Raw genomic sequence first — 55,798 nt, 5'->3', positions numbered from 1 at the left:
AGCCGTTCATGCCCACCACGTCGGTCAGCGCGGTGCCCAGGTCGCCCCGATATTCCTGTACCCAGTCTTCCAGCGCGGCGGTCTGGAAGTCGCGCAGGCGCACCCCGAAGGCCTGGTAGGCCTGCAGGTATTCGTGGGCCATGGTCCCGATCGGCACCAGCTTGTATTTCTTCGCCAGGTAGACGTTCGAGGTGCCCTTGAAGAAATGCGGCAGCTCGCGCGCCAGGGTCGCCACCACTTCGTCCTGCCAATCGCCGGAAAAGCGCCGGCGCACGCCGAAGTCGAAGAACTCGAAAGGAGTGGCGCGCGGCGGCTCCTGTTCGAAGGCGCGCAGCTCGTCGATCTTCTGGCGCAGCCGCACCCGCGCCTCGGCCAGCGCCACCTCGCGGTCGAAGCGGCGGAAGTACAGTTCGTTGACGATGTAGAGGACGAAGATCTCGAAGCCCATCACGTGCACCAGCGGGCCGGTGGCGCGGATGCGCAGGTGCGGACCGTCGGTCTCGACCTGGATGAACTTGCGCTGGAAGCGGAACAGCGTGAGGAAGTCGGCAAAGTCGCTCTTGATGAAGCGCAGGCCGCGCAGGTAGGCTACTTCATCCTCGGTGAACATCAGCGAGCACAGGTGGTCGAGCTCGCGCTCCACCTCTTCCTTCAGCTCGGCCAGCGGATAGGCCGGCTCGTTGCGGCAGCGGAATTCATACTCCCCGTTCGCGCCCGGATGGCTGTGCAGCAGCGCCTGCCACATGGTGAACTTGTACAGGTCGGTCTCGAGCAGGCTGCGGACAACGGGTTTCATCGGACTCCTTCAGGCGGTGGCGGCATCGTCGTGCTGGCGTTTCCCGCTGCGCCTCGTGCTGCGCTTCTTCGGCGCCAGCATGGTGCCGGTACAGCCCGGCGTGCCGCAGCGACAGGCGAACAGCTTCTTGAGCGCTGGCGTGTGGCGCTCGTCATAGATCAACGCGTAATTGTAGTTCAACTCCTCGCCTGGCTCGATGTCGCGCATCGCATGGATGTAGACCCGGCCCTCGTCCTCGAAGGCCTCGCAGTTGGGCGAGCAGGCATGGTTGATCCAGCGCGCCGCGTTGCCGCGGCTGCCGCCGTCGATCACGCGGCCATCGGCGAGCGTGAAGTAGAAGGTGTGGTTGACCGGTCCGCCGGCCTGCGCCGCGCGCCCGGTCGCCTCGTCCCAGCTGATGCGCTCGCCCCGGTATTCGATGATGCGCTCGCCGGCGGCGATCGGCCTGAGCGCGAACACGCCGTTGCCGTGGATGGGAGACTTCCTGACTTCGTAGGCCTTGGCGGCGGCGGTACGTGCGCTGGTGCTCATCGGGTCCTTGGGTGGGCATGTCGAGCACGTATTATGGCGCCAATCGCCCGCGCGCTGCCGCACATTTTGAAGCGCGGCGGCAAGTTCAGGCCGGGGCCGGGCGCCCGCCCTCACAAGGCAGCATCCCGGCGCTGGACACCAGGCGCTCGGTGCTCCAGCCGTCCCCGAGCAGGACCATCCGGCTATGGAAATCGTCGCCCGGCGAATGCGCGACAGCTGGCGCCTGCTGGCACAGCTTCTTGTCACGCAGCGCCACGTAGAGCAGTTCGCGCCGGCGCGCGAGCGAGCGCCAGAGCGCATGGGCGCCGGCCGACTGGCGCGCGCCGCTGATCAGGCAGTTACCGCCGTCCAGCCACCAGCGGTAGACCGCACTCGCGAGGCCGCGGCGCTGGTAGGCCGGCCGATACTTGGAATGCGGCGCGCGCAGGTGGCGGTCGGCGCGCCGGTCCAGCTCCACCAGGCGGTTGAACACCGTGTAGCCGGCCAGGCGCCGCAGCTGGACGTCTTCCACATAGACATAGTGTTCGCCGTCGGCTTCCCGGTGGCGAAACACCAGGCCCGGATAATCGCCCGGCGCCACCGGCACCGTGGCCAGCCCGTGCAGCCGGTGGCCAGGGCGCTGCATGCGGCGGTACAGCTCATCGAGTTCGCGCCCCAGGTCCTCGGGACGGTGCACCACGTCGATCCTGAGCTCCACCGGGCGGCGCCAGTCCCAGCCGGATCCGGGCGCCAGGATCGTGTCAGCCATCGTCGGCTCCGCAGCGCGGTACCCAGTGGCCGCTCAGCAGCTGGCGCGGGCGCGCGCGCCCCTGCACCTGCGCGCTGCATTCCCGGCAGATGGAGTCGATCGCGAAGCTGGTGCGCCAGCTTGTGCAGAACCCGATTGGGTGACCGGGCCGCGCACGTTCACCCGACGCCCAGACGACGCGCGGCGCCTCTGCGCACGGCGCAGGCGGCGTGCCGCCAGGCTGGGCCGCCGCGGCGACCTCGCCGAACATCAGCTGCCCGGCCAGCAGCGCCGCCAGCGTGACGGCCAAGGCCTTGAGCACATTGCGCCGCCATTGCGCCTTGCGCTCCAACAGGTGTTTCGCAAGACGCCGCTTGCTGCGCCGCTCCACCCTCTGCTCCATGCGTTGCCTGGCGCGCAGCGCCGCATCCCGGTCAAACAATCCCGGTCGGTACATTGACATCGATTTTCCTCCAGTTCGCCCCAGGCGGGGCATCGTCATGCCGCGGCCTCCGGGCCGCGGATCGTGCTTGCCAGCTAGCTCGGAACCTGCAGCGCGGCGCGTGGGCAGCCGGCGCCGGCGCAAGCCCGAGCCAGCGCAAGGCCGGCGTGGCCCCGCGTCCGGCCTGACCGGTAGATGCCGGTGGAAGTAACAGGCATCATGCCGTCCCCTGTCGCGCGTGGCCGGCATAGGCATTCAGCGAGACCAGCGGCGCCGCATGCGCCATGCGTGCCGGCCCTTCCACGCCGACGATGTCGACCTGCATCGCATGCCCGTGCGGCAGCTCGATCGCGACGCTGCATCCTTCGGCATGCCCGAGCAGCCCCAGTGCCAGCGGCGACAGGATGGTCACCCGCGCCAGCAGGACATGCGCGTCATACGGGCAGGCGATCAGGATCGCGCTGGTGTCGCGCGCGTCGGCGCCGATGCCGTGCTCGCGCGCGAAGCGGTGGAGGATGGCCAGATCGTGCTGGCTCAGGGTCTGCCTGGAGCACATACGATGCCTTTCCCAGCCCGGGCAGGGCTGGCCGACGTTAAGGAAACCGGCCGCAGGCCGGGGTACGGGCCGCGCACGCACGGCAGCAACAGCAGGTCGCACCCGGTGCGGGCCAGCAGCGCACGCACGTGCGCCCGCCAGCGCCACGCCGCCCATGGGCCGCTTGCGGCCTGGGACAGCACCAGCACGTCCGGCCGCGCCATGGCGGCATGCCCGGCCACCACCGCGTACCACGGCTGGCGCTGCAGCGCGAGCATCGGGCGGACCTCGCCCTCTTCCAGTTGCGCGGCGAAGCGCTGGCCGGCCGCGCGCGCGGCGGCTTCGCTGCGGCGGCGGCAGGCATCGAGCGCGGCGTCGCCGACGCCCGCGGCACGCATGCTGCCTTCTCCGCTGACGCGGCAGCCGTGCAGGAGCGTGAAGCGCATCGGCGGCAGCATGCCCATGGCGCACCGCAGACTGTCCAGCGAAGACCGCGAGAGGTCGGTCGGGAACAGCGCCTGGCCGCCACGATAGGGCCGCGGCAAGCCGCTACGCACCAGCAGCACGGGTCGCGCGCCGCCGTCGGGCGCCCTGAGCGCCCCGAGCGCGCGCGCGGCGTTATGCCTCACCGGCCCGCAAGGATGCGCTTGCCAGTGGAGCACGAGCATTTCGCCGCCAGGCCGGACCGCGCCGCTCTCCAGCGGCAGGGAGCAGGTTTCGGTGACCACATCATTCCTCCTCGATCGATGCTGGCTTGTTGCGTTCTTCAGGCCGCCAGGCGCCGGTCGCTGCCGTCGCCTGGCCGGTCCGGCCCCACGAGCAGGTCGCATGCTCCCTCGTCCATCAGCTTTTGCATCACCTTGCTGCTGGACAGCCGCGCGCCCGGATGGCAGGCGCCGCGTCCCAGCACCAGCAGGTCGGCCTGCTGGCGCCGCACGCAGTCGCGGATGACGTCGACGGCACGTCCGGCATGCACTTCGCGCCGGCCGGGCGGCACATCGCGCAGGAACAGCGCGACGAACTCGTCGAGCTTCCTGCGCGCGGCTTCCCAGCCCTGCTCGCGGTAGGAACGGATGACGCGCGGCGGCAATTCCAGGTCGTGCATCATGGCCGTTTCCGGCTGCTGGAAGGCATGCACGAAGACGAAGCGGGCGTCGGGCGCGAGCAGCGCCGCCGTGCGCGCCGCCGCCAGCGAGGCGCGCGAGAAGTCGGTGGCCACCACCACGCTGCGGTATTCGTGGCGCGGTTCGCCATGCACCAGCAGCATGGCCCCACGGCACAGGCGTACCACGTCGGCGTCGCGCGAGGGCCGCGCCCATAGTGGCAGGTGCGGCCGGCCGCTGCCCGCCATCAGGGTCAGGTCGGCCCCGATGCTGTCTGCGGTGCCGGCGATGACGTCGGCCGGACGGCCGCGCCGGACCGTCCACACCTTGTCCAGCTCCCCGGGGGCCGCGAAGGCGCCGAGTTCCCTGGGCTCGCCCTCGACCAGCGCCCTGAGCCTGCCGCCGTCGACCTGGACGTGGCTGTAGGCGGTGGCGGGACGCACCCCGGTGCCGGCCCAGTGCAGGGCCAGCACATCGAAGGCATCGATGCCCAGCGCGGGCGCCAGCAGCGCGGCCCGCGTTTCGACCCGTCCGGGATGGGTGCCATGGATGGCCAGCAGGATCCGGTCGATGCTACGCACGGTACCCTCCCTGGACGGCCTTGTTCGGGGCGTGGCGTGCGAGCGCCGCGACGCGCTGCCGGTAGGCCAGCTCCTGCAGCGCGTCGTCCAGCTGGCGCCGCAGGGCCGCGCTACGCTGGCCTGCGGCGGCGATGCGTTCCACGGGGCCGGGCTGCGGCCCGGGCGCCGGCTTGTGCTCTTGATCGCTCATGGCATCTCCTTCTTGCGTTGGTGACAGGTGACGGGGACGTCCGATGCCGCGCACCGGCATCGCGCGAGACATCAGCACGGCAGGTGTGGCGCCGGCTGCACCTCGACGATTTCCAGGCGCAGGCTGCGTCCAAACGCGAGCGCGATGTCGACCGTGCAGCCCTCGGCGTGGCCAAGCAGGCCCAGCGCAAGCGGGGCCAGCACCGGGACGCGCGGCGCCATGGCCTGCGCATCCTGGGGGCAGGCGATCACGATCGCATCGATGTCGGCGCCTCCCGGCAGGCGTGGATGGACGCCGGTGCCGCAGGAAGCGATGCGGTAGCGCACGCTCGACCCGAGCGCGACACGGCGCCCCCCGCTGCCGACGTCGCCGCCGCTGGGAAGCGCGCGCGCGAGCGCGGTCAGGCTCGCGAGGCGGCGCACGGCGGCCTCGATCCGTTCGGGATCGGTCGAGCGCGCCCGTATGAGACGTGTCAGGACAGCCAGGTCGCGCTGGCTGAGGTAGGTTTGGGTACACATGGTTTGCCTTTCCCAGCCCGATGCGGGCTGGCCAACAGGAACGAATGGCGTGCCGCGGCACCTGCTTCAGCAGATGCGCAGCGCTTCAGACGATGCTTGTGGTGGACGCTCGGGAGAGCCCGGAGGCTCTCGCCGAGCTCAGGAGAGGCAGGCGAGATCGCGCGTCGATCGCTGCGCGAGACGGGCGTGGAAGACGCTCAGTCCGAGCGACAGCGGATGGTGGCGGAAATGGTCTGCAACCCGGGCAGCGCCAACGGCACCAGCGCGCGGGGTTCGCACGCTGGAGGTACAACGGATGCCGTGATGGAGGATGCTGCGCATGTTCGGGTCGGAACTCATCGGATTGGATACCGGACCAGTATATACCACCTGGTTTTTTCGTCAACCGAGCCTGCGCCAGGCGCCGGGCGCGCCGCCGTAGGGCAGCACCGTTCAGGCGGGGAACTCTTCCTCGCGGTATTCCACGCCCTGCCCCTGCCCATCCGCGGCGGCGCGTCCGGCTTCTTCCCGGCGCAGTTCGACGCGCCGGATCTTGCCCGAGATCGTCTTGGGCAGCTCGCGGAACTCGATGCGCCGGATGCGCTTGTAGGGCGCGAGGCGCGCGCGCGCGAAGGCGAACAGCGCGCCGGCCAGCTCGCGCGAAGGCGCGACGCCCTGGCGCAGCGTGATGAACGCCTTCGGCACCGACAGCCGCAGCGGGTCCGGGCTCGGCACGATGGCCGCTTCCAGCACGTCCTCGTGCTCGATCAGCACGCTCTCCAGTTCGAACGGGCTGATTCGGTAGTCGGACGACTTGAAGACGTCGTCGTTGCGCCCGACGTAGAAGTAATAGCCGTCGCCGTCGACGGTGGCGGTATCGCCCGTGTGGTAGTGGCCGGCACGCATGACGGCGGCGGTCTTTTCCTCGTCGCCCTCGTAGCACAGCATGAGGCCGAGCGGGGCCGGATCGAGCGCGAGCGCGATCTCGCCTTCCTCGGCCGGCTGGTCGTCGATATCGAGCAGTTGCACCCGGTAACCAGGCAGCGGCCGACCCATCGAACCGGGCTTGAGCGGCTGGCCGGGCGGGTTCCCGATCTGGCAGGTGCTTTCCGACTGGCCGAAGCCGTCGCGGATGCGGATGCCCCAGGCCTGCTCCACCTGCTCGATCACTTCCGGATTGAGCGGTTCGCCCGCACCCACCAGTTCGCGCAGCGGCGGGCGCCAGGCCGACAGGTCTTCCTTGATCATCATGCGCCACACGGTGGGCGGCGCGCACAGCGAGGTGACGCCGCAGCGCACGATGGTGTCCAGCGCCGCCTTGCTGGAAAAGCGCTCGTAGTTGTAGACGAAGATGGTGGCGCCCGCGTTCCAGGGCGCGAAGAAGCAGCTCCACGCATGCTTGGCCCAGCCGGGCGAGGAGATGTTCCAGTGCAGGTCGCCCGGCTGCAGGCCGATCCAGTACATGGTCGACAGGTGACCCACCGGATAGCTCTGGTGGCTGTGCAGCACCAGCTTGGGCTTGGCCGTGGTGCCGGAGGTAAAGTACAGCAGCAGGGGATCGGTGGCCCGGGTGTCCCCGTGCGGGCTGAACACCGACAGCACGCCGCGGCTGTCCTCGAAATCGTGCCACCCCTCCGGCTTCGAGGCAGCACCCTGGCAGCCGACCGCGATACGGGTGAAACTGCCCGCCATGCCCTCGAACTTGTGCGCTTCCGAGGCCAGGGCCACGACATGCCTGACCTGGCCGCGCTCGAGCCGGTCCTGCAGGTCGGCGCCGGAGACCAGCATGGTGGTCGGCACCAGCACCGCGCCGAGCTTGATCCCGGCCAGCATGGTCTCCCACAGCTCGACCCGGTTCGGCAGCATCAGCAGCACGCGGTCGCCCCGGTTCACCCCGCACAGGCGCAGGTACTCGGCCACCTGGCTGGAGCGCGCCGCCATGTCGGCGAAGGAAACCTTGTGCTCGCTGCCATCCTCCTCGACTACCCAGAGCGCGGGCGCCCCGTTGTTTTTTGCCATCTGGTCAAAATAGTCGAGCGCCCAGTTGAAGCGGTCGAGCTGGGGTGCGCGGTAGTCGCAATAGGCGGTCTCGTAGTCGAGACGGTGCTGCAGCAGGAAGTCGCGCGCCTGCAGGAAGCGCTGGGTTGGCGTCATGGTGTCTCCTGGGTCAGTCCCGCTTCAGGGCCGTCACGCGCATCTCGCCGGCCGGCTCCATCATGTCGATCACGCGGCAGTCACCGCACATGCGCAAACGGTCGAGGTGGCCACTGAAGGCCGGATGCGCCGCCAGCCGGCCGAGCATGTTCTCGACCATCTGCAGCGTGCCGAAAGGCTTGTCGCAGCGGATGCAGTGGAAGGGCTGCGATTCGTTGAGCACCACTGCATGCTTGCGCGTCTCCTGGAAGGACAGGCGCGGCACCAGCGTGATCGCGTCCTCGGGGCAGGTGCTGGCGCACAGGCCGCACTGCACGCAGTTCTGCTCGATGAAGCGCAGCAGCGGTGCGCCCTGCCCATCCTGTAGCGCGCCCGCCGGGCAGGCGCCGACACAGGACATGCACAGGCTGCACGCCTTGCGGTCGACCTCGAGCGCCCCGAAGGGCGCGCCGGCCGGCAGCGCCACCTGGTCCGGCTGGCGCGGCGCGTGCAGGTGGAGGTGGGCGAGCGCATAGTCGAGCGAGTTGCGCTTGTCGTTCGCCAGGTGGAACACGGCCGGCTCGGCGGGCACCTGGCCGCGCGGCGCATGACGCAGCGCCAGCGCCAGTTCTTCCGGTGCGCCGACCCGCAGCAGTTGCACGTGCGGGCCCTGGTAGCCGAGACCGTCGAGCACCGCCTGCGCGATCTCCATCTGCCGGTCGAGCGCGGCCACGTACTGGGGCGCTTCGTGGCCGGTCATCAGCACCGCGACCCCGGCCGCCCCGTAGGCCACGGCGGCCAGCCAGACATCGATGCCGGTCGATGCCGTGTGCTGCAGCGCGAGCGGGATGATCCGGCCCGGCACGGCCTCCCCCAATTGTCCCAGCAGGGCCGCGCCGTGCTCGGGATCGTGCAGCAGGAACACCGGCTCGGCGCCGCCGGCCTCGCGGAAGGCGCGCAGCGCCGCCTGCATGCGCCTGCCGGTGAGCGCGGCCGGCGGGAAGGCATAGCTGATGGCACCGGTCGGGCAGACGGTGGAGCAGGCGCCGCAGCCGGCGCACAGGTAGGGATTGACCTTGATCCGGTCGCCGTCGCCGGCAATGGCCTGGGCCGAGCAGATCTCGATGCAGGCGCTGCAGCCCTTCTGGCCGTTGCGTCCATGGGCGCAGCTGCGCTCCTTGTAGGCGAAATACTTCGGTTTCTCGAACTCGCCCACCATCTCGCGCATGGCCTCGACCGCTCCCAGCCGGGCCGCTTCGTCGTAGCCGGGTGCATGGTAGCCATGCGGCCGCTGGTGGCTCGGAATCAGGCGGCTCGGGGCCAGGTCCAGCACCAGGTCGAAGCGGCCCTGGCCGGCCGGCTGGCCGGGCGCCTGCCAGCGCGCCTCGAAGGCGCCCAGCCAGCCGGCCAGCGCCACCGCGCGCGCCACGTGCACCGGATACGGCCGGGACGGCAGCGCATCCTGCTGGTCGAGCAGCAGCACGGTGACCGGCAGGCTCGCCGCCAGGCGGTCGGCCCACGGCAGGGCCTGCTCCGCGGAGCCGACCACCAGCGTGCGGCCGGCCGAGCGGTAGTCCACGGTGAGCGTGGCTTCGTATGGGGGAAACGCGTCGGCGGCCAGGATGGCGGCGCTCCTGGCCTGGGCGTCGCGGCCCTCCTGCAGCGGGTCGGACGGTGGATGCTCGGTGAATCGGATGTTCATGCGTTCCCTTGTGGTGTGGACGGCGGCGCCGGCGCGGCCTCGGGCGCCGGTCCATCTGCCTGGATAGGCGCCTGGGCCTGGGCCTGCCCTGCGGCGGCCCCGCCGTCGGCCGGCGGCTCGCCGAACAGCCGCGACAGCACGTCGGGGGCATGCTTGAGCGAAGCCAGCACTTCCGGCGCGAGCGGCGCCGCCTGGTTATAGTCGTGCATGTAGAGGTCGAGTCCGTCGACCAGCTTGAAATGCGGATCGGCGAACAATTTTTTCAGGGCAAGGCGCTGCACCGACTTGTCGACGCCCCTGGCCACGAAGGCGGAAAAATCGTCCTCCGGGGTGAGGCAGGCCGCGTCTTCCAGGGTCGGCGGGGGACGCTGCTCCTGCGCCGTGCCGGCGCCGCCGGCAGGCGGCGGGAGCGCCACTGCCTTGGCCTCGGCCGCGGCCGGCCGGGCGATTGCGGCCCCGCGTGAGGGCGCGGCCGGCGCACGGTCGGGCGCGGCGGGCGCTTGCTCGCCGCCGGATTTCAGGCGCGCCCAGCGCCGCAGGAAGCCTTCGTCGGGCATCGTCGTTCCACTCATCCGTGCTGGCGGCCGCGCCGGCCCCTCGGCTGGGGCTGGTAGTGTTCGCGCAGGTAGGCGGCCAGCCAGGCGTAGATGTCGGCGGGCATGGCCACGCCGTCGGCCTGTTCGCCCGAGTCGAACATGCGCGTGCCTTCGACGTAGCTGACCGAGGCGCGCACCGGGACCGCCTTGCCCTCCTCCATGCGCCACAGCACGAAGACCTTCGATTCCGGCGCCATGCAGTTCTCGTAGTAGCCCTCGTGCTCGTCGGTGTACAGCTCGAGCTCGAGTCCGGACACCAGGTAGTAGTCGCGTTCCGGGCTTTCGCTGAGCACCTGCAGGCGCGGCAGGTCGCCACGGTCGGGCACCACGCCCACGGCGCCCCAGGCCTCGTCGGCCCAGCGGTGCTGCACGGTGCGGCGCTGCATGATCACCGCGATCGGCATGCTTGCCATCTTCATTGCTTGTTCGCCGTCTTGGGACTGTGTTCCTTCTCGACCGCCGGACCCACGCCTTTCGGAACGGACCTGGTCGGCACCTTCTTCACGTCTTCGCTGGGCGCCGCGGTGCCCAGTTTCTCGCTCTTGATCGGGACGTTGGCCGCGTTCAGCGCCTGGCGACTGAGCGGGGCCGCGCCGGTGGCCGGGGCGGCCGCGGCCGAGCCCGGCGCGGCGTTGGCCGGCGCTGCCGCGGGCATGCCTGCGTTCGGCGGGGTCACGCCCGGCGGCACCATGCCGGCGGCAGCGGCGGCGCGCGCCGCGCCCGGTGGCGCGGCGCCGGGCGCCTGCGGGTTGGCGACGGCGCCCGGCGCCATGGTACCCGTGCCGGCGATACCAGCCGCGCCCGGTGGCGCGGCGCCGGGCGCCTGCGGGTTGGCGACGGCGCCCGGCGCCATGGTACCCGTGCCGGCGATACCGGCCGCGCCCGGTGGCGGCGTCACGCCCGGGGCGGCGCCGGCCGGCATGGCGGCGCCCGGAGCGGCGGTCACCGTTGCAGCCGGGGCCGCGGCAATCGTTACCGGCGGGTTGATGCGCCAGCCCTTCGAGGATGCCTGCGCGCGCCAGCGGTTGCTCAGGGCGTCCATCGTGGCCATGAGCGCCTCTTTGTCCTTGGCGGCCTTGGCATCGGCCGCCGCCTTCTTGGCCGCGGCTTCCTGCTGCTGGGCCGGCGTCAGCGCCGGCAATGCAGCCGAGGCGGCGCCGCCCCAGGCCAGCAGGACGGCCAGCGCGGCGCGCAAGCAGCGGTGGTGAAATGGGGTATTCATTGCTTCGCTCCCAGTGTGCCTGGCGCCGCCGGTCCCTGCGGCGCGGTATTGGTGGCGGCCGGCGCCTCGACCGTGCCGGGGGCGGGTGCCGCCGTGCGGCCGTGGTCGCCCGGTGGGGTCTGGGTGCCTGGCTGCGCGCCCGAAGGCGGGGTGACGCCCGAGGTCGGCCCCTGGCCGGTTTCCTGCACGGTGCCGGCGGTGGCCGCGCCGCCCGTGGTACCGCCCGCGCCGCCCGCGATGCCGGGCTGGCCGCCGGCATAGGTCGCGTCGGTCACTGGCTTGGCGGTGCTGGCGATGATGGCGCCGCTGCTGCGCCCGCCCGCCGAGACCTGGCCCGGATACTTGGTCTGCTCGATGCCGCCCACGCTCGGGTGGCGGCCGCGGTCGCAGCCGCTGGCCCCCAGCGCCAGAACGGCCAGCGCGCCATGGATCAGGATGGTGGATGCTTTCATGGTGTCCCTCATGGGCCGCTCAGTGCGCGGGACCGGGCCGCGGGGAAGACCGGCCCGGGGCCTTGTCCGGATGCGGCCGGTGCGCCGGATCGGTGGCGGTGCCGTTCCTGACCTCTTCGTGCCACAGGGCGTGGTGGGCGGCGGCCCAGTTCTCGTCGACCGTGCCTTCGCGCATGGCCTGGTAGGCGCCCGGCGTGCCCCAGGTGCCGATGTAGATGTGGCCCATGGCCGCGGCGATGTACAGGGCGGCGCCGCCGATATGCAGGTAGTTCGCCGCCTGCAGCACCCAGCGGGTCTGTCCGAAGGTGACGAAGTCGAGGATCAGGCCGGAGATCGACATCACGATGCCCAGCAGCGTCACGCCGAGCCAGAACCAGGCCTTCTCGCCAGCATTGAAGAAGCCGGCCGGCACGTGCCTGTGCGACACCAGTCCCCCACCCTGCTTCACCCACTGCCAGTCGTTCCGGTTGAAGAAGTTGCGCCGCACGAAGGTAATGAACATCAGGATCGAACACACGATAAACAGCGGCCCGACGAAATTGTGCAGGTATTTCGAGATGATGGCGAACCAGGAGAACAGGTCGTGCCCCATCCAGGGCAGCATGATGTTCTTGCCGTACATGATGATGATGCCGGTGACCGCCAGCGCGATGAACGTATAGGCCGTGGCCCAGTGCACATGGCGCTCCCAGGCGGTGAAGCGCTTGATGCGCCGTCCGGACGCCGGCACTTCCTTGGCCGCGCCGATGATCTGGTAGAACACGAAGATCAGGAAAGGCACCGCCAGCAGGATGAAGCCGGCGATGCTCGCCAGCGGGCCGTTGCGCAGGTGGCGCCAGGTGTTGCCGCCGCGCTGGACGATGACATTCGCCTCGGTGGCGCCGTACTGGCCCAGGTAGTTGCGGTCCATGTGGACCCGGCCCGACGCCGCGTTGCCCATGCCGGGCTCGGGCACGACGGAATCGGCTTCGATCTGGAGCATGGTCTGCTCCTCGGCATAGGCGGGCTTGGCATCCTTGTTCGGTACGCCGGCCCAGGCGGACGGGAGCAGCAGCGCGGAGACCAGCAGGACCAGCAGCAGCGCCTGCCAGACGGGGAGCTTCGCGCGCAGGGAAGTGGCGGACATGGTCGGCTCCTTACGGGTTGGCCCGGTTGTACTCGTTCTGCTTCATGCCGCGGTCCTGGACGGCGGCCGACCAGGCCAGCCGGTCGCTGTGGAAGCGGGTCTGGAAATGCCGGTTGTCTTCCTTGCCGGCGTACTTGCCGTGCAACCATTCGGGATGCTGGTCGACTTCGAGGCAGCCTGCCAGCAGCAGTGGCAGCGCCAGGACACAGTAGCGGAGAAGCTTCATTGCGGGAACCTCCCCGGCTGGTTCTGCACGTCGCCGGTTTGCTGGTTGACACGCGGCAGGTCGCCCTTGGTCTTGATCTCGCCGCCCCGTTTCGGGCGGCCGTACGCGATCTTCCAGCCCCACAGCTCGGGACCGTAGCCGCGGGTCTCGACGCGCTGGCGGTAGATGTCAGCGATCTGGTTGGCCTCGCCGCCCAGCAGGGCCTTGGTGCCGCACTGCTCGGCGCAGGCCGGCAGCTTGCCCTCGGCAATGCGGTTGCGTCCGTACTTCTTGAACTCGGCTTCCGAGGTATCCGGTTCCGGACCGCCGGCGCAGAAGGTGCACTTGTCCATCTTGCCGCGGTGGTTGAACATGCCCGTCTCCGGGAACTGCGGCGCGCCGAACGGACAGGCGTAGTAGCAGTAGCCGCAACCGATGCACTGGTCCTTGCTGTGCAGGACGATGCCGTCCTCGGTGTGATAGATGCAGTTGGTCGGGCACACCGCCAGGCAGGGTGCGTCGGTGCAGTGCATGCAGGCCACCGACACCGAGCGCTCACCCGGGATGCCGTCGTTGATGGTCACCACGCGGCGCCGGTTGATGCCCCAGGGCGTCTCGTGTTCGTTCTTGCAGGCGGTTACGCAGCCGTTGCAGTCGATGCAGCGCTCCGTGTCGCAAATAAATTTCATTCTTGCGGCCATACCATCCTCCTCCGCTGGTTGGTGAGGCGCACTAGGCCTTGACGACCCGACACAGCGACACCTTGGTTTCCTGCATCATCGTCACGGCGTCGTAGCCGTAGGTCCAGGCCGTGTTGATGGCCTCGCCGCGCACGGTGGGCGCGCCGCCTTCGGGATAGTGGCGCTCGAGGTCTTCGCCCATCCACCAGCCGCCGAAGTGGAAGGGTGCCCACACCAGCCCGATCGGCACGCGCTCGGTCACCATCGCCATCATCTTCAGGCGCGCCCCGGTCGGGGTCTCGACCCAGACGTAGTCGCCGACCTTTGCCCGGATCTGGGCCGCGTCGCGCGGGTTGATCTCCACGAACATGTTCTGCTGCAGCTCGGCGAGCCAGGGGTTGGAACGGGTTTCCTCGCCCCCGCCTTCGTACTCGACCAGGCGTCCGGAAGTCATGATCAGCGGATAGTCCTTCGAATAGTCGACTTCCTGCACCGACTTGTACAAGGTCGGCAGGCGCCAGAAGTTGGCCTTGTCGTCGTAGGTCGGGTACTTGGCGACCAGGTCGCGCCGCGGCGAGGCCAGCGGCTCGCGGTGGACGGGCACCGGGTCGGGGAAGTTCCACACGTTGCAGCGGGCCCGTGCATTGCCATAGGGCGCGCAGCCATGGGCGATGACGACCCGGATGATGCCGCCCGAGTTGTCGGTCTTCCAGTTCTTGCCCTCGGCCATGGCCTGCTCCTGGGGCGTCAGTTCGGCCCACCAGCCGAGCTTTTTCAGGAACACGTGGTCGAACTCCGGATAGCCGGTGTCAAGCTGGCTGTCCTTGTTGGTCGAGCCGTCGGCCGCCAGCAGCGAGGAGCCGTTGTGCTCGACGCCCCAGTTGGCGCGGAAAGGCATGCCGCCCTCGCCCACGCTCTTGTTGATGTCGTACAGGATCGGGGTGCCGGGATGCTTCATTTCGGGCGTACCCCAGCACGGCCACGGCAGGCCATAATAGTCGCCCTTGCACGGACCGTCGTCGGCGCGCATGGTGGTCGGGTTGAAGGTGTGCTTGTTCTCCATGTGGAGCTTGAGGCGCTCGGGCGAGCAGCCGGTGTAGCCGATGGTCCAGCAGGAGCGGTTGATCTCGCGCAGGATGTCCTCGACCACCGGTTCGTTCATCACGACCTTGATGTTCTTGCACAGTTCCTCGTGGAAGCCGAACTTCTTGGCGAACAGGTACATGATCTCGTGGTCGGTCTTGCACTCGAACAGCGGCATGATGACGCGTTCGCGCCACTGGATGCTGCGGTTCGAGGCGGTGCACGAGCCCGAGGTCTCGAACTGCGAGGCGGCCGGCAGCAGGTAGACGCCATCGGTGCGGCCGTGCATCGACGCCGTCATGCTCGGATAGGGGTCGATCACCACCAGCATGTCGAGCTTCTGCATGGCGGCCTTCATGTCCGGCAGGCGGGTCTGGCTGTTCGGCGCGTGGCCCCAGTAGATGACCGCGCGCAGGTTGCTCGGCTGGTCGATGTACTTGTTCTCTTCATTCACCGCGTCGAACCAGCGCGACACCGTGATGCCGGGCTTTTCCATCAGCTCCTTGGAGCCGAAGCGCGACAGGATCCAGTTGTAGTCGACGCCCCAGACGCTGGCGAAATGCTTCCAGGCGCCCTCGGCCAGGCCGTAGTAGCCGGGCAGCGATTCGCCGTTGGGCCCGACGTCGGTCGCGCCCTGCACGTTGTCGTGCCCGCGGTAGATGTTGGCGCCGCCGCCGGGAACACCAATGTTACCGAGCGCCAGCTGCAGGATGCACAGGGCGCGCACGTTGGCGGTGCCGACGTGGTGCTGGGTGATGCCCATGCACCAGACCACCGAGGATGGCTTGTTCTTGGCCAGCATCTCGGCCGCCATGCGGACCGAGGCTTCCGGCACGCCGGTGATATCCGAAACCTTGTCCGGCGTCCACTTCGCGACCTCCTTGCGGACATCCTCCATGCCCCAGGTACGGGCCGCGATGTATTCCTTGTCTTCCCAGCCGTTCTGGAAGATGTGCCACAGGATGCCCCACACCAGGGGGATGTCGGTACCCGGCCGCACCCGCACGTAGTGATGGGCGAAGCGCGCCGTGCGGGTGAAGCGCGGGTCGATGACGATCATCTTCGCACCCAGTTCCTTGGCGTGCAGGAAGTGCAGCATCGAGATCGGGTGGGCCTCGGCCGGGTTGGAACCGATGAACATCACGGCCTTGCTGTGGTGCAGGTCGTTGAAGGAATTCGTCATCGCCCCGTAGCCGAAGGTCTGGGCCACGCCCGCGACCGTGGTCGAGTGGCAGATGCGCGCCTGGTGGTCGCAGTTGTTGGAGCCCCAGAACGCGACCCATTTGCGCAGCAGGTAGGCCTGTTCGTTGCTGTGCTTGGAGCTGCCGATCACCATCAGCGCATCCGGCCCGGCCTTCTGGCGCAGGTCGAGCAGCCGGTCGCCAATCTCGCTGATGGCCTGGTCCCAGGAGATGCGCTGGTACTTGCCGTTCACCAGTTTCATCGGGTAGCGCAGGCGGTGCTCGCCAAAGGCGTGCTCGCGCACCGACGCGCCCTTGGCGCAGTGCGCACCCATGTTGATGGGCGAATCGAAGGCGGCTTCCTGGCGCACCCAGACGCCGTTGGCCACCACCGCGTCCACCGAGCAGCCCACCGAGCAATGGGTACAGACGGTGCGCTTGATCTCGGTGGGTACCGGGGCGTCCGGCACCGGATCGGCCCGCGCCGGCTCGATCACGTTCAGTGGCAGTTGCCGGGCCAGGGCGCCGGCGCCGGCGGCGACACCGGCACCGACCAGGAAGCGGCGCCGTTTGAGTCCGCTGTCGCGGACGGACTTGACTAGGGACATGCTGGCTCTCCGATTGCGCGCGATGCCTTGCGCCGATGTGTCAGTGCAGCCTTCCGCATCACCAGTAGGCGGCGGTCTCGTAGTAGCGGCGGATATGCTCGGTTTCGTGGTAGCCGCGCTTGGTCCCGGGTGCCGCCGCTGGCGCCGCGGCCGGCGCCTCGGCCGCCTGCGCGCTGCCCGCCACCACGGCCAGCGCGCCCAGCGGCGCGGCCTTCAGGAAGCCGCGGCGGCCGCGGTCGGGCGCAGCCTGCGCACCGTTTTGCTTGTCCTGCGGATGCTGTTCCATGCCTGTACCTCTTCTGTGCTCAAACGGGTGATTCTGCGAGTGCTTCCCCGACCACGAACGCTTCGGCCTCGATATCGAGGAAGGCGCCGGCCAGGCGCGCGACCAGCCGGTAGTAGTTTGCCCCCTCGGCTGCCGCGATATCGGCCAGGCAGCGCGCGTACCAGGGTGCGATGTGGGCGTCGAAGAAGGCCTGCTGGCGCGCCAGCGGCTGGCGTGCGATCGCCAGCGGCGCCGGCGCCCCCGCGATCAGCACGCGCATGATCTCGCACAGCGCGCCCAGGTGGTCTTCGAATTCGCCCACGCCGCGCACCCGCTGCAGGCCGCAGCGCGCCAGGTCGGCGCGCAGCCCGGCCAGCGGGGCGTCGTTCATGTAGCCGGCCAGGTAGCGCGAGCCGTAGGGATTGACCGGCGGCGTGCCGACACTGATGAAGAGCTGGTCGAATTCCTCGGCCACCGCGGCCGGGTCCATCACGCTGGACGCCAGCGTGAGCGCTTCCCAGGCCTGCTCCAGGGCCGGGTCGCCACCTTCGGCCGCGATCGGATCGGCATGCGCCAGCGCGTACAGCAGCTGCGTATCGGGCGCCGCCAGTAGCAGGCGTGCCAGCAGGGCGTACAGGTCCGCGCGCGCCTGGTCTTCGCCGGAAAGCGCAAGCGCGACTGGCACTGCGGCGGGCGCGGCTGGAGCGGAAGGATGGCCGACCTGGGGCGCCTCGGAAAGGGACACGGTGCTGCTCTCCTGTGTTAGCAAAGGGTCATGGCCAGTGTAGTCCTCCTATGCGGCGGACCGCGCACGGTTGACCGGCCCGCGCCGACGGATGGCGCCCTGCCGTCCCGTCGTCGTCCCGTCGTCGTCCCGCTAGTGCATCCCGAGCGCGTGCATGAGCATGCGCAGCGCATAGGCCACCGCCGCCAGCGCCGACACGCCGCCCAGCCACAGGGCGGCCAGCCACCCCAGCCTGCGCATCCACTCGCGCCGGCCGGCCATCAGTGGTACCCCGCGTCGGCCTTGACCTTGCCCCGGAACACCCAGTACGACCAGCCCGTGTACATCAGGATGACGGGCAGGATGAACAGGGTGCCGACCAGCGCGAAGCCCTGGCTGCTCGGGGGCGAGGCCGCTTCCCAGATCGAGATCGCGGGCGGCACGATGTGCGGCCAGATGCTGATCGCCATGCCGGTGTAGCCGAGGAAGATCAGGGCCAGGGCCGCCACGAATGGCACCCGGTGCGGGTCCCGCTTGAGCGAGCGCAACAGCAGGACGATGAAGACCAGCACCAGCACCGGCACCGGCGCCAGCAGCACGATGTTCGGAAAGCTGAACCAGCGCTCGGCCACCGCCGGGTCGCGCAGCGGGGTCCAGATGCTGACGACGACGATGGCGGCCAGTAGCAGCAGGGCAAAGGGGCGTGCCACCTGCACCATGCGCGCCTGCAGTTCGCCCTCGGTCTTCATCACCAGCCAGGTGGCGCCCAGCAGCGTGTAGGCGACCATCACGCCCGCGCCGGCCAGCAGCGGGAAGGGAGCGATCCAGTCGAGCGGCCCGCCGGCATAGCTGCGCCCGGACACGGCGATCCCGTCCAGGAAGCCGCCCAGCGCGACGCCCTGGAAGAAGGCTGCCACCACCGAGCCGCCGATGAAGGCGGCATCCCAGCGTCCCCGTTCGTGCTCCTTGGCCTTGAAGCGGAACTCGAAGGCCACGCCGCGGAACACCAGCCCCACCAGCATGAAGATCAGGGGCAGGTAGAGTCCTGACAGGATGATCGAATAGGCCACCGGGAAGGCGGCCAGCAGACCTTCCCCGCCCAGCACCAGCCAGGTCTCGTTGCCGTCCCAGACCGGGGCCACGGTGTTCATCATGGTGTCGCGGTCGCGCTTTTTCGGCGTGAAGGGAAACAGCAGGCCGATGCCGAGGTCGAAGCCGTCCAGCAGCACGTACATGAAGACGGCGAAGAAGATGATCACTGCCCAGATGACGGTGGTGTCGATGCCCATGCTCAGCGCCCTCCCCTGCCGTCCTCGGACAGGTCGTCGTCGTTGCCCACGTCGGCCGCGGACAGCGGCCGCATCGGCGTGCGTTCCTCTCCGGGGCCGCCCTCGGGCGGACGCTGCAGCTCGAAGCGCTGCGGCCCCTTGCGGATCATGCGCAGCACGTACACGGTGCCGGTGCCGAACACGAACAGGTAGGCCACCACGAACAGGGCCAGGGTCAGGGCCAGCGGGCCGGCGCCGTGCGGCGACACGGCATCGGCGGTGCGCAGCACCCCGTACACCACCCAGGGCTGGCGCCCCACCTCGGTGGTGGTCCAGCCGGCCAGGATCGCCACCAGCCCCGCCGGCCCCATCCACAGCGCGAAGCGCAGGAAGGCGCGCGCATGCCACAGGCGCGCCTCGCCATCGCGCTTGCGCCGCAGCCACAGGCTCCAGGCACCGAGCGCGATCATCAACAGGCCCAGGCCCACCATCAGGCGGAAGCTCCAGAACACGATCAGCGAGTTCGGACGCTGGTCGCGCGGAAAGTCCTTGAGCCCGGGAATCTGCCCGTTCCAGCTATGGGTCAGGATCACGCTACCCAGGTGCGGGATGCCGACCGCGTAGTTCGTCCGTTCCTGCTCCATGTCGGGCACGCCGAACAGCAGCAGCGGGATGGCGCGCCCGCCTTCGTTCTGCCAGTGGCCCTCCATCGCCGCCAGCTTGGCCGGCTGGTGCTTCAGGGTGTTCAGGCCGTGGAAGTCGCCGACCACGGCCTGGATCGGGGCCACGACCAGGATCATCCACATGGCCATCGACAGCATCTTGCGGACCGCCGGATTGTCGCGCCCGCGCAACAGCTGCCAGGCGCCGGACGCGCCCACGATCAGGGCCGTGGTGAGGTAGGCCGCGATCACCATGTGCACCAGGCGGTAGGGAAAGGACGGATTGAACACGATCGCCAGCCAGTCGGCCGGCACCATGCGCCCGCCCTCGATGGCATAGCCCTGCGGGGTCTGCATCCAGCTGTTGGCGGCCAGGATCCAGGTGGCCGAGATCAGGGTGCCGAGCGCCACCGCACAGGTGGACGCGAAGTGCAGGCCGGGGCCGACACGGGTCCAGCCGAACAGCATCACGCCCAGGAAGCCCGCTTCCAGGAAGAAGGCGGTCAACACTTCGTAGGACAGGATCGGCCCCAGGATGCTGCCGGCGAATTCGGACAGGTAGCTCCAGTTGGTGCCGATCTGGTAAGCCATCACGATGCCCGACACCACGCCCATGCCGAAGGTGACGGCAAAGATCTTGAGCCAATAATGGTAGAGGTCGACATACACCTGGCGCCCCGTGCGCAGCCAGCACAGCTCGAGCACGGCCAGGTAGCTGGCCATCCCGATGGTAATGGCCGGAAACAGGATATGGAAGGACATCGTGAACGCAAACTGCACCCGCGCCAGGTCCAGGGCGGACAAACCGAACATGCGGACTCCTCCTGCTGGTCGTGTATTGCCGTCTTGCTGCGCTGTTGTTCGCAGCGTGTCCAATGCTGCCGTCGTGTGGGCAGAATCTAGCACGGACGGCGGGTGCGCACGCTTGGGCTGTTGGGTTTCCTTGGCGACGGCAAGCAGGACTGGCACCATGCGCCGCCCTGATCCACCTTAACCAGAGGCAATACTGCCGGGAAAGAGCGCCAGCATTCGGCTATAGTGGCCCGGTCTTCCAGCCGCCAGTGATGGGTACGCAGGCTGGGTCCGCATTTGGTCCTGGGCGCATAGGGAGCTGGCATGAGGAACGAGCACGATGAGGTGGCCGGGCCGGACGCCGGCGCGCAATGCCTGGCGCGGATCGTCTCCACGCTGGCAAGCTGTGGCGGCGAGGCCGCCGTCCAGCCCCTGATCGAGCTGGTCGGTAGTCCGCTCGCAGGGGACGCCGTGTTCGCCGCCAAGCGCGCCGCCCTGGCCGGCCTGGGCGGCCTGGCGCGCCGCAGCGGCAGTCCGGTGGCGCTCGGCTTCCTGCGCCAGGTGGCCGGCGACATGGTAGTGGCACGCGCGCTGGCAGCACTGCAGGCGACGGCGGAGAGGGCCGAGGCGGCCACGGCCGGCACGGCGCCGCGCAGCCTGGATACGCTGGCGGGCGAGCTGGCCGTGTCCGCCACGATCGGCCTGCTGCTGTCCGGTTCGCCCGAACCGGTCGCAGCCATCTATAATGACTGCGTCCGCACTCCATTCCAGCCCATGAACCAAGCCATCCCGCTGCCCGGCGACGCACCGGTCTCCATCCAGACCCTCAAGACCAGCTGCAGCGCGTGCAGCATGCACCAGCTGTGCCTGCCAATGGGACTCGAAGACGCCGATATCACCCGCCTCGACCAGATCATCGGCCGCCGCCGGCGCCTGGCGCGCGACGAGCGCCTGTACGGAGCTGGCGAGCCCTTCCGTAACCTGTACGCGGTGCGCTTCGGACATTTCAAGACCTACCAGCTGAACGCGGCTGGAGAAGCCCAGATCACCGGCTTCCAGATGGCCGGCGAACTGCTGGGCATGGACGCGATCAGCGGCAGCCACCACTGCGACGCGGTGGCGCTGGAAGACAGCGAAGTGTGCGAGATTCCGTTCTCGCGCCTGGAAGAGCTGTTCGGCGAGGTGCCGGCCCTGCTGCGCCACTTCCACCGCATCATGAGCCAGGAAATCACGCGCGAGCAGAACGTCATGCTCCTGCTCGGAAACATGCGTGCCGAACAGCGCTTCGCGGTATTCCTGGTCAACCTGTCGGCGCGCTACGCCGCGCGCGGCTATTCGGCGCACAGCTTCCAGCTGCGCATGTCGCGCGAGGACATCGGCAACTACCTGGGCCTGACCATCGAGAGCGTGAGCCGGCTGCTGTCGCGCTTCAAGAAACAGGGCTGGCTGCAGGTCGACAAGCGCGAAGTCACCCTGCTCGATCCGGCCAAGCTGAAGGCGCTGGCGGCCGGCGTCGATGCCTGCAGCCCGATGGGCTGAGCGCCGCCTCAGACCTCGATGACGAGCTGCGGGCGGAAGGCTTCCTGTTCGCCCTTGCTGAGGTAGCCGAGCGGATTGGCCACCACGCGGCAGGACCAGGGCCGCCCCGCTTCACTGCCGCTCACCACGTAGTCGTTCGTGCAGTGCAGGTGGCCGTGCATCCACAGGGCCGCTTGCGGGAACAAGCCATCCAGCGCATTGCAGAAGCCCGCGGTGCCCGGCGTCAGGCCATAGCGCGGGTCGGCGCTTTGCAGGCTGGGGGCGAAGTGGGTCACTACCACGGTAGGCCCATCGAAAGGCGCCGCCAGCGCCGAACGCAACCAGTCCTGGCATGCCAGCGACATGGCGCGGATGCCTTCCGCCAGCACCTTCTCGCCCTGCTTCAGGGTGGTGTTCTTCGACAAGTAATAGTTCGCCGCGCGGAAGGCCTTTTCGCGCCGCTGCAATTGCTTGCCCAGATCCTGTTCCTTCAGCGCCAGCGCATCGAAGTCGCTCCACAGGGTGGTGCCGACAAAACGCACTCCGTCGATGACGAGGGTCGCGCGCTCCAGCCATTCGATACCGAGCCGGGCACAGGTGGCGCGCAGGCGCGCATAGGCCTCGTCGTATTCCAGGCCGTCGAATTCATGGTTGCCGGGGATGTACAGCACGCGCGCGCGGCCGGCGCCCGGACGCCGGGGCGAAAAGCGTCCGAGGCCGAAATCCTGGTCCTCCAGGCGCGAGCCGTCCTGATAGGAGCCGATGTCGCCGGCCAGCACGACCACCTCGGTGTCATCGTGTACGACAGGGATGAAATGGGGGTAGCGTTCGAGATGCAGGTCTGAAAAAAGCTGGATGCGCATCCGGGCAGTATAGCGGCTTTCCCTGGAAGCTGATGCGCACGTAGGGCGCGCTCGCCGGGACGGCCGTTGTCGCGGCCACCGGCGGCCAAGGCCGGGCAATAGAAGGCATTCACCATCTTGCGGTCGCGCGCCTGGAAGGCCAGGTGGTGGCGCCCGGTCAGCACGCCCTGTGCGGCGGCGCTGGCGTGCGCACCACCAGCTGGATGTGGTCGATGAGGCGCCCGCGGTAGATTTCCTGCGTTTCCATGCTTTCCTCCTGTGGAAGACCCTCCCGAAAGACTGGCAGCGTGCCTGCAGTGTAGGAGCAAAGCGCGCTCGCGGCAACGCCCTGGGAGCGAAGCCGTCGCCGTCTTTCACGCCCGGTGGCTAGGCCAGGCCGGGCGGTTTACCCAGCGCGGTCTGTGCCAGCAGCGCCTGGGCATCCCGGTCGATCCGCGCGGCCGGTACGTGGCGCAGCACGCAGTCCGCGAAGGCCGGCAGGCCCATTAGGTATACCGAGATCCGGACCGTTTCGCCGGACTGCAGCGCGAGCTTGAAGCAGCCGCTCGCCTTGCCGTAATGGACGCGCTTCACCTCGTCCCAGCGAAAGGCTCCGCGCCGGCCGGACATGCGGCCATACGCCATGCCCTGGTCCGACACGCTGTGCCGGGCGTGCACATAGTCGGCCAGCAGCGCGCCGGGCAGCAGGATGAAGCCCGCCAGCATGCACACGGCAAGCACCGGATGCTGCGGGTCGGGCCAGATCATCGCGGCCACCGTCACGCCGCAGAAGAACAGGATGCCGACGAGGGCCAGCGCCAGCATCGAGGGCGGATAGGCCAGCATCATCGCCTGTTCCGGAGGCCGCGGGCGCAGGCGGCTGCGGCCGAGCCAGCGCATCGTCAGGCTCAGGGCGGCCATGAAGAAGGCCCATTTTGCCAGCGTGGCGAGGATGCTTCCCTCCAAGCTAGGCTCCCTGCTGGCGGACGATCCAGGCGTCGACCAGTTCGCCCAGCACGTCCAGCGGCACGGAACCGGCACCCAGTACCAGGTCATGGAAGGCGGGGAGCGAAAATTTCTCGCCGAGCGCCGACTTCGCCTTCTCGCGCAGTTCGATGATGCGCAGCATGCCGATCATGTAGGCATTGGCCTGGCCCGGCCAGGCGACGTAGCGCTCGACCTCCTGCGCGCCAATGCCGTAGTCGATCGCCTGCTGGCGGGTCCAGCCCTTGGTGTGCAGGCCGGTGTCGACCACCAGGCGGCGCGCACGGAACAGTTCCGAGCCGAGCGCTCCCAGCAGGCCGGGCACGTCGCCTTCGTACCAGCCCTGCTCCACCGCCAGCCGCTCGGCATACAGGGCCCAGCCTTCCGAGTGCGCGCTGCCGCCGCTGAAGATGCGCTGGCTGCGGTACTTCGGAATGCCGGTGAGCTCCTGCTGGATCGCGAGCTGGAAGTGGTGGCCGGGCACGGCCTCGTGGTAGGACAGGCTGCGCATGCGCACCATGTCGAAGCTTGGCCCGCGCAGCGGCACCCAGAAGATGCCGGGACGGCTGCCGTCCGGCGCCGGCAGCGAGTAGTGGGCGGCGGCCGAAGGCTCGGTCAGCGGCGGCTCGCGCCGCACCTCGACCGGGGCGCGCGGGGTCAGGTTGAACAGCGCGCTGCTGCGGCGCTCGGCGTCCTTCACCATGTCGGCGTAGCTGGCCAGGATCGCGGGCCGCGGATCGCCCTCGCCCTTGGGCTGGAAGCGGGCATCGAGCTGCTTCATGCGCGTTTCGATATTGCCCTCGGCGAGGCCCAGGGCGCGCAAGTGCCGGTCCATCTCGCCTTCGATGCGCGCGACCTCGCGCAGGCCGATCGCATGGATCTCGTCCGGGGTGAGCCTGGTGCTGGTGAAGTTCTCGACCGCGCGCGCATAGGCGGCGGCGCCATTCGGCAGGCGCGAGATGCCGGCGGCGTCGCCGGTGCGCGGGTGGAGTTCGGCCATGAACGCCTGTACCCGCTGGTAGGCCGGACGGATGCGCTCCTCGACGATGCGGGCGGCGCGCGCCAGCGCGGCCTGGCGCGCGGCCGGGGCCAGGCCTTCCATCCGCTCGGTGCGCTGTGCCAGCGAGCTGACCAGCACGTTCTGCTGCGCGGCCGGCTTCAGGAAGCTGTCGACCTGGAATTGCGCGCGCTCCAGGATGAAGCGCGGCGGGATCAGGGACCTGGCGGCCGCATCACGGGCGCGCGCCAGCGCTTCGTCCATGCGGGTGCCGACCTGCGCCAGGCGCGCCAGGTAGCTGTCCACGTCCTGCGGATTGCGCAGCGGATGGGTGGTGGTCATGAAGTTGACCAGGCCGACCTGCACGCCGCTGAACTGCGAAAAGATGAAGGCATGGTCTTCGAAGGGCTCGTTAGCGACCACGTTCTGCAGCGACCAGCGCATCACGGCGGCGGAGATGCGCTGGCTTTCATCCAGCGGCCCGGCCATCCACTTGTCCAGGCGCGCCAGGCCGCTGCGCGCCAGCGCCTGCATCTTCCGGCGCTGGGCGCGGGTCAGGGGCGTTAGCTCGCGGTCCAGGCGCGCCTGCCCGGCGCCACTGAAGTACTGGGTGGAGGTGGCCAGCTGCGGGTTCATGCGCACCCAGTCCTCGGCGAACTTCTCGGCCCAGGTGTCGAAGGCCTTGTTGGCCTGGATTGCCTTGGCGGCGGCATGCATGGACGGCGCGGCCAGTGCCTGGGACGGCAGGCAGGCAAGGGCAATCGCGGCCGGGAGGAACAGTGCGCCGATGGCGGCGCCGATGCGGCGCTGGCGGAGGGATGGCATGTGTCTCGTTTCCTTGTTCTCGTTGGGATGGACGGCGCCGTGCGCCGTGCTTGCCGCGGAGGAATCTAACATGGAAATGGCCGAGACAACAGTCCGCGCTGGCGAGGCATCATGGGTGCTATTTACCGGAAAGCCCGCCACCCACTGGAAGCCCAGGTGTTGCTGTCGCACGGCCGCCTGCGACCGGAACGCGCGTATCCTGCTGGGCGGATGCCTATTGCTGGACTGAAGAAGCTTGGCGACGCAGCCAGCGCGCAGCAAGGCCTGTCCGGTCTCGCCAGCGCCCTGCCATGAACCTGCGTCAGTGCCGTCGCTGTCGAACCGGTCACCGGACCGGAACGCTGATTGGAAGCCGAACAGCGCCTTGGGACGGTCGGACCTGCATTCATGTGCCCCCCGCGCCCGCCAGCTTCGCGCGCGTGTAATAGCGCCGGTCGATGAAGCTGACGATATCGAGCGGCCCGGCGAACTCCACCATTTCGTTGCGCCCCTCCCTTGCCGGATCCAGGAACAGGACCCTGCAGTTGCCTTCCACGGCGTCAGCGACCGCCCTGCCCTCGACCAGGATGGCGCCGCTGCCGTCCAGGAAACAGGCCTTGATGCCGTCGTAGGGACTGCGCCGCACGCCCTGCAGGCGCGCGTGGAAGGCCGAGACGCGCCGCTGGACCGCGCCGATCTGCGCGCGCGCGCGCGCGATGTCGGCGTAGGGCATGCGCCGGCTCTCCGGCACCCGCAGCGTCCACCAGATGCTGAGCCAGGGCCGCCAGCTGCCGCCGATCACGATCTCGCCGCGCTCGTCGTAGGCATCCTGGATCTCGGGCAGCGCGAAATAAGCGCCGCGGCGCACCGGCACGATGACATCGACCGAGCGGCTGCGGACCGAGACCGTGAGCCTGCCCTCGTCCAGCGTATCGCGCTGCGCTTCGGTCAGCCCCGCGGTACTGATGCGATACCACAGGTCCACCAGGCGCGGTCCCGGTGGCAGGTAGCGCACCAGGGTATGCTGCGCCTCAAGGAAATAGCGATAGGGGATTTCCGCCATCGCCCGCGAAGCGCCGACCGTGACCGACTGGACCGCCGGCTCGGCCGGCGGCGCGCCGGTGCTGGCTGTGCTGGCTGCGCCGGCAGCGAGCGCAAGGAAGGCGATGCAGGAGCGGGCAAGGATGCGCATGGTGGCGAAGCTTGGTGGCGATTCGCCCCATGCTAGCGGAATGGCCGGCCGAAAACCAGCGGATTGTCACGGCGCGTCGGCCACCAGGGTCAGCGCCGGCTGCTTGGTCCAGTCCCAGCTGCCGGCCAGGCGCCAGTTGCGCGCGCCGCCCTCGACCACCACCTGCCAGTGGGTCGCTTCCAGGCGGGGGGCGGCCGCCGTGAAACGTCCGCGGGCGTCGGGCAGGGCCTCGAGCACGCGGTCGCGTTCGGGCTGGGTGGGATGGGCCAGCCGGATGTGGAAGGGTGCGGCCAGCGGCTGGCCGTGGCTCTCCAGGCGGCCCTCGAGCCGCCCGCGGGCCGCATCGTAGCGCGCCTCGAAGCCGAGACCGAGCCGGGTCGCCTCGCGGTCGCGGCGCAGTTCCTGGTTGATGGCCTTGCCCTGTTTGTAGTAATCGCCCACCACCATCGCGTCCGGGCGGCTCGCCGCCAGCCACAGCATCACGGCGCCGCCGACCAGCACCAGCACCGGGCCGATCATCAGGAACCATGGCCAGCGGTGCCGGTACCAGGGAGCGGCCGGCTGGGGTGTCGCATTCGCGTACATGTTGGTTTTCCTTCCTTACTTTGGAACGATGAATGCCGCCTCTTCCCGCACCTGGTGCGCGGCACCGTCCGTCGAGGTCAGCGTGAAGGCGATCCGGTTCGAACCGGGCCGCCCCTCTCCGCCCGCGATGCGCACCCGCACCGGCAGCGCGCGCGTCGTCGCGGCGTCGATCTCGACGATATCCTGGTCCGCCACCCGCGCCGAGGCGATGCCGTCGACGCTGATGCGCAGGCGTTGCGGCGCTTCCAGGGTGTTCATGACCTGGAGCCGGTACACGTTCTCGATCATGCCGTCCTCGACCTCGCGTCCCATCGCGCCGCGATCGCGGATCACGTCCAGCTTGAGCGGGTTGCGCAGCGCGAGCGAGGCGACCATCGCGCCGCCGAGGATGGCCAGCACGGCGGTATACACGAGCACGCGCGGACGCAGGATGCGGCTACGCACCTGGCTGGCGCTGAAGCGCTGCGCCAGCGCGTTCTCGGTGGCGTAGCGGATCAGGCCGCGCGGGCGCTTGACCTTGTCCATCACGCCGTTGCAGGCATCCACGCACGCGGCGCAGCCGATGCATTCGTACTGCAGGCCCTGGCGGATGTCGATCCCGGTCGGGCATACCTGCACGCACATGCTGCAATCGATGCAGTCGCCCGCGCCCGCCGCGCCCTGGCGCGGGCTGCGCGGTTCGCCGCGCGCGGCGTCGTAGGTGACGATCAGGGTGTCCTTGTCGAACATCGCGCTCTGGAAGCGCGCATAGGGGCACATGTACTTGCACACCTGCTCGCGCAGCCAGCCGGCGTTGCCGTAGGTGGCGAAGCCGTAGAACAGGACCCAGAAGCTTTCCCATGGGCCGAGGCCGAAGCTCGCTGCGTCGAAGCTCAGTTCGCGCACCGGGGTGAAGTAGCCGACAAACGTGAAACCGGTCCACAGCGCGACCAGGCCCCAGGCCGCATGCTTGCCGCCCTTGCGCGCCAGTTTTTCCAGGCTCCAGGGCTGGCGGTCGAGCCGGATGCGGCTGCTGCGCGTACCTTCGAACTTGCGCTCGATCCACAGGAAGATCTCGGTATACACCGTCTGGGGGCAGGCGAAGCCGCACCATACCCGGCCCGCCACCGCCGTCACCAGGAACAGGCCATAGGCGCACAGGATCAGCAGCGCGGCCAGGTAGATGAAGTCCTGCGGCCACAGGACCAGGCCGAACAGGTAGAACTTGCGGCTGGCCAGGTCGAACAGCACCGCCTGGCGCCCATGCATCTCGATCCAGGGCAGGCCGTAGAACAGCAGCTGGGTGAGCCAGACGCAGGCCCAGCGCAGCGAGGCGTAACGGCCCTTGATCTCGCGCGGATAGATCTCCTGGCGGGCGGCGTACATGCGGATCACCGCCTCCTTCGGGGCATTCATTTTGCGGCCGCCGTCACGATGGGCTGAACCGGCGCCAGGGTCTTCGGCTGCTGCGGATGCGACAGGCTCCAGACATAGGCCGCCAGCACGTGCACCTTTTCTTCACCGAGGAACTCGCCGAAGGCCGGCATGGTGTTGCTGCGGCCCTTGCGGATGGTTTCCATCACGGTTTCCTGGCTGCCGCCGTACAGCCACACCTTGTCGGCCAGGTTGGGCGCGCCAAGCGCGGGATTGCCCTCGCCTTTGGCACCGTGGCAGGCCACGCAGGCGGCAAACTTCGGCTTGCCGAACGAGACCTTGATCGGATCGGCGCTCAGGCCCGACAGGCTGCGCACGTAGGACGCCACGCTCTCGATGTCCTTGTCCGAGCCGAGCGCGGCGCCCATCGGCGGCATCATCCCGACCCGGCCCTGCATGATGGTGTGCTTGATGGTCGACGGTTCGCCGCCGTGCAGCCAGTCGCCGTCGGCCAGGTTCGGGAAGCCCTTGCTGCCGCGCGCATCCGAGCCGTGGCACTGCGCGCAATAGGTCAGGAACAGGCGCTCGCCGATGGCCTGAGCCTGGGGATCGGCGGCGACCGCCTTCAGGTCCTGCTGCGCATACTGGGCGAACAGCGGGCCATACTCGGCCTTGGCCTGCTTCAGTTCGGCCTTGTATTCGCCGCTGGAGTTCCAGCCCAGCTTGCCGGCGTAGCTGCCCAGGCCCGGATACAGGGCCAGGTAGCCGAAGCCGAACACGATGGTGAGCCAGAACAGCACGATCCACCATTGCGGCATCGGGGTATTCAGTTCGGTCAGGTCCTCGTCCCAGACGTGGCCGGTGGTCTGTTCGTGCGTGCCGTCGGCGCGCAGCTTGACCTTGTAGGTCGACTGCGACCACAGCAGGATGCCGCAGCCCAGGATCGACAGCACCGTGATGACGGCCACATACCAGTGCCAGAACTCATTGAAGAAATCAGCCACGCTCGCTCTCCCCTGCCGCTTCGTTCTCGTCCATGAAGGGCAGCCGCGCGGCCCTGTCGAAATCGCTGCCCTTGCGCAGCAAGTAGGTCCAGCCGACGATGCCCAGGAAGGTCGTGAAGCTGATGACGGTCATGACGCTGCTCGCGTCGTCGAAGATCTGTTGGATTGCCATGTCAATTCCTCGTCTTGATCTGGGTGCCCAGGCCCTGCAGGTAGGCGACCAGCGCATCCTGCTCGGACTTGCCGTCCACTTCGGCCGGCGCGGCCTGGATCTCGTCCTCGGTGTAGGGCACGCCGAGGCGGCGCAGGGCGCGCATCTTGGGGATGATCTCGGCCGGGTTCAGTTTCGCGCTGGCCAGCCATGGGTAGCCCGGCATGTTCGATTCCGGCACCACGTCGCGCGGGTTGTCGAGGTGGGTGCGGTGCCATTCGTCGCTATAGCGGCCGCCCACGCGCGCCAGGTCGGGGCCGGTGCGCTTGGAACCCCACTGGAACGGGTGGTCGTACACGAACTCGCCGGCGACCGAGTAGTGGCCATAGCGCTCGGTCTCGGCGCGGAACGGACGGATCATCTGCGAGTGGCAGTTGTAGCAGCCTTCGCGGATATAGACGTCGCGTCCGGCCAGGCGCAGCGGCGAGTAAGGCTTCAGTCCGGCGACCGGCTCGGTCGTGGATTTCTGGAAGAACAGCGGCACGATCTCGACCAGGCCGCCGACGGAAATCACGAGCAGCACCAGGCCAATCAGCAGCCAGGGGTTCTTCTCGATCCATTCATGCTTGAAATTCATTGTGTGCTCCGATGGTTCAGGCGTGCGCAGCTTCAGGCTGGGCGGTGTGCAGGTGCGGACGGACCGGGCCGGTGGGAATGGTCGCGTCCACGTTGCGGGTGCCGCTCAGGGTCTTCCAGGTATTGAAGGCCATGATCGCCATGCCCGACAGGTACAGGAAGCCGCCCGTGAAGCGGATCACGTAGTACGGATAGGTGGCCTTGACGCTCTCGGCGAAGGTATAGGTCAGGGTGCCGTCCGGGTTCACCGCGCGCCACATCAGGCCCTGCATCACGCCGGCGATCCACATCGACGCGATGTACAGCACGATGCCGATCGTCGCGACCCAGAAGTGGACGTCGACCAGGGCGACGCTGTGCATCTGCTTCTTGCCCGCCAGGCGCGGGATCAGGTAGTACAGCGAACCCATGGTGATGAAACCAACCCAGCCCAGGGCGCCGGCGTGCACGTGGGCGACCGTCCAGTCGGTGTAGTGCGACAGCGAATTGATGGTCTTAATCGACATCATCGGGCCCTCGAAGGTGGCCATGCCATAGAACGACAGCGAAACGATCAGGAACTTCAGGATCGGGTCCGAGCGCAGCTTGTGCCAGGCGCCGGACAGGGTCATGATCCCGTTGATCATGCCGCCCCACGAAGGCGCCAGCAGGATCAGCGAGAACACCATGCCGATCGACTGGGTCCAGTCGGGCAGCGCGGTGTAGTGCAGGTGGTGCGGGCCGGCCCACATGTAGGTGAAGATCAGGGCCCAGAAGTGCACGATCGACAGGCGATAGGAATACACCGGGCGCTCGGCCTGCTTCGGGATGAAGTAATAGACCATGCCGAGGTAGCCGGCGGTGAGGATGAAGCCGACCGCGTTATGGCCGTACCACCACTGGATCATGGCGTCCTGCACGCCCGCGTACGCGGAGTAGGACTTCATGAAGGACACCGGCATCACCGCGCCGTTCACCACGTGCAGGATGGCGACCGCCAGGATGTAGGCGCCGAAGAACCAGTTGGCGACATAGATGTGCTGCACGCGGCGCTTGATGATGGTGCCGAAGAAGACCACCGCATAGGCCACCCAGACGACCGTGATCAGGAGCGCGATCGGCCATTCCAGTTCGGCGTATTCCTTGCCGCGGGTGAAGCCCATCGGCAGCGAGATCGCCGCCGAGACCAGCACCGCCTGCCAGCCCCAGAAGGTGAAGCTGGCAAGCTTGTCCGAGAACAGCCGCACCTGGCAGGTGCGCTGCACCACGTAGTAGGACGTGGCGAACAGGCCGCAGATGCCGAAGGCGAAGATGACGGCGTTGGTGTGCAGCGGACGCAGGCGTCCGTAGCTGAGCCAGGCGATGTCGAAGTTGAGCGCGGGCCAGGCCAGCTGCGCCGCGATGAAGACGCCGGCGGCCATGCCGATCACGCCCCACACGACGGTCGCGATGGCAAACTGGCGCACGATCTTGTAGTTATAGTTTAGACTGGTGTCCAAGATGCTCTCCTGAAAATACCTTGATGGATGACAATCAGGAGTGTCGTTTTTCGCCGAGTAAAAATCCTTGATGTGAATCAAATTGTTCAGCATCACATGCGGTATGCAACAGCGCGTGTTGCCAAATCCGCACCGGGTCTACATAAGACACGATTCAGGAATCGAGGATGCGATTTTGAGATGAATCAAGATATCGATCCAACGCGGGAAAGCACGCCATGCCGCCTATTTCGCCATCCGTCTCCGAAGAACTGAGAAAGCGCCTGCAGCAGGCGCGGGCCGACCTGCTCGATGCCGTGCGCGCGCGCACCGGCCAGCAGGATGACGAAGCGCCAGCCATCGGGCCACTGGCGCACCTGGGGCAGGGCGACGACGCGCCGCAATCGGAAATGCTCAGCCATAACGAAGCGCGGCTGGCCGAGCACGAGTCCAGCCTGCTGCACGAGATCGATGTCGCGATCGGCAAGCTGGCGGCGGGCGGCGCCGGCATCTGCGAATCCTGCGGCCGCGACATCCCCGAGGCCCGCCTGCTGGCAACCCCCACCGTGCGCCTGTGCATCGGGTGCCAGGAACAGCGCGAGCAGGACCAGCACAGCGGCCGCGGCCCGTCGATGTAGGGCGGCTGCCCGCCCCGGCGTAAGTTCAGCCCGCGTTCTCGCTGCCGCCCACGCGTCCAGCGCGCCCCTGGGCCGACGCGCCCAGCGCGTCGCCGCGGTCGTCATCGACCAGGATCCGCATCCCCGGCCCTTCCAGGTCGTCGAACTGCCCGCTCTCGGCCGCGCCGAAGAAAATCCAGACCGCCAGCGCGACCAGCATCACGCTGAGCGGAACCAGAAGATACAAGGCTTCCATCCTCAGCCCCTCCGCAGCCGCAAGGCATTGAGCACCACCAGGGCCGAACTGCCCGCCATGCCGATCCCCGCCAGCCAGGGGTTGAGCAGGCCGGTGGCAGCCGCCGGGATCGCGGCGAGATTGTAGAGCGAGGCCCAGAGCAGGTTCTGGCGGATCACGGACAGCGTGCGGTGTGCGGTCTCGGCAGCCTCCGCCAGCGGCAGCAGGCTTTCGCCCAGCAGCACGCCGTCGGCATGCACCTGCGCCAGCTCGGCCCCGCAACCCATCGCGAACGACACGTCGGCACCGCGCAGCACAGCGGCGTCATTGCTGCCGTCGCCCACCATCGCCACCACCGCCCCCTGCTCCTGCAGCGCGCGCACGAAGGCCAGCTTCTCGTCCGGCAGGCAGGCGCCGAAGGCGCTGTCGATGCCGAGCTCGCGCGCCACCGCGGCACTCGCCTCCTGGCCATCGCCGCTGAGCAGGATCACGGTCTTGCCCGCTTCCTGGAAGCGCCGCACCACTTCAGGCGCCTCCTCGCGCACGGCGTCGGACAGGTCAAAGCGCGCCAGCCACTGGCCTTCGCAGCCCAGCCAGGCGGTGCTGGTGCCGCTCGGCGCCGCCGCGCGCGCCATGCCGCCCGCCAGTTCCTGCACGAAGTCGGCGGTGCCGATGCGGTACAGCACGCCGTCGATGCGGCCTTCGAAACCGCGGCCGAAGGTGGAGCGCAGCTCGCGTGCCAGCAGGCCATGGGCCGGCATGGCGGCCCGGATCGCCAGGCCGATCGGATGCACGTTCTCGGCCTGCATCGCGGCGCCGATGCGCAGGCACATGTCGCTGTCGAGCGGTCCGATCGGCAGTACCTGGCGCAGCACCGGACGGCCCAGGGTCAGGGTGCCGGTCTTGTCGAACACCACATGGGTGGCGCGCTCGAAGGTTTCCAGCGTGTGCGGCGCGATCGCCAGCACCCCGCGGCGCAGCAGGCGGTCGGTGGCGGCGGCCAGCGCGGTCGGCGTGGCCAGCGACAGCGCGCACGGGCAGGACACCACCAGCACCGCGATCGCCGCGGGCCAGGCGCGGGCCGGATCGAACACGTTCCACAGCAGATAGACCAGCACCGTCAGCAGCAGCAGGCCGGCCACGAACCAGGCCGCGGCGCGGTCGGCCCACAGCGAGATCGCCGGCTTGCCCTGGCCGGCGCGTTCGACCAGGCGCACCAGCATCGCCAGGGTGCTGTCGCGCGCGGCGGCGACCACCCGCAGCACGATCGCCTGGCCGCCATTGACGGCGCCACCCGGCAGCAGCGCGCCCGGGCCCATGCGGCGTGGCAGGCTTTCGCCGGTGAGCAGCGAGAAATCGAGGTCGGTGCAGCCTTCGACGATGGTGCCGTCGGCCGGCACCGCCCGTCCCGGCGGTACCAGCACCAGGTCGCCCGCGGCCAGCGCGGCGGCCGGCACCAGTTCGGTGTCGCGCCGGGCCGGGTCGCCGCGCAGGCGCAGCGCCGATGCCGGCGCGCCGCCGCGCAGGGCCTCGAGCGCCTGGGTGGCGCGGCGGCGCGCGCCCAGTTCCAGATAGCGGCTGCCCAGCAGCAGGAACACGAACATCGTGATCGAATCGAAGTACACGTCGCCCTTGCCCGAGACCAGGGCGGCGCAGCTGCCGGCGAAAGCGGCCGCGATGCCCAGCGCCACCGGCACGTCCATGCCCGGCACCCCGCGCTTCAGGTCGCGCCACGCGCCGCGGAAGAACGGCAGCGCCGAATAGGCCACGGCCGGCAGGGTCAGGGCGAACGAGGCCCAGCCCATCAGGGCCGCCATCGCGGCGTCCATGGTACCGTCGTCGGCCAGGTAGACCGGCACCGCATACATCATCACCTGCATCATGGCCAGGCCGGCCACGAACAGCTGGCGGAACAGGGTACGGCGCTCCTGCTCGAGACGCGCGGCATGGCGCTGCGCGTCGTAGGGCGCGGCCGCATAGCCGATCGCGCGCAGCGCGCGCACGATGTCGCTCGGCCGGCACAGGGCCGGGTCCCAGCGCACGAACACGCGTCCGGTGGCGACGTTCAGCGCGACCTCGCTCACGCCGGGCAGCGCGCCCAGGCGGCGCTCGACCAGCCACACGCAGGCGCCGCAGCGTACCCCCTCGATCGAAAAGCTGGCTTCGCCGTTCAGTCCCTGCTGGTCGATCAGGACCAGCTCGGGGTCGTCGGCGCCGTCAGCCGCCGGTGCGGCGTATTCGGTGCGCGCGCGGTAGTAGCCACCGAAGCCGCCCAGCACGATCGCCTCGGCCGCGGCGGCGCAGCCGGGGCAGCACATGCTGCGCGCGGCGCCATCGATATCGGCCTGCCAGCGGCTGCCGGCCGGCACCGGTGAACCGCAATGGAAGCAGCCGGCGGCGGCGGCGGCCGTGCCCGTGGCGGCGCCGGTGCCGGCCGCGGCGAAGTCCGCAAGCACGGCGCTCATGCCGCGCTCCCGGGCGCCACGCACAAGACGTCGAGCCAGCCCGGCGGCAGCCCGCCGGCGGCGCGCCACAGACCGAGCAGGCCGAAGCCCAGGATCAGCAGGCCACTGGCCAGGCGCACCTGGCGCAGGCCCAGCAGCGCGCGCACACGCAGGCCGGCCATGCCGATCGCCGCCAGCATCGGCAGCGTGCCCAGGCCAAAGGCCAGCATCACGGCGGCGCCGCCCGCCGCGGAGCCACTCAGCATGGCCAGCGCCAGCATGCTGTACACCATGCCGCAGGGCAGCCAGCCCCACAGTGCGCCGGCCACGAACATGCGCCCCGGCGTATCGGGCTGGCCAAGGCGGGCCAGCTGCGGCGCGATCCGGCGCCACAGCAGCTGCCCACCCTGCTCCAGCAGGGCCAGGCCGCGCCAGGCATTCATCAGGTACATGCCAAGCGCGACCAGCATCAGGTTGGCCGCCACGTAGGCGCCGAGCTGCAGTGCCGGTAGTCCGGCGAGCCGGCCGGCGCTGCCCGCCGCGGCGCCGGCCAGGGCGCCGGCCGTGGCATAGCTGGCGATACGGCCCGCGTTGTAGGCCAGCACGTGGGCCACCGCGGGCGCCACCGTGGTGACGGTGCGTACCGGCACCGGGAAGGCGCGCGCCCCGCCGGCGCCGCGCGCCACCGACAGCGCGCCGACGATGCCGCCACACATGCCGGCGCAATGGATGCTGCCGAACAGGCCGGCCAGGAAGGCCGGCAGCGGGTGGATATCGCTCATCGACCGCTCACACGGTTTGCGAATGGCGCGGGCCCTCCGCGCGCGCCATGGCGAGGTAGCGGTCGAACACCATGCACACGTTACGGATCAGGAGGCGCCCTTTCATGGTGACGCTCAGCCAGTCGGGACCGATCGTCACCAGGCCATCGTCCTGCATCTGGCGCAGGCGCGCCAGTTCGGGCGCGAAGTAGTCGGCGAACACGATCGGGAAGGCCTGCTCCAGCGCGGGGATCGAGACTTCGAACTGGCACATCAGCTTCTGGATCAGGCTGCGGCGCAGCAGGTCGTCCATGCCGAGCCGGAAGCCGCGCGCCACCGGCAGCTCGTTCTGGTCCAGCAGCTCGTAGTACTCCTCGAGCGTCTTGACGTTCTGGCTGTAGGTCGCGCCCACGGCGCCGATCGCCGACACGCCGCAGGCCACCAGGTCGGTGTCGGCATGGGTCGAGTAACCCTGGAAATTGCGGTGCAGGCGGCCCTGGCGCTGCGCCACGGCAAGGTCGTCGTCCGGTTTGGCGAAGTGGTCCATGCCGATGTAGACGTAGCCGGCCGCGCCCAGGCGCTCGATGCACAGCTGGAGCATGCGCAGCTTGGTGTCGCTGGAAGGCATATCGGCCTCCTGGATGCGGCGCTGCGGCTTGAACAGGTGCGGCATGTGGGCGTAGTGGTACACCGCGATGCGGTCGGGATTGGCCGCGACCACCTTGTCCAGGGTCTGGCGCATGCTGTCCAGGGTCTGCTTCGGCAGGCCATAGATCAGGTCGATGCTCACCGAACGGAAGCCGGCGGCGCGCGCGGCCTCGATCACGGCCAGCGTCTCGTGCTCGGGCTGGATCCGGTTGACAGCGCGCTGCACCTCGGGGTCGAAGTCCTGCACGCCCAGGCTGATGCGGTTGAAGCCCTGGCGCCGCAGGGTATGCACGCGTTCGGCGGATACCGTGCGCGGGTCGACCTCGATCGAATATTCGCCCGCTTCATCCGGAGCGAAGCGGAAACTGCGGCGCAGGTGCGCCATCAGGTCGTCCATCTGCGCGTCCGACAGGTAGGTCGGGGTGCCGCCGCCGAAGTGCAGCTGCTCGACCTCGTTCATCCCGGCGAACAGGGCCGCCTGCATCGCGATCTCGCGTTTCAGGTAGGCCAGGTAGGTGACGGCCTTGTCGCGCTTCTTCGTGACGATCTTGTTGCAGGCGCAGTAGTAGCAGACCGTGTCGCAGAAAGGAATGTGCAGGTAGAGCGACAACGGGCGCGCGCCGCCGCGGGTGCGCAGGCCGGCCACCGCGTGCAGGTAGTCGCGGTAGCCGAAGTCGGCACCGAAGCGGTCGGCCGTGGGGTAGGACGTGTAGCGCGGGCCCGACTTGCCGAGCCGCCGCAGCAGTTCTGCGTCGAACTCGGCGCCGGCAGCGGCCTGGGCCGTGTGGGTGGCCGGGGCCGGCTGGATCGGGATAATGGGCCTGGCCACGGCCGGGAAAGCTGCTGCTTGCATGTCAATCTACTCCTGCTGCCGCCGGTGTGCGGAAGTGCATATCGGCTCGAATAGCAGGCAGTTTATTGACCGACGTCATCTGAATCCTTGACCTGCATCAAATACTGACCACACTTCTCGGCACGCGTTACCTAGCGGACGCGCTGAACTTGAAAACCGACAGCGCCTGTACCAGCCGGGCCGCCTCGTCGGCCACGCTGGCCGAGGCCGCGGCCGATTCCTCGACCAGGGCCGCGTTCTCGCGCGTGATCCGGTCGAGCCGGGTCATGGCCAGGTTGACCTCGGCGATGCCGGCGTCCTGCTCGCGGCTGGCGCCGGTGATGTCGTCCATGATGGTGGCGGCTTCGCGCACGGAATCGACCACCTCGCGCATCGTGCGTCCCGCGTCGCCCACCAGTTCGCTGCCGGTGCCGACGTGCGCCACCGAGGCCTCGATCAGGGCCTTGATCTCGCGGGCGGCGGCGGCCGAGCGCTGCGCCAGGCTGCGTACCTCGCCCGCCACCACGGCAAAGCCGCGTCCCTGTTCGCCGGCGCGCGCCGCTTCCACCGCCGCGTTCAGCGCCAGCAGGTTGGTCTGGAAGGCGATGCCGTCGATCAGGCCGATGATGTCGACGATCCGGTTGGCCGAGGCGCTGATGCGCTCCATGGTTTCTCCCACCCGGCCCACCGCTTCGCCGCCGCGCCCGGCGACGCTTGAAGCGGCCACCACCAGCCGGTCGGCGCGCAATGCGCTGTCGGCGTTCTGCCCGGCCGCGGCCGCCACCTGGGCCATGCTGCTCGCGGTCTGCGCCAGGCTGGCGGCCTGGTCTTCGGTGCGGCTGGCCAGGTCGCCGTTGCCGGACGCGATCTCGCGCGTCGCGTGCTCGATCGAGGCCACGTTGCGGCGCACGTCGCCAACGATCGCCTGCAGGTTGACGTTCAGCTGGCGCAGGGCCAGTTGCAGGCGGCCGATCTCGTCCTGGCCGCCGGCGCGCACGGTGAGCGGATGGGACAGGTCGCCACCAGCGAGCGCATGCACGGCGGCGGTGGCCTCGGCCAGCGGCCGGGCGATGCTGCGGTGCAGTTCGGCCCAGGCGGCCAGGGTGGCTGCCACGCCGATGCCGGCCAGCCCCTTCCACACCAGTCCATCGGCTGCCAGGCCGAGGGCGGCCATCAGGGCCGACTGGCCTGCCATCATGATCCCGAGCCGGCGCGCCAGCGGCAGGTTGCGCAGCGCGGCGACGCGGCTGCGCCAGCCGAGGCGCCGCACGGCGCCGCGCCGCAGCGCCAGGCCCTGGGCGGCGCCGCTGCGCAAGCGCCGGTACAGCGCGTCGGCCTGCTGCACCTGGGCGCGGCTGGGCGCGGTGCGCACCGACATGAAGCCGGTCACCCGACCGGCCTCCTTGACCGGTACCACGTTCGCCACCACCCAGTAGAAGTCGCCGTTCTTGCGGCGGTTCTTGACCATGCCGGTCCAGGGTTCGCCCGCCTTCAGGGTCGCCCACAGGTCGGCGAAGGCTTCCTCGGGCATGTCGGGATGGCGCACGATGTTGTGCGCCTTGCCCAGCAATTCATCCTCGCGGAAACCGCTGACCTCGACGAAGCTGGGATTGACGTAGGTAATACGGCCCTTGGTGTCGGTCTTGGAAACGATCGACTGGCCCTCTTCGAGCAGGTATTCGACACCGGTGACCGGCAGGTTGACACGCACGACACTTCTCCTAATTGCCATAAGGCAAGTTTTGCAACGCAGCATTCTAGCAAGCGCGATCGCCGAAATTCTTGACCTAGATCAAATTCAACCCAATAATATTTCCGTATAGAAACTTCAACAAACGCGGATAGTGTTGTCTTCAGTGTAAGATTGCGCCATGGACAACGTTACCCATTCCCTAGTCGGCCTTGCGGTGGGCGAGCTGGTCGAGCGCTCCCTGTCCGCTTCCGCCGATCCCGTCCAGGGATCGACGCGGCGCCGTGCCCTGCTCCTGACCGGCCTGCTGGCCAGTAATTTCCCGGACCTGGACCTGATACTGACCCCGCTGCTCCCGGCCCCGCTGGGCTACCTGATCCACCACCGCGGCCATACCCACACGCTGCTGTATGCGCTGCCGCAGGTGGCGCTGCTGCTGGGCCTGGCCTGGCTGCTGTGGCCGGGCCTGCGCCGGCTGCTGCGGGCGGACCCGCATGCGCGCCGGGCGGTCGTCGGCACGGCACTGCTGGGCATGGTGCTGCACCTGGGCTTCGACGCCCTCAATGTGTATGGCGTACACCCGTTCCATCCCGTCGATTCACGCTGGCTGTATGCCGACCTGGTCTTCATCGTGGAACCGGTGTTCTGGACGGCGCTCGGCTTTGCCCTGGCGCCGCTGGCGTCGCGCCGCATCTTGCGCTGGCTGGGGCTGGCCGCCTTCACCGCGATGCCGCTGCTATTCACCTGGCTCGGCTACCTGCAGTGGGGCTCGCTGGCCGGCCTGGCGGCGCTGGCGCTGGCGGTGCTCGCCTGCGGACGCCGACTGGGCGCAGACGCGGGCCTGGTCGCCGCCGTTCTCGCCTGCGCCGGCTTCGTTGGCGTCCAGGCGCTGGCCGGCCAGGCCGCCCGCACCCAGATCCGGGCCGCGCTGGACAATACGGCACCGGGCAGCCGGGTGCTCGACCTGCCGTTGTCGTCCTTCCCGGCCAATCCGCTGTGCTGGTCGTTCGCCACGGTCACGACTGGGCCTGGGCCCGGGCCGGACCGGGCCGGCACCTATACGGTGCGCGTTGGCGTGCTCAGCCTGGCGCCGGGCGTCACGCCGGTGGCGGCCTGCCCGCGGCGGTTCGGCGGCGAACCGGGCAGCCGCGCGACGGCCCTGGCCTGGAAATACACCGAAACCCGCAGCATCGCCGCGTTCCGGAACCTGCAGCGCAGTAACTGCCACTTCGACGCCTGGCTGCGCTTCGCACGCGTGCCGTCGCTGCTGGACGGCGCAGCCACCGACCTGCGCTTCGGACAACCCGGGCAGCCGAACTTCTCGACCCTGCCCTATGTGGCCAGGGCCAGCGATCCGTGTCCGGCGCCGCTGGCCACCTGGGGCTATCCGCGCGCCGACCTGCTCGGGCGCCCGCCCGGGGCGAACTGAAAGGGCGGCCGGTGTGGCGGCAGGCAGGCTCATCACGTATGATGACAAGATTGGCGTATTGACAATTCGCCGCCGTACTGGCGACGACCATGGAGACCCCGCATGACGACCGAACTGATGCTGCTTGGCTGGACCCTGGTGCTGGCGCTGGGCCAGATCCTGCTGACCGCCCTGCTGCGCGACCAGGAAACCGGCATGGCCTACAGCATGGGGGCCCGCGATGGCGCCGCCCCGCCGCCGCGGCCGGTGACGGCGCGCCTGCAGCGGGCCCAGGCCAACCTGTTCGAGACCCTGCCCCTGTTCGCGGCGGCCGTGCTGGTGGCCCACGTGGCCGGCCGCGAAGGCGCGCTGACGTTGTGGGGCTGCTGGCTGTACCTGGGCGCGCGCATTGCCTACCTGCCGCTGTATGCGGCCGGCGTCCCGCTGCTGCGCAGCCTCGCATGGTTCACTTCACTGGCCGGGCTGGTGATGCTGCTGGCCGCGATCCTCGCGCCCTGAACCATGCGCCGGCGCGTCTGACCATGCTGCTGTTTTCCTTTTGAAAGCCGAAACATGCGCCGCTGGACTCCCTTCTTCCTGCTCTTCCTGTCCATGGCAAGCGCGGCGTCCGCCGCGGCCCCGGCCGACGCCGCGTTCTGCCGCAACGGGCTGTTCCCGCGCGAGCAGGAACAGCTGGACCAGGGCGTGGTCACCGGCCAACAAGGCGAGAAGATCCATTTCTTCAGCGACCTCGACGGCTGTCCGGCCGGGGGCGCGCAGTGCCGCCGCCCGGCCTACCTGGTACCGGGCGATGCGGTCCTGGTCGGCAAGCGCGACGCCGGGTGGGCCTGTGTCTGGTACCAGGGGCGCACACGGGAAACCGTGTCCTGGATCGCGCTGCGCAGCCTGTCCCTGCTACCGGCCATGCCTGTCGATCCGCTGCGCGGCTGGACCGGCCTGTGGTCGGACGGCAGCGCAAGCATCCGCATCGCCCCTGCCGCGCCGGGCAAGACGCCTGACCAGGGTCAGGGCCTGATCCTCGCCTCGCGCCTGCGCTGGGATGGCGGGTCTGGCCCGGACGGCGAGCCACGGGCCCACTTCGGCGGCATGCGCGCCCCGCTGCGGGTCGAGCCAGCAGGGACGCGCGCGAGCGCGGCGCAAGACGGCTGCGCAGTACGGCTGGTCCGCGTGGGAAAGGCACTGGTGGCCGACGACAATGGCGCGTGCGGTGGCCTGAACGTGCGCCACACGGGGATCTATTACCGTCGCGACTGAGATGGTTGGTACCTGGGGGAAACGAGTGTTTCGCCCGTTACGGTTTGGAACAATTTCTTAGCGTGCCTACAGCCGGGCCGGATTAGCATCTGGTCATGAATTTTCGCTTCCATACCCCATACGGCAGCGTCTGCCTGGTGAAGCTCTGGGCCACCGGACGCTATGGATTTTCACTGCCGAAGAAGGTCGAGATCACCGGACCGGACGGCGTGACTTCCACCTATCTCTACCATAGCCGCAAGGTCGGCCTGGTGGCGGAACTCAGCAACCGCAGCCTGGTGAGGATCGCGATCGGCCAGTTCCTCGCCGGCGCGACCGGCGCCACTGGCGAAATCGACGATACGGTCGCGCCTTTCGATGGCGCCCTGACCCAGGTCCGGCCCGTCGCGCCACCGCCGCCCCCGCCACGGGTGCGCCCCGCGCGCATCCGGCCGCGCGCAGGCCTGGGGTGGTCGCCGGACGGCACCTCCCGCGCGGAGGAAGCAGCCTGAAACGGCTTGCCTCCCTGCAGTGCGCCGACAGTTTCAGTCCGGAATCGGACGCTTGCCGATCCGGCCTTGCGCTAGCATGGCGGCTCGATCACGACTGCCAGGAGACGATAATGGGTCAAACCGAAATGGCGAACATCCAGGCCTGCATCCAGGCCTGCCAGGAAGCGCTGCGCGCCTGCCAGGTGTGCGCGGCAGCCGACATCCGCGAGAACCAGAACCATTGCGCGCTGATCAACCTCGATTGTGCCGACATCTGCGCCGCCACCGCCAATGCGATGCTGCGCGACTCGCCCCACCACGGCGATTTCTGCGCCCTATGCGCCCACCTCTGCCGCGCCTGTGCGGCCGAATGCGGAAAACACGCCGCGATGCACCGGCACTGCGCCGAGTGCCAGGCGGCGTGCGAGCGCTGCGCGGCCGAGTGCGACAAGCACGCACGCGAACGCCACATCTGAAGGAAATATTCTTAACGCGATCTTAACGGGGCAGTAACACCACGCTGATCAGTTGCCCTATAGCATCGGACCGCCGCTGCCGATCCTGGCCGCGGCCGCTGCGGCCCGGGTCCGTGGCGCCGTCGATGCATCGCCTGGCGATGTGTTCTTTCCAGGCATGGCAAGCAGCGTTCATGGTCACTTTCCCCTCCGGCAGTACCCCCCGCGCCGCGGCGCCGACGGCATGGCTCGCGCGTGCCACGCTCTGGGCCGGGCCCTACGCGGTCCTGCTGCAGATGCTTCTGCTCGGGCTGGCGATCCTGAGCCTGTCGCGGCTTGGCCTGGCGGCCTGGCAGTGGTCGCGGGTACGTGCCACCGGCATCGACGGTCTCCTGTTCCTGCAGGGCCTGCGCGCCGACCTTATCCTGCTTGGCTATTTCCTGGCCATTCCGCTGCTGTTCGCACCCCTGCTGGCGCACCGCAGCGCCGTCAGGTTCTGGCGCACGGGAACGCTGGTCTGGGCCAGCTTCGCCCTGGTCCTGATCGTCTTCATGGAACTGTCGTCGCCCCAGTTCATCCTGCAGTACGATGTCCGTCCGAACCGGCTGTTCGTCGAATACCTCAGCTATCCGCGCGAAGTCCTGGCCACGCTCTGGCATGGCTTCCGCACCGCGCTGCTGCTGGGCGTCGGAATGACCGTGGTGCTGGGCGTGCTGCTGTTCCGTCTGTTGCGCGGCGCCTCGGCGGACATGCGCATGTGGCCGGCACGCAGGCTGCTGCTGCTCTGGCCGCTTCTGTGCGTGCTGGTGTTCATGCAGGTGCGCTCGACCACCGGCCACCGTCCCGCCAACCCGGCCCTGTTCGCGCTCACCGGCGACGCGCTGGTGAATTCGCTGGTCATCAATTCGGCCTGGTCGGTGCTGGACGCGATCGGGTCGATGCGCAAGGAGGCGCGTTCCTCGGAAATCTACGGCGCCCTGCCGCGCGGGCAGGTGCTGGCCCGGGTGCGCGCCGCGCCATGGCTGGCCGATGCCCGCTTCGCCGATCCCGAGCGGCCCACCCTGCACGCCCAGCAGGCGGCGATCGCGCGCCCCCGCCCACTCAACCTCGTCATCGTGCTCGAGGAGAGCCTGGGCGCCACCTTCGTGCAGTCGCTGGGCGGCCTGCCGGTGACGCCGGAACTCGAACGGCTCAAGCATGAAGGCTGGTGGTTCGAACAGTTGTACGCCACCGGCACCCGCTCGGTGCGCGGGATCGAGGCGGTGGTGGCCGGCTTCGCACCGACGCCGGCGCGCAGCGTGGTCAAGCTGTCGCTGGCGCAGCAGCGTTTCTACACCCTGGCCGCCGGCCTCGGCCAGCAGGGTTACCAGACCGAGTTCGTCTACGGCGGCGAAGCGCATTTCGACAACATGCGCAGCTTCTTCACGGGCAATGGCTTCCAGCGCGTGGTGGACATCGGGCAGATGCGGCCCGCCTTCGTGGGCAGCTGGGGGGCTTCCGACGAAGACCTGTTCGACAAGTCGCTCGAACGCCTGAAGGACCTGCATGCCCAGGGCAAACCCTTCTTCAGCCTGATCTTCACCTCGTCCAACCACGAACCTTTTGAATTTCCGGACGGAAAGATCGACCTGCACGACCCGCAGCGCCAGACCGTCAACAACGCCGTGAAGTATGCAGACTACGCGCTCGGCAAGTTCATCCGCGCGGCGAAGCAGCAGGACTACTGGAAGGATACCGTGTTCCTGATCGTTGCCGACCACGACAACCGGGTCTACGGGGACGAGCTGGTGCCGGTCAAGAAGTTCCACATTCCCGGCCTGATCCTGGGCGCCGACATCCAGCCGCGCCGCATCACGCCGGTCGCCAGCCAGGTCGACCTGGGCCCGACCCTGCTGTCGCTGCTGGGCGTGTCGAGCACGCATCCTATGATCGGCCGCGATTTCGCGCGCGACAGCGCAAGCCCGGGCCGCGCCCTGATCCAGTTCAACGATGTGTTCGCCTTGCTGGAAGAGGATGGCGCGGCGACCATCCTGCGTCCGGGAAAGGCGCCAATGCTGGGGCGCTACGACGCCACCCGCGGCGTGCTCGACGCCCGCGCCGGCCAGCCGAGCCCGGCACAGGCCGAGACGGCGCTGGCCCATGTGCTCCTGCCTTCGCTGCTGTACCGCGAACAGCGCTACCGGCTGGGACAGTAGCAGGGCGGCCGGTTTCCGGCCCGGTTCCTGATACTATGGTGCATCCGCCGGGCTGCCCTGCGCTGAGCATGTCCTGCGGCCATCGCACATCGCGCTATTCGAACCGGGGGCCAGGATATGAGCACGCTTGCAGGAACGACCGCTTTCGGCATGCACTTGCAGCGCGCCGATGCGCGCTGAACCGCGCCACCCGGCGCGCTGGCTGGGCAGCCTGCTGCTGGTGCTGGCGCTGCTGTTCCACGCGTCCTGGGCCCGGGCCGCTTCCGCGGCCGCCACCGGCCATGCGCGCGCCGAACTGCTGGTGCACGCCCCGGCCGGCCTCACGCCCGGCGCCGAGGCGTGGCTGGGCCTGCGCATCCTGCACGACCCGCACTGGCATACCTACTGGCTGAATCCGGGCGACTCCGGCCTGCCCACCACGCTCGCCTGGACCCTGCCTGCCGGCTTCGCCGCCGGGGACATCGCCTGGCCGACGCCGAAGCAGCTGCCGCTTGGCCCCCTGATGAACTATGGCTACGAGGGTGACCTGCTGCTGCCGGTGCGCCTGACGGTACCGGCCGGCTACCGGGGCGGACCAGCCGTGGTGAAGCTGCGCGCCGACTTCCTCATCTGCGAAGAAGTGTGCATCCCCGAATTCGCGGAACTGGACGCCGAACTGGCGCCCGCCCCCGCCACCGCCCATGCCGCCCTGTTCCAGCGCGCCTTCGATGCCGCGCCAGTCGCGCTGCCCGGCCTGCGGGCCGCCGCGCGCATCGAGAACAATGCACTGGTGATCGAGGCTGCCGGCCTGCCGCCGGCCTACCGCGACCAGCCGCTGCAGCTGTTCCCCGCCAACGGCGCCGTGCTCGACCACGCGGCGCCATTGACCCAGGAATGGCAGGGCGAACGGCTGCTGCTGCGCGCGCCCCTGTCGTCCCAGCGCAGCGACAGCCCGGCCTCGATGGCGGCGGTGATCACGGCCGGACAGCGCGCACCCGGAACCGCGCTCTCCTTCGCGATTTCCGGACCGTGGCCGCAGCCGGGCGCTGCGGCGACTGCCGCTGCCGGCGCGGTCGACGCGACTGCCACATCTGCCGCATCCGCCGCGCCAGCGCCTGCCGACGCCGGCGCGGCCCGCCCCTGGCTGCCGGTGCTGGCCTTCGCCTTCCTCGGTGGCGCCCTGCTGAACCTGATGCCCTGCGTGTTCCCGGTGCTGTCGCTGAAGGTGCTCGGCTTCGCCCAGCATGGCGGCGCGCGCAAGCGCAACGTGGCCGGCGGCTTCGCCTACACGGCCGGCGTGATCGCCTCCTTCGTGCTGCTGGCCGCCCTGCTGCTGGCGCTGCGCGCCAGCGGCGAACGCCTGGGCTGGGGCTTCCAGCTGCAGTCGCCGCCTTTCGTGGCGGCGCTCGCCATCCTGTTCACGCTGATCGGCTTCAACCTGGCCGGCCTGGTCGAGTTCCGCCACATGCTGCCCGGCCGCCTGCTGAATGCGCGTGCGCGCCATCCGGTGCTGGACGACTTCCTCACCGGCGTACTGGCGGTGGCCGTGGCTTCTCCCTGCACCGCCCCGTTCATGGGAGCGGCCCTGGGCGCCGCCCTGGCCCAGCCGGCGCCCCAGGCGCTCGCGGTATTCGCGGTCCTGGGTGCCGGCATGGCCGCACCCTACCTCGCCGCCAGCCTGTTCCCCGGCCTGGCGCGCCTGCTGCCGCGCCCGGGGCCATGGATGCTGCGCTTCAAGACCCTGATGGCCTTCCCGATGTTCGCCACCGTGGTGTGGCTGCTATGGGTGCTCGGGCAGCAAGCCGGCGCCGACGCCATGGCCGCCGTGCTGGGGCTGATCGTGGCCGCCGCCTTCGGCACCTGGCTGCTTGGCATTCCGGCGCGCAGCCGGGCCGGACGCCTCGCCGGCATCGGCGCGGCCTTCCTCGCCGTCGCGGCCGCGGCCACCTGGGCCTGGCCGGCCCTCGAGTACGCGCAAGCGGACCAGGCCAAGGTCGAGGCTGCCGGCTGGCAGGCCTGGTCGCCGCAGGCGGTGGCGCAGGCGCGCCAGCAAGGCCGCCCGGTGTTCGTCGACTTCACGGCGGCCTGGTGCGTGACCTGCCAGTACAACAAGCGCACCACCCTGGCCGACCCGGGCCTGATGGCGGATTTCCGGGCGCGCGGCGTGCTGCTGCTGCGCGCCGACTGGACCCGGCGCGACGCCACGATCACGCAGGCATTGAAGGAACTCGGGCGCAGCGGCGTACCGGTGTATGCGCTCTACCACGGAGCCCAGCCACCGGCCCTGCTGTCGGAACTGCCGAGCGTGGACGAAGTCAGGCGGGCGCTTTCCACGCTTCCCGCTTCCTGACCCGGCCGCAAACATGTAGACATGCAGACAGGAACACCACCAACCCCCAGGAGGAATCCATGAAAGGCACCATCGCACTCTCGCTGTTCGCCGCCGGCCTGCTGCTGCACGGCAGCGCCCTCGCCGAGGCCGTGGTCGGCCAGCCGGCGCCGGCATTCAAGGGCGTCGACACGGCCGGCAAGCCGGTCTCCCTCGACCAGTACAAGGGCAAGTACGTGGTGCTCGAATGGGTCAATCCGGACTGTCCCTTCGTCAAGAAGCACTACGACAGCGGCAACATGCCGGGCGTGCAGAAGTACGCCGCCGACAAGGGCGTGGTCTGGCTGTCGGTCAGCACCAGCGCGGACGGCGACCGGGCCGCCAAGTCGGCCGCGATCAGCGAGTGGGTCAAGTCGAAGAAGGCGGTGCCGGCCGCCACCATCATGGATACCGGCGGCGCGATCGGCAAGGCCTACGGCGCACGCACCACGCCGCACATGTACCTGATCGACCCGAGCGGCAAGCTGGTGTATGCGGGCGCGATCGACAGCAAGCCGACCGCCAACCCGGCCGACATCAAGGGCGCCACCAACTACATGGTGCAGGCGATCGACGAATCGCTGGCCGGAAAGGCCCTCAGCCAGGCCGTCACCAAGCCCTACGGCTGCTCGGTCAAGTACGGCTGACCCATGCGGCGCACATAATGTGCCGCCGCCATCGACCATGCTTGGCGGGCGCTGCTATGATGGTTTCCTGTATTCAAAAATAATCAGGGGATCTCCATGCGCCGCACTTCGCTTCCACGCCGCAGCCTGCTGGCTGCGGCCGCCGCTTTCGCCACCTTCGCTACCTTCGCTGCGCTGCTACCGGCGGCCAGCGCGCTGGCCGCGCCCTTCGAATCGGCGCGCATCACGGTGCGTACCGAAGGCGCCGGTCCCGACGTGGTCCTGATCCCCGGCCTGAATTCCTCGCCGCGCGCCTGGGCCTCGACCGTGGCCGCGCTGCCGGGCTACCGCTACCACCTGGTGCACGTGTCGGGCTTCGCCGGCCAGCCGGCCGGCGCCAACGCGGAAGGCAAGGTGGCCGCGCCGGTGGCCGAGGAGATCGCGCGCTACATCCGGGAAGCGGGCCTGAAGCAGCCGGCCGTGATCGGCCACTCGCTGGGCGGCACCATGGGCCTGATGCTGGCCGCGCGCCATCCGGACATCCTGTCGCGCCTGATGGTGGTGGACATGTATCCCTACCTCGGCAGCTTCTTCGCCGGCCCCGGCGCCACGCCGGCACAGGTCGAGGCGGTGGCCGGCGCCATGACGGCGGCGATCCGCAAGGCCACGCCGGAGCAGCGCGCCAGCAACACCGCAGCGACCATCGCCGGCATGGTCAACACCGAATCGATGCGCGCCGGCGCCATCGCCGACTCCGCCGCCAGCGCCCCGGACGTGAGCGCGCGCGCCTACCACGAGCTGCTGGTGACCAACCTGATGCCCGAACTGCCGAAGATCAGCCGGCCGGTGACCGTGCTCTACGTGCAGCCGAACAGCGTGCCGCTGCCGGCCGAACAGTTCGACTACGTGTACAAGGCCGCCTACGCGCCGCTGCGGCAGGTCAGCCTGAAGCGCATCCCGGACAGCGCCCACTTCATCATGTGGGACCAGCCGCAGCGCTTCCAGGACGAGGTGAAGGCCTTCCTGGCCGCGCCTTGATCAGCAACGCCACCTGCAGGGGGCGATCCGGCAGGGTTCAGATGAACGGCCAGCTCAGGATCCGCTTCAGGTGCAGGACGGTGCGCGTGCCGATGTAGCCGAAGGCGAAGGCGAACGCCAGCAGGCTCCAGGCGTCGCCCATGAGCGCCAGCCACGCGCCGCCGACCGTGCTGGCCGCCACCAGCACCATCAGCCACAGCTCGATGCTGAGGAAAAAACCGGATGCTTCGCCCCACACGCGCCGCAGCAGCGCGATGGCTTCGCCGAGAGTCTTGATGTCGTGGCCCATGCTCGTGTTCCCAGGTTGGCAATGCAAGAAATGAAAGTCAGGTGCAGAAACGAGAATCGCCGGCAGGAGCCGGCGATTGTGCGTGTTATGTTGCAGTGCAGTATATCACGGATTTTTGCCTGACAGCATCATCCTCCCCCGCGCGGGGTGCCCCGGGTTTGCGCGGCATCAACCTCACGGTTGCGCCACTTTGCGCACCAGCACGACTTCCTTGACCGGCTCGCGGAACTCGCGCAGCAGGCGCGCACGCTCGGTTTCCGCGCGCGCCATGCTGGCCGCCTTCACATGGCCGTATCCGCGGATCGACTCCGGCAGCTGGGCCAGCTTCAGGGCCGCCGCGCGGTTCCCCGCAGTCAGCCCGGATGCCAGCATCTCCGCCAGCGCCAGGGTATCATCGCGCAGCTGGCGCTCGGCCCCGCGCTCGTGGGTGTAGCCGAAGGGGTCGAAGGCGGTGCCGCGCAAGGCCTTGAGTGGCGCCAGCACGCGGAAGGCGCCACGCATCCACGGGCCGAAGCGCATCTTGGCCGGGACGTCCGAGCCGGGCTTCCTGCGGGCCAGCAGCGGCGGGGCCAGGTGGTATTCGACGCGGAACTCGCCCTCGAACTGCTGCTCCAGGCTTTCCAGGAAACCGGTCTGGGTGTGCAGGCGCGCCACTTCGTACTCGTCCTTGTAGGCCATCACCTTGAACAGCGAGCGCGCGATCGCCTTGCTCACCGCGCGCTTCGACGCGGGTCCCTCGATCTCGAGTTCGCGCGCTTCCACCCGCGCCACCGCGGCGCGGTAACGCTCGGCGTAGGCGGCATCCTGGTACTTCGTCAGCCAGTCGGCGCGGAACGCCACCAGCTCGTCCAGCGCAGCGGGCGGCGTGAACTGCACCACCTTCGCGGGCTGGGCCAGGCGCGCCGCGGCTTTGTCGTCGGCCGCGACCAGGCGTCCCAGCATGAAGGCCTTCTTGTTCATCTCGACCGCCACGCCATTGAGCTCGATCGCGCGCATCAATGCCGGCAGGCTGACCGGCACCAGTCCCAGCTGCCAGGCCGCGCCCATCATCAGGATGTTGGCGCCGATCGGGTCGCCCAGCACGGCGCTGGCGACCTGCTGGGCGTTCAGGCGCAGCAGCGGTCCGCCGGCATCCTGGAGCTTGGCCAGCAGGTCGTCCTTGCGAATGTCGGCGTCCGGGTTGCGCGTGAACTCGGCGGTCGGGCTCTCGTTTTCGTTGGCCACCACGCGGGTATGGCCGCGCCGCATCACAGCCAGCGCGTCCGGCATCGCGGCCACCACCAGGTCGCAGGCCAGCAGGGCGTCGGCCTGCTGCAGGTCGATGCGCACCTGGTGCAGCTGGCGCGGCGACGGCGCCACCCGCACGTGCGACATCACCGCCCCGCCCTTCTGGGCGAAGCCCATGAAGTCGAGGGTCGAGGCGCCCTTGCCCTCCAGGTGGGCCGCCATCGTGATCAGGGCGCCCACGGTCACCACCCCGGTGCCGCCCACGCCGGCCACCAGCATCTCGAAGGGCTTGGCGAAATCGTAGGCGGGCGGCAGCGGGTAGGCCGCCAGCATCTGTTCCAGCTGGCCCAGCGCGAGTGCCGCGGCGGCCGGCTTCTTCAGGCGCCCGCCGACGACCGACACGAAGCTGGGGCAAAAGCCCTCGGCGCAGGAGTAATCCTTGTTGCAGGACGCCTGGTCGATCTGGCGCTTGCGCCCGAGCGGGGTTTCCAGCGGCAGGATCGACAGGCAGTTCGACTGCACGCCGCAGTCGCCGCAGCCCTCGCACACGGCCGGGTTGATCACCATGCGGCGCGGCGGATCGGGAAACACGATGTTGTCCGGCTTGTTCTTCTTGCGGCGGCGGCGTTTCTCGGCGGCGCAGGTCTGGTCGTACACCAGCACCGTCACGCCAGGCAGCTCGCGCAGGCGGCGCTGGATCGCATCGAGCTCGCTGCGGTGGTGCACCGTCACGCCGGCCGGCAGGGTCACGTCCGCGTAGTTCTCCGGCTGGTCGGTCACCACCACGGCCAGGGCCGCGCCTTCGCTCAGCACCTGCTGCACGATCTGCGGCACGGTGAGCTTGCCGTCGACCGGCTGCCCGCCCGTCATCGCGACCGCGTCGTTGTACAGGATCTTGTAGGTGATGTTGGTACGCGCCGCGATCGCCTGGCGGATCGCCAGGTAGCCCGAGTGGTAGTAGGTGCCGTCGCCCAGGTTCTGGAACACGTGCTTCTCGCGCGTGAAACGCGAGGCCGCGACCCAGGGCACGCCTTCGCCGCCCATCTGGGTCAGGGTGAAGGTGTCGCGCCCCATCCAGCTGGCCATGAAGTGGCAGCCGATGCCGGCCAGCGCGCGGCTGCCTTCCGGCACCCGGGTCGAGGTATTGTGCGGGCAGCCCGAGCAGAAATACGGCGTGCGCTTGATGGCGTCGGCGCCGTTGGAGAGGACCTCGGCGCGGCAGAACTGGGGCAGCAGGGCCTGCAGGCCGAGCGCGGGCAGGTGCGGCGCCAGCCAGCGCACCAGCACCGGCGCGATGCGCGAAGGACGCAGCTCGCCCAGCGCCGACAGCAGCGGCGCGCCGGCGGCATCGGTCTTGCCGAGCACCTGCGGACGCGCTTGCTGGGCCAGGTTGTAGAGCAGGCTTTTCAGCTGGCCTTCGATCACGTCGCCCTTCTCTTCCACCACCAGGATCTCGCGCAGGCCACCGGCGAAGGCGTGCAGGCGGACCCGTTCGAGCGGATAGGTCAGGCCCGGCTTGTACAGGCGCACGCCGAGTTCCTCGAGCCGCTCGACCCCGAGGCCGAGGCGGGCCAGCGCTTCCAGCAGGTCGAGGTAGGCCTTGCCGGCGGCGATGATACCGAGCGTGGCGGCGGGCGCCGCGACCACCAGCTTGTCGATCGAATTCACGCCGGCGAAGGCGTGCACGGCCTGCAGCTTGTCGGCCACGCGCTGTTCGATGGCCAGGCTGGGCAGGTCCGGCCAGCGGTAGTGCAGGCCGTCGGCCGGTGGCGTGAAGCCTTCCGGCGCCCTGAACCCGGGCACCGGCGGCAGTTCCACCACCGCGCCGCCCTCCACCGTTTCCGAGATCGCCTTGAAGCCGACCCAGGCGCCGGAAAAGCGCGACAGCGCCCAGCCGTACAGGCCGAATTCCATGTATTCCTCGATGTTGGCCGGGTTCAGCACCGGCATGCCCCAGGCCATGAAGGCGTGGTCGCTCTGGTGCGGCATCGACGAGGACACGCAACCGTGGTCGTCGCCAGCCACCACCAGCACCCCGCCCAGCGGCGAGGAACCGTAGGCATTGCCGTGCTTGAGGGCGTCGCCGGCGCGGTCCACGCCCGGGCCCTTGCCATACCACATGGCGAATACACCATCGACCGTGCGCTGCGGGTCGCCCCCGACCTGCTGGGTGCCCAGCACCGCGGTGGCGCCCAGCTCTTCGTTGATGGCAGGGAGGAATTCGATCGCCTTCTGCTGCAGGATCTTCGAGGCGCGCCAGACTTCCTGGTCCACCGCGCCCAGCGGCGAGCCGCGGTAGCCCGAGATGAAGCCGGCCGTGTTCAGGCCGGCCCGTTCGTCGAGCGCCTTCTGCATCAGCGCCAGCCGGATCAGGGCCTGGGTCCCGGTCAGGAACACCCTTCCCTGTTCGCGTTTCAGGTTGTCATCCAGCTGGTAGGCGCCGTCGGCCAGTACCGCCGCCCCACCCTCGGCCACGTTCTCGTGCATCGATCCCATCCATCGTCTCCATTGCTTGCCCACGGCGCCGCACGGCGCGCGCAAGGGCTTGTGTATATGGGCTAGATGATAGTCGGGCAGCAGGAAATAACATTTCTATCTTGCCGGGTTTTGCCGCACAATAGGTAAAAAATTTCTATTCAATGCCAATTATGGACAAATCCTACCTCGACCCCGCTTCGATCCGCATCCTGCGCGAACTGCAGCAGGATGCGCGCCTGTCCGTCAACGAACTGGCCGAGCGGGTCGGCATGTCGGCCTCGCCGTGCTGGCGGCGCCAGAAGGAACTCGAAGAACATGGCTACATCCGGCGCTACGCCGCCCTGCTCGAGCGCCGCAAGCTGGACCTGGGGCTGGTGTGCATGCTGCACGTGTCGCTCACCCGGCACGAGGCAGGCGTGGTGGAGGCCTTCGAGGCGCAGATGAAGGCTTGCCGCGAAGTGATGGAATGCTATGAGATGACCGGCACCTCGGACTACATCGTCAAGGTGATGGTGGCGAACATGGACGCCTACCACGACCTGCTGCACAACGTGCTGCTCAAGCTGCCGGGGGTGTCGCAGCTAAACACCAGCGTGGCGCTGCGCGAAGTGAAATACGAGACCGCCCTGCCGCTCTAGGCTTGCGCCATTTGCAGCAGGGCGTGATCCGCTCAGAATGACAGCGTGACGCTGCGCGGGCAGTGGTCGCTGGTCTCGATGCGCTGGTTCGGCGCCTGCACCACGGGGGTCTTGCGCGAACCGAGGCCGGCCGGCTGGCGCTTCGCGAGCGCATCGCTCAGCACGATGTGGTCCAGCCCCGTGAAACCGCGGCAGCCCTGGTCGACACCGGCCAGCGGCACCTGGGTCAGCGAGCGGGTGCCGTCGTTCAGTTCCTGCCACAGGTAGCGGCTGGTCACCTTGCCGGTGGCGTCCTGGGTCGGCACGCCGGCCGGACTGCTGCCGTCGCTGCGTACCTGCTCCGGCTTGATCGCGGCCTTTTCTTCCTCGTCGATGCGGCGGTTGAAGTCGCCCAGCAGGACGAACTCGGGGCTGCGCTGCGCCACGCTGTCGAGCCAGCGCTCGAGCGGCGCGACCTGGCGGTTCAGGACCTGGCAGGCGGGAGCCGGATCGTCCAGCAGGCGTGCCTGGAACGCGGGCGTCGGCACGATGTTGGCGCAGCTCGACTTCAGGTGCACGTTCAGGAAGCTGAGCCGGCGTCCCGGCCACTGCAGTTCCAGCGCCAGGCCCGGGCGCACCTTGCGCGCTTCCGGGTCGCCCGGATTGTCGCTCACGGCCAGGCCGTGCTCGACGCTGCACACCGCCGGCTCGGGACTCAGGCTGCGTTCCCAGGCGAAGGCCACGGTCTGGAAGCCGTCATGGGTGGCGTCGCAGACGCTGAAGCGGTCCGCATGGCGTCCGAGCAGCGTGCGCACCACCGCGGCCGAGCGCACTTCCTGGAAGGCGATCACGCCCACGCCCTGCCCTTCGATCAGCTGGGCGACGGTGGCCTGCAGGCCGGCCAGCTTGGCCGCGTAGTCCTGGCTGGTGGGCGGCGGGCTGCCACGGCGGCCCTGGTAGGCCGAACACGGCGGCATCATCGCCGCCAGCGCGGGGCCGCCCGCCAGTCGCTCGGTATCGGCCGCGCACTGGCGCGCCGCCTGCACCGCCTCCTCGCTCGGCGTGGCCTGGCCAGGCAGGCGGCGCGGACGGGTGTCGCACCAGGACACGGCCTTGCAGACCGCGGCGTGCTGGTCGAAGTCCTGCTGCGAACCGGCCCAGGCCAGGTTGAAGGAGGCGACGCCGATGCGCGCCGGCGGCGCCGCGGGCGCGTTCGCGGCGGCGTGGACGGCGGGGGCGGACAGCGCCAGCAGGAGGGCGAAGGGCAGCGGCATGAACGAAAGGCGGGTTGTTTTCATGGTGTGTGGGGGAGCCGGTGTGCAGGCCGGCATGGGCAATGGCTGTGGTTGGAACGCGTGCGTCCGGATGGCAACCGGGATTATCGCGGAGTCTTGTGTTTGCAGCAATGGCCTGTGTGCGCCTACACGGCGCCAGTCGACTGCGCGATGGCATCCATCAGCACCGCGGCATCGACCGGCTTGGACAGGTGGGCCGCAAAGCCGGCCGCGCGCGACATGCGCCGGTCCTGCTCCTGGCCATAGCCGCTGACGGCGATCAGCGCACTGGGGATGCGGCCGCTGTCGCGCTGCAGGCGCGCCAGTGCCGGGCCCAGTTCGTGTCCGCTCATGTCGGGCAGGCCAATGTCGAGCAGGATCGCGTCGAAGTCTTCCAGCGCGGCGCGCGCCAGCGCCGCCTGGGCCGTATGTTCGACCGCCACCTGCTGGCCCTCGGCCTCGAGCAGCATGGCCAGGGTACGTGCGGCGTCGACGTTGTCGTCGACGACCAGGATGCGCCGCGCACCGCCGACTGCCTGGCCGACGACACCGGCCTGGCCAGACGCGGCGGACGCGTCCCGCGGCGCCGCCAGGCAGGGCAGGCGTACCGCGAAGCGGCTGCCGCGCCCCGCTCCCTCGCTGTGCGCCTCGATCCGGCCGCCGTGCAGCTCGACCAGCTTCTTCACCAGGGTCAGGCCGAGCCCGAGCCCGCCCTGGGCGCGGTCCGGCGTGCGCTGGCCCTGGATGAACAGGTCGAACACCTCCGGCAGCAGTTCGGGGCCGATGCCGATGCCGTTGTCGCACACCTCGACCAGCGCTTCCTTGCCCTCCACCCGCAGCGACAGTGCCAGCTGGCCGCCGTCCGGCGTGTACTTGGCGGCGTTGTTGAGCAGGTTGGCGAATACCTGGATCAGGCGCGTGCGGTCGCCGCGCACGAAGACCGGCTGCGGCGCGATGTCCTGGTCCAGATGATGGTGGCGCGCCGCGGCCACCGGCGCGACCTGCTCGACGGCGTCGCGCAGCACCGCGCCCAGGTCCACGTCCGTCTTGCTGATCGTGACCAGGCCGCGCGTGACGCGCGAGACGTCCAGCAGGTCGTCGACCAGGTGGGTCATGTGGGTAACCTGGCGACCGATCACGTCGCTCACCTGGCGGATGCGCGGCTCGCCGGCGAACAGCACGCGCAGCAGCTGGGCCGCGCTGCTGATCGGCGCCAGCGGGTTGCGCAGCTCGTGCGCCAGCATCGCC

At 69.2% G+C, this 55,798-nt stretch carries 55 protein-coding genes and 1 pseudogene (2 of these 56 running past the window's edge); 12 read left to right on the top strand and 44 right to left on the bottom strand.

What is annotated here, in order from left to right; translation table 11 throughout:
* From pncB to LCI23_RS15660, 24 genes are all read right to left on the bottom strand, one after another.
* Positions 1–796 carry the 5' portion of a nicotinate phosphoribosyltransferase gene (gene pncB / locus LCI23_RS15775; protein ID WP_224947395.1) on the bottom strand. The gene continues 398 nt to the left of window position 1, outside the view, so only the first 796 of its 1,194 coding nucleotides appear in the window; the start codon lies at positions 794–796; the stop codon falls past the left edge of the window.
* A 9-nt stretch (positions 797–805) separates the two neighbouring features.
* A complete protein-coding gene (locus LCI23_RS15770; RefSeq protein WP_224947394.1) occupies positions 806–1,327 on the bottom strand; it encodes an SET domain-containing protein in 522 nt (173 codons plus the stop codon).
* A gap of 85 nt (positions 1,328–1,412) precedes the next feature.
* Positions 1,413–2,075 carry an N-acetyltransferase gene (locus LCI23_RS15765; protein WP_224947393.1) on the bottom strand — a complete coding sequence of 221 codons (663 nt, stop codon included), beginning with the start codon at positions 2,073–2,075 and terminating at the stop codon, positions 1,413–1,415.
* A complete protein-coding gene (locus tag LCI23_RS15760) occupies positions 2,068–2,517 on the bottom strand; it encodes a hypothetical protein (protein WP_224947392.1) in 450 nt (149 codons plus the stop codon). Before LCI23_RS15760 ends, LCI23_RS15765 begins: the two co-directional genes overlap by 8 nt.
* Positions 2,518–2,713: 196 nt before the next feature.
* Positions 2,714–3,052 (bottom strand): GreA/GreB family elongation factor, encoded by a 339-nt coding sequence (locus tag LCI23_RS15755; RefSeq protein ID WP_224947391.1) that lies wholly within the window; start codon positions 3,050–3,052, stop codon positions 2,714–2,716.
* Positions 3,031–3,759, bottom strand: a complete 729-nt coding sequence (locus tag LCI23_RS15750) for a hypothetical protein (protein ID WP_224947390.1) — start codon at positions 3,757–3,759, stop codon at positions 3,031–3,033. The genes LCI23_RS15755 and LCI23_RS15750 overlap by 22 nt, the downstream gene beginning before the upstream one ends.
* 38 nt (positions 3,760–3,797) lie before the next feature.
* Positions 3,798–4,715 (bottom strand): universal stress protein, encoded by a 918-nt coding sequence (locus LCI23_RS20705; RefSeq protein WP_224947389.1) that lies wholly within the window; start codon positions 4,713–4,715, stop codon positions 3,798–3,800.
* Positions 4,708–4,905 (bottom strand): hypothetical protein, encoded by a 198-nt coding sequence (locus LCI23_RS15740; RefSeq protein ID WP_224947388.1) that lies wholly within the window; start codon positions 4,903–4,905, stop codon positions 4,708–4,710. Before LCI23_RS15740 ends, LCI23_RS20705 begins: the two co-directional genes overlap by 8 nt.
* 71 nt (positions 4,906–4,976) lie before the next feature.
* Positions 4,977–5,423: a hypothetical protein gene (locus LCI23_RS15735; protein ID WP_224947387.1), complete on the bottom strand. Its 447-nt coding sequence runs from the start codon at positions 5,421–5,423 to the stop codon at positions 4,977–4,979.
* Positions 5,424–5,855: 432 nt separating this feature from the next.
* Entirely contained in the window at positions 5,856–7,556 is a 1,701-nt protein-coding gene (locus tag LCI23_RS15730) for an AMP-binding protein (RefSeq protein ID WP_224947386.1), read from the bottom strand.
* 13 nt (positions 7,557–7,569) lie between these two features.
* Positions 7,570–9,237 carry a 4Fe-4S binding protein gene (locus tag LCI23_RS15725; RefSeq protein WP_224947385.1) on the bottom strand — a complete coding sequence of 556 codons (1,668 nt, stop codon included), beginning with the start codon at positions 9,235–9,237 and terminating at the stop codon, positions 7,570–7,572.
* Positions 9,234–9,794: a DUF3306 domain-containing protein gene (locus LCI23_RS15720; RefSeq protein ID WP_224947384.1), complete on the bottom strand. Its 561-nt coding sequence runs from the start codon at positions 9,792–9,794 to the stop codon at positions 9,234–9,236. Before LCI23_RS15720 ends, LCI23_RS15725 begins: the two co-directional genes overlap by 4 nt.
* 11 nt (positions 9,795–9,805) lie before the next feature.
* Entirely contained in the window at positions 9,806–10,246 is a 441-nt protein-coding gene (locus tag LCI23_RS15715) for a DUF3305 domain-containing protein (protein ID WP_224947383.1), read from the bottom strand.
* A 2-nt stretch (positions 10,247–10,248) separates the two neighbouring features.
* Positions 10,249–11,055 carry a hypothetical protein gene (locus LCI23_RS15710; RefSeq protein WP_224947433.1) on the bottom strand — a complete coding sequence of 269 codons (807 nt, stop codon included), beginning with the start codon at positions 11,053–11,055 and terminating at the stop codon, positions 10,249–10,251.
* Positions 11,052–11,507 carry a hypothetical protein gene (locus LCI23_RS15705; RefSeq protein WP_224947382.1) on the bottom strand — a complete coding sequence of 152 codons (456 nt, stop codon included), beginning with the start codon at positions 11,505–11,507 and terminating at the stop codon, positions 11,052–11,054. Before LCI23_RS15705 ends, LCI23_RS15710 begins: the two co-directional genes overlap by 4 nt.
* Before the next feature lie 19 nt (positions 11,508–11,526).
* Positions 11,527–12,633, bottom strand: a complete 1,107-nt coding sequence (locus tag LCI23_RS15700) for a formate dehydrogenase subunit gamma (protein WP_224947381.1) — start codon at positions 12,631–12,633, stop codon at positions 11,527–11,529.
* Positions 12,634–12,643: 10 nt separating this feature from the next.
* Positions 12,644–12,859: a hypothetical protein gene (locus tag LCI23_RS15695; protein ID WP_224947380.1), complete on the bottom strand. Its 216-nt coding sequence runs from the start codon at positions 12,857–12,859 to the stop codon at positions 12,644–12,646.
* On the bottom strand, positions 12,856–13,527 hold the full coding sequence (gene fdh3B, locus LCI23_RS15690) for a formate dehydrogenase FDH3 subunit beta (RefSeq protein WP_235584460.1): 672 nt from the start codon (positions 13,525–13,527) through the stop codon (positions 12,856–12,858). The genes LCI23_RS15695 and fdh3B overlap by 4 nt, the downstream gene beginning before the upstream one ends.
* 43 nt (positions 13,528–13,570) lie before the next feature.
* Positions 13,571–16,390, bottom strand: a complete 2,820-nt coding sequence (locus LCI23_RS15685; RefSeq protein ID WP_224947378.1) for a formate dehydrogenase subunit alpha — start codon at positions 16,388–16,390, stop codon at positions 13,571–13,573.
* 58 nt (positions 16,391–16,448) lie between these two features.
* Entirely contained in the window at positions 16,449–16,676 is a 228-nt protein-coding gene (locus LCI23_RS15680; RefSeq protein ID WP_224947377.1) for a formate dehydrogenase, read from the bottom strand.
* A gap of 19 nt (positions 16,677–16,695) precedes the next feature.
* A complete protein-coding gene (locus LCI23_RS15675) occupies positions 16,696–17,400 on the bottom strand; it encodes a molecular chaperone TorD family protein (protein ID WP_224947376.1) in 705 nt (234 codons plus the stop codon).
* Between the two features lie 132 nt (positions 17,401–17,532).
* Positions 17,533–17,661, bottom strand: a complete 129-nt coding sequence (locus LCI23_RS15670; protein WP_224947375.1) for a DUF2474 domain-containing protein — start codon at positions 17,659–17,661, stop codon at positions 17,533–17,535.
* Positions 17,661–18,668, bottom strand: coding sequence for a cytochrome d ubiquinol oxidase subunit II (gene cydB, locus LCI23_RS15665; protein ID WP_224947374.1), 1,008 nt, complete (start codon positions 18,666–18,668; stop codon positions 17,661–17,663). The genes LCI23_RS15670 and cydB overlap by 1 nt, the downstream gene beginning before the upstream one ends.
* A 2-nt stretch (positions 18,669–18,670) precedes the next feature.
* Positions 18,671–20,122 carry a cytochrome ubiquinol oxidase subunit I gene (locus tag LCI23_RS15660; protein WP_224947373.1) on the bottom strand — a complete coding sequence of 484 codons (1,452 nt, stop codon included), beginning with the start codon at positions 20,120–20,122 and terminating at the stop codon, positions 18,671–18,673.
* Positions 20,123–20,875: 753 nt separating this feature from the next.
* Between LCI23_RS15660 and fnr the strand changes: the two genes are divergently transcribed.
* Entirely contained in the window at positions 20,876–21,640 is a 765-nt protein-coding gene (gene fnr, locus LCI23_RS15655) for a fumarate/nitrate reduction transcriptional regulator Fnr (protein ID WP_224947429.1), read from the top strand.
* A gap of 8 nt (positions 21,641–21,648) precedes the next feature.
* Here fnr and LCI23_RS15650 read toward each other — a convergent pair whose 3' ends face one another.
* The 11 genes and pseudogenes from LCI23_RS15650 to ccoN form a co-directional block, all read right to left on the bottom strand.
* Complete coding sequence (locus tag LCI23_RS15650) at positions 21,649–22,482, bottom strand: metallophosphoesterase (RefSeq protein ID WP_224947372.1); 834 nt, start codon at positions 22,480–22,482, stop codon at positions 21,649–21,651.
* Positions 22,483–22,529: 47 nt separating this feature from the next.
* Positions 22,530–22,729, bottom strand: a pseudogene (locus tag LCI23_RS15645) (VOC family protein); the annotation flags it as partial.
* 119 nt (positions 22,730–22,848) lie between these two features.
* Positions 22,849–23,427 carry a hypothetical protein gene (locus LCI23_RS15640; protein ID WP_224947371.1) on the bottom strand — a complete coding sequence of 193 codons (579 nt, stop codon included), beginning with the start codon at positions 23,425–23,427 and terminating at the stop codon, positions 22,849–22,851.
* A 1-nt stretch (position 23,428) separates the two neighbouring features.
* The gene (locus LCI23_RS15635) at positions 23,429–25,267 is read right to left on the bottom strand and encodes a DUF885 family protein (RefSeq protein ID WP_224947370.1); all 1,839 of its coding nucleotides are present in this window, start codon (positions 25,265–25,267) and stop codon (positions 23,429–23,431) included.
* 385 nt (positions 25,268–25,652) lie between these two features.
* The gene (locus tag LCI23_RS15630) at positions 25,653–26,438 is read right to left on the bottom strand and encodes a hypothetical protein (protein ID WP_224947369.1); all 786 of its coding nucleotides are present in this window, start codon (positions 26,436–26,438) and stop codon (positions 25,653–25,655) included.
* Positions 26,439–26,504: 66 nt separating this feature from the next.
* Positions 26,505–27,023: a FixH family protein gene (locus tag LCI23_RS15625; protein ID WP_224947368.1), complete on the bottom strand. Its 519-nt coding sequence runs from the start codon at positions 27,021–27,023 to the stop codon at positions 26,505–26,507.
* 15 nt (positions 27,024–27,038) lie between these two features.
* A complete protein-coding gene (gene ccoG / locus LCI23_RS15620) occupies positions 27,039–28,418 on the bottom strand; it encodes a cytochrome c oxidase accessory protein CcoG (protein ID WP_224947367.1) in 1,380 nt (459 codons plus the stop codon).
* Positions 28,415–29,380 (bottom strand): cytochrome-c oxidase, cbb3-type subunit III, encoded by a 966-nt coding sequence (ccoP, locus tag LCI23_RS15615; protein ID WP_224947366.1) that lies wholly within the window; start codon positions 29,378–29,380, stop codon positions 28,415–28,417. Before ccoP ends, ccoG begins: the two co-directional genes overlap by 4 nt.
* On the bottom strand, positions 29,373–29,552 hold the full coding sequence (locus LCI23_RS15610; protein ID WP_224947365.1) for a cbb3-type cytochrome c oxidase subunit 3: 180 nt from the start codon (positions 29,550–29,552) through the stop codon (positions 29,373–29,375). Before LCI23_RS15610 ends, ccoP begins: the two co-directional genes overlap by 8 nt.
* 1 nt (position 29,553) lies before the next feature.
* Positions 29,554–30,168, bottom strand: a complete 615-nt coding sequence (gene ccoO, locus LCI23_RS15605; RefSeq protein WP_224947364.1) for a cytochrome-c oxidase, cbb3-type subunit II — start codon at positions 30,166–30,168, stop codon at positions 29,554–29,556.
* A 16-nt stretch (positions 30,169–30,184) separates the two neighbouring features.
* Complete coding sequence (ccoN, locus tag LCI23_RS15600; protein ID WP_224947363.1) at positions 30,185–31,645, bottom strand: cytochrome-c oxidase, cbb3-type subunit I; 1,461 nt, start codon at positions 31,643–31,645, stop codon at positions 30,185–30,187.
* A 218-nt stretch (positions 31,646–31,863) separates the two neighbouring features.
* On the opposite strand from ccoN, the gene LCI23_RS15595 reads away from it, so the two are divergent.
* Positions 31,864–32,262 carry a TraR/DksA family transcriptional regulator gene (locus LCI23_RS15595; protein ID WP_224947362.1) on the top strand — a complete coding sequence of 133 codons (399 nt, stop codon included), beginning with the start codon at positions 31,864–31,866 and terminating at the stop codon, positions 32,260–32,262.
* A gap of 25 nt (positions 32,263–32,287) precedes the next feature.
* Here LCI23_RS15595 and ccoS read toward each other — a convergent pair whose 3' ends face one another.
* From ccoS to LCI23_RS15570, 5 genes are all read right to left on the bottom strand, one after another.
* Positions 32,288–32,497, bottom strand: coding sequence for a cbb3-type cytochrome oxidase assembly protein CcoS (gene ccoS, locus LCI23_RS15590; RefSeq protein WP_224947361.1), 210 nt, complete (start codon positions 32,495–32,497; stop codon positions 32,288–32,290).
* Between the two features lie 2 nt (positions 32,498–32,499).
* A complete protein-coding gene (locus LCI23_RS15585) occupies positions 32,500–34,941 on the bottom strand; it encodes a heavy metal translocating P-type ATPase (protein ID WP_224947360.1) in 2,442 nt (813 codons plus the stop codon).
* Positions 34,938–35,702 carry a sulfite exporter TauE/SafE family protein gene (locus LCI23_RS15580; RefSeq protein WP_224947359.1) on the bottom strand — a complete coding sequence of 255 codons (765 nt, stop codon included), beginning with the start codon at positions 35,700–35,702 and terminating at the stop codon, positions 34,938–34,940. Before LCI23_RS15580 ends, LCI23_RS15585 begins: the two co-directional genes overlap by 4 nt.
* 7 nt (positions 35,703–35,709) lie before the next feature.
* Entirely contained in the window at positions 35,710–37,182 is a 1,473-nt protein-coding gene (gene hemN / locus LCI23_RS15575) for an oxygen-independent coproporphyrinogen III oxidase (protein WP_224947358.1), read from the bottom strand.
* Between the two features lie 127 nt (positions 37,183–37,309).
* A complete protein-coding gene (locus tag LCI23_RS15570; protein WP_224947357.1) occupies positions 37,310–38,872 on the bottom strand; it encodes a PAS domain-containing methyl-accepting chemotaxis protein in 1,563 nt (520 codons plus the stop codon).
* Positions 38,873–39,032: 160 nt separating this feature from the next.
* On the opposite strand from LCI23_RS15570, the gene LCI23_RS15565 reads away from it, so the two are divergent.
* The 9 genes from LCI23_RS15565 to LCI23_RS15525 all read left to right on the top strand — a co-directional run bounded on the left by LCI23_RS15565 (position 39,033) and on the right by LCI23_RS15525 (position 48,665).
* Positions 39,033–40,280 (top strand): metal-dependent hydrolase, encoded by a 1,248-nt coding sequence (locus LCI23_RS15565; protein ID WP_224947356.1) that lies wholly within the window; start codon positions 39,033–39,035, stop codon positions 40,278–40,280.
* Between the two features lie 102 nt (positions 40,281–40,382).
* Complete coding sequence (locus LCI23_RS15560; RefSeq protein ID WP_224947355.1) at positions 40,383–40,778, top strand: MAPEG family protein; 396 nt, start codon at positions 40,383–40,385, stop codon at positions 40,776–40,778.
* Between the two features lie 54 nt (positions 40,779–40,832).
* The gene (locus LCI23_RS15555) at positions 40,833–41,534 is read left to right on the top strand and encodes a hypothetical protein (protein ID WP_224947354.1); all 702 of its coding nucleotides are present in this window, start codon (positions 40,833–40,835) and stop codon (positions 41,532–41,534) included.
* 95 nt (positions 41,535–41,629) lie between these two features.
* Positions 41,630–42,025, top strand: a complete 396-nt coding sequence (locus LCI23_RS15550; protein ID WP_224947353.1) for a hypothetical protein — start codon at positions 41,630–41,632, stop codon at positions 42,023–42,025.
* A 110-nt stretch (positions 42,026–42,135) separates the two neighbouring features.
* Positions 42,136–42,480 carry a four-helix bundle copper-binding protein gene (locus LCI23_RS15545; RefSeq protein WP_224947352.1) on the top strand — a complete coding sequence of 115 codons (345 nt, stop codon included), beginning with the start codon at positions 42,136–42,138 and terminating at the stop codon, positions 42,478–42,480.
* Between the two features lie 173 nt (positions 42,481–42,653).
* Positions 42,654–44,654, top strand: coding sequence for an LTA synthase family protein (locus LCI23_RS15540; protein ID WP_224947351.1), 2,001 nt, complete (start codon positions 42,654–42,656; stop codon positions 44,652–44,654).
* A gap of 169 nt (positions 44,655–44,823) precedes the next feature.
* Positions 44,824–46,983, top strand: a complete 2,160-nt coding sequence (locus LCI23_RS15535; RefSeq protein ID WP_224947350.1) for a protein-disulfide reductase DsbD — start codon at positions 44,824–44,826, stop codon at positions 46,981–46,983.
* Positions 46,984–47,042: 59 nt separating this feature from the next.
* On the top strand, positions 47,043–47,648 hold the full coding sequence (locus LCI23_RS15530) for a redoxin domain-containing protein (protein WP_224947349.1): 606 nt from the start codon (positions 47,043–47,045) through the stop codon (positions 47,646–47,648).
* A 96-nt stretch (positions 47,649–47,744) separates the two neighbouring features.
* On the top strand, positions 47,745–48,665 hold the full coding sequence (locus LCI23_RS15525; protein ID WP_224947348.1) for an alpha/beta fold hydrolase: 921 nt from the start codon (positions 47,745–47,747) through the stop codon (positions 48,663–48,665).
* A gap of 37 nt (positions 48,666–48,702) precedes the next feature.
* Here LCI23_RS15525 and LCI23_RS15520 read toward each other — a convergent pair whose 3' ends face one another.
* Both LCI23_RS15520 and LCI23_RS15515 read right to left on the bottom strand, forming a co-directional pair.
* Complete coding sequence (locus LCI23_RS15520) at positions 48,703–48,954, bottom strand: hypothetical protein (RefSeq protein ID WP_224947347.1); 252 nt, start codon at positions 48,952–48,954, stop codon at positions 48,703–48,705.
* 174 nt (positions 48,955–49,128) lie between these two features.
* Positions 49,129–52,668 (bottom strand): indolepyruvate ferredoxin oxidoreductase family protein, encoded by a 3,540-nt coding sequence (locus LCI23_RS15515; protein ID WP_224947428.1) that lies wholly within the window; start codon positions 52,666–52,668, stop codon positions 49,129–49,131.
* Between the two features lie 161 nt (positions 52,669–52,829).
* Here LCI23_RS15515 and LCI23_RS15510 point away from each other — a divergent pair, with 161 nt between their 5' ends.
* Complete coding sequence (locus LCI23_RS15510) at positions 52,830–53,297, top strand: Lrp/AsnC family transcriptional regulator (protein WP_224947346.1); 468 nt, start codon at positions 52,830–52,832, stop codon at positions 53,295–53,297.
* Positions 53,298–53,329: 32 nt separating this feature from the next.
* On the opposite strand, the gene LCI23_RS15505 is transcribed toward LCI23_RS15510, so the two are convergent.
* Both LCI23_RS15505 and LCI23_RS15500 read right to left on the bottom strand, forming a co-directional pair.
* Positions 53,330–54,574, bottom strand: coding sequence for an endonuclease/exonuclease/phosphatase family protein (locus LCI23_RS15505; protein ID WP_224947345.1), 1,245 nt, complete (start codon positions 54,572–54,574; stop codon positions 53,330–53,332).
* A 122-nt stretch (positions 54,575–54,696) separates the two neighbouring features.
* A protein-coding gene (locus tag LCI23_RS15500) for a hybrid sensor histidine kinase/response regulator (protein WP_224947344.1) crosses the window boundary here: on the bottom strand, positions 54,697–55,798 show its 3' portion. Its footprint extends 1,007 nt past the window's final position; the window shows 1,102 of its 2,109 coding nt (coding positions 1,008–2,109); its start codon lies off the right edge, out of view; the stop codon is at positions 54,697–54,699.

The sequence above is a fragment of the Massilia sp. MS-15 genome, assembly GCF_020176695.1.
GTDB classification, from domain to species: Bacteria; Pseudomonadota; Gammaproteobacteria; order Burkholderiales; family Burkholderiaceae_D; genus Telluria; species Telluria hydrophila.
Note: the sequence above shows the minus strand (reverse complement) of the source record. Positions and strands in the feature narration are given on the sequence as shown.

Excerpts from the sequence above, each read along its gene's own strand:
- LCI23_RS15755 (WP_224947391.1), bottom strand. The coding sequence starts at position 3,052 with ATGTGCTCCAGGCAGACCCTGAGCCAGCACGATCTGGCCATCCTCCAC.
- ccoO (WP_224947364.1), bottom strand. The coding sequence starts at position 30,168 with ATGAATTTCAAGCATGAATGGATCGAGAAGAACCCCTGGCTGCTGATT.
- ccoS (WP_224947361.1), bottom strand. The coding sequence starts at position 32,497 with ATGGAAGCCTTGTATCTTCTGGTTCCGCTCAGCGTGATGCTGGTCGCG.
- LCI23_RS15595 (WP_224947362.1), top strand. The coding sequence starts at position 31,864 with ATGCCGCCTATTTCGCCATCCGTCTCCGAAGAACTGAGAAAGCGCCTG.
- LCI23_RS15630 (WP_224947369.1), bottom strand. The coding sequence starts at position 26,438 with ATGCGCATCCTTGCCCGCTCCTGCATCGCCTTCCTTGCGCTCGCTGCC.
- LCI23_RS15565 (WP_224947356.1), top strand. The coding sequence starts at position 39,033 with ATGGACAACGTTACCCATTCCCTAGTCGGCCTTGCGGTGGGCGAGCTG.
- LCI23_RS15760 (WP_224947392.1), bottom strand. The coding sequence starts at position 2,517 with ATGTCAATGTACCGACCGGGATTGTTTGACCGGGATGCGGCGCTGCGC.
- LCI23_RS15635 (WP_224947370.1), bottom strand. The coding sequence starts at position 25,267 with ATGCCATCCCTCCGCCAGCGCCGCATCGGCGCCGCCATCGGCGCACTG.
- LCI23_RS15660 (WP_224947373.1), bottom strand. The coding sequence starts at position 20,122 with ATGTTCGGTTTGTCCGCCCTGGACCTGGCGCGGGTGCAGTTTGCGTTC.
- hemN (WP_224947358.1), bottom strand. The coding sequence starts at position 37,182 with ATGCAAGCAGCAGCTTTCCCGGCCGTGGCCAGGCCCATTATCCCGATC.
- fnr (WP_224947429.1), top strand. The coding sequence starts at position 20,876 with ATGAACCAAGCCATCCCGCTGCCCGGCGACGCACCGGTCTCCATCCAG.
- LCI23_RS15520 (WP_224947347.1), bottom strand. The coding sequence starts at position 48,954 with ATGGGCCACGACATCAAGACTCTCGGCGAAGCCATCGCGCTGCTGCGG.
- LCI23_RS15695 (WP_224947380.1), bottom strand. The coding sequence starts at position 12,859 with ATGAAGCTTCTCCGCTACTGTGTCCTGGCGCTGCCACTGCTGCTGGCA.
- LCI23_RS15545 (WP_224947352.1), top strand. The coding sequence starts at position 42,136 with ATGGGTCAAACCGAAATGGCGAACATCCAGGCCTGCATCCAGGCCTGC.
- LCI23_RS15705 (WP_224947382.1), bottom strand. The coding sequence starts at position 11,507 with ATGAAAGCATCCACCATCCTGATCCATGGCGCGCTGGCCGTTCTGGCG.
- LCI23_RS15770 (WP_224947394.1), bottom strand. The coding sequence starts at position 1,327 with ATGAGCACCAGCGCACGTACCGCCGCCGCCAAGGCCTACGAAGTCAGG.
- LCI23_RS15715 (WP_224947383.1), bottom strand. The coding sequence starts at position 10,246 with ATGGCAAGCATGCCGATCGCGGTGATCATGCAGCGCCGCACCGTGCAG.
- LCI23_RS15550 (WP_224947353.1), top strand. The coding sequence starts at position 41,630 with ATGAATTTTCGCTTCCATACCCCATACGGCAGCGTCTGCCTGGTGAAG.
- LCI23_RS15505 (WP_224947345.1), bottom strand. The coding sequence starts at position 54,574 with ATGAAAACAACCCGCCTTTCGTTCATGCCGCTGCCCTTCGCCCTCCTG.
- LCI23_RS15700 (WP_224947381.1), bottom strand. The coding sequence starts at position 12,633 with ATGTCCGCCACTTCCCTGCGCGCGAAGCTCCCCGTCTGGCAGGCGCTG.
- LCI23_RS15580 (WP_224947359.1), bottom strand. The coding sequence starts at position 35,702 with ATGAGCGATATCCACCCGCTGCCGGCCTTCCTGGCCGGCCTGTTCGGC.
- cydB (WP_224947374.1), bottom strand. The coding sequence starts at position 18,668 with ATGGGCATCGACACCACCGTCATCTGGGCAGTGATCATCTTCTTCGCC.
- LCI23_RS15650 (WP_224947372.1), bottom strand. The coding sequence starts at position 22,482 with ATGCGCATCCAGCTTTTTTCAGACCTGCATCTCGAACGCTACCCCCAT.
- LCI23_RS15515 (WP_224947428.1), bottom strand. The coding sequence starts at position 52,668 with ATGCACGAGAACGTGGCCGAGGGTGGGGCGGCGGTACTGGCCGACGGC.
- LCI23_RS15710 (WP_224947433.1), bottom strand. The coding sequence starts at position 11,055 with ATGAATACCCCATTTCACCACCGCTGCTTGCGCGCCGCGCTGGCCGTC.
- LCI23_RS15540 (WP_224947351.1), top strand. The coding sequence starts at position 42,654 with ATGGTCACTTTCCCCTCCGGCAGTACCCCCCGCGCCGCGGCGCCGACG.
- LCI23_RS15685 (WP_224947378.1), bottom strand. The coding sequence starts at position 16,390 with ATGTCCCTAGTCAAGTCCGTCCGCGACAGCGGACTCAAACGGCGCCGC.
- LCI23_RS15735 (WP_224947387.1), bottom strand. The coding sequence starts at position 5,423 with ATGTGTACCCAAACCTACCTCAGCCAGCGCGACCTGGCTGTCCTGACA.
- LCI23_RS15525 (WP_224947348.1), top strand. The coding sequence starts at position 47,745 with ATGCGCCGCACTTCGCTTCCACGCCGCAGCCTGCTGGCTGCGGCCGCC.
- LCI23_RS15555 (WP_224947354.1), top strand. The coding sequence starts at position 40,833 with ATGCGCCGCTGGACTCCCTTCTTCCTGCTCTTCCTGTCCATGGCAAGC.
- fdh3B (WP_235584460.1), bottom strand. The coding sequence starts at position 13,527 with ATGAAATTTATTTGCGACACGGAGCGCTGCATCGACTGCAACGGCTGC.
- LCI23_RS15720 (WP_224947384.1), bottom strand. The coding sequence starts at position 9,794 with ATGCCCGACGAAGGCTTCCTGCGGCGCTGGGCGCGCCTGAAATCCGGC.
- LCI23_RS15725 (WP_224947385.1), bottom strand. The coding sequence starts at position 9,237 with ATGAACATCCGATTCACCGAGCATCCACCGTCCGACCCGCTGCAGGAG.
- LCI23_RS15625 (WP_224947368.1), bottom strand. The coding sequence starts at position 27,023 with ATGTACGCGAATGCGACACCCCAGCCGGCCGCTCCCTGGTACCGGCAC.
- ccoG (WP_224947367.1), bottom strand. The coding sequence starts at position 28,418 with ATGAATGCCCCGAAGGAGGCGGTGATCCGCATGTACGCCGCCCGCCAG.
- LCI23_RS15560 (WP_224947355.1), top strand. The coding sequence starts at position 40,383 with ATGACGACCGAACTGATGCTGCTTGGCTGGACCCTGGTGCTGGCGCTG.
- LCI23_RS15730 (WP_224947386.1), bottom strand. The coding sequence starts at position 7,556 with ATGACGCCAACCCAGCGCTTCCTGCAGGCGCGCGACTTCCTGCTGCAG.
- LCI23_RS15740 (WP_224947388.1), bottom strand. The coding sequence starts at position 4,905 with ATGAGCGATCAAGAGCACAAGCCGGCGCCCGGGCCGCAGCCCGGCCCC.
- LCI23_RS15765 (WP_224947393.1), bottom strand. The coding sequence starts at position 2,075 with ATGGCTGACACGATCCTGGCGCCCGGATCCGGCTGGGACTGGCGCCGC.
- LCI23_RS15530 (WP_224947349.1), top strand. The coding sequence starts at position 47,043 with ATGAAAGGCACCATCGCACTCTCGCTGTTCGCCGCCGGCCTGCTGCTG.
- LCI23_RS15585 (WP_224947360.1), bottom strand. The coding sequence starts at position 34,941 with ATGAGCGCCGTGCTTGCGGACTTCGCCGCGGCCGGCACCGGCGCCGCC.
- LCI23_RS15535 (WP_224947350.1), top strand. The coding sequence starts at position 44,824 with ATGCGCGCTGAACCGCGCCACCCGGCGCGCTGGCTGGGCAGCCTGCTG.
- LCI23_RS15610 (WP_224947365.1), bottom strand. The coding sequence starts at position 29,552 with ATGGCAATCCAACAGATCTTCGACGACGCGAGCAGCGTCATGACCGTC.
- LCI23_RS15680 (WP_224947377.1), bottom strand. The coding sequence starts at position 16,676 with ATGGAACAGCATCCGCAGGACAAGCAAAACGGTGCGCAGGCTGCGCCC.
- LCI23_RS15510 (WP_224947346.1), top strand. The coding sequence starts at position 52,830 with ATGGACAAATCCTACCTCGACCCCGCTTCGATCCGCATCCTGCGCGAA.
- LCI23_RS15670 (WP_224947375.1), bottom strand. The coding sequence starts at position 17,661 with ATGGCCGGCCGGCGCGAGTGGATGCGCAGGCTGGGGTGGCTGGCCGCC.